At 45.7% G+C, this 47,598-nt stretch carries 45 protein-coding genes, 3 tRNA genes and 1 pseudogene (1 of these 49 cut by a window edge); 2 read left to right on the top strand and 47 right to left on the bottom strand.

Going from position 1 to position 47,598, the window contains the following annotated elements:
• Positions 1 to 118: 118 nt before the first annotated feature.
• Both WMO62_RS06870 and WMO62_RS06865 read right to left on the bottom strand, forming a co-directional pair.
• A complete protein-coding gene (locus WMO62_RS06870) occupies positions 119 to 1,768 on the bottom strand; it encodes a putative manganese-dependent inorganic diphosphatase (protein ID WP_117498909.1) in 1,650 nt (549 codons plus the stop codon).
• 386 nt (positions 1,769 to 2,154) lie between these two features.
• On the bottom strand, positions 2,155 to 2,817 hold the full coding sequence (locus WMO62_RS06865) for a GTP pyrophosphokinase (protein ID WP_349144236.1): 663 nt from the start codon (positions 2,815 to 2,817) through the stop codon (positions 2,155 to 2,157).
• A 231-nt stretch (positions 2,818 to 3,048) separates the two neighbouring features.
• On the opposite strand from WMO62_RS06865, the gene WMO62_RS06860 reads away from it, so the two are divergent.
• Positions 3,049 to 3,315, top strand: coding sequence for a hypothetical protein (locus WMO62_RS06860; RefSeq protein ID WP_349144235.1), 267 nt, complete (start codon positions 3,049 to 3,051; stop codon positions 3,313 to 3,315).
• Between the two features lie 58 nt (positions 3,316 to 3,373).
• Here the strand turns inward: WMO62_RS06860 and WMO62_RS06855 are convergent, their stop codons facing one another.
• The 3 genes from WMO62_RS06855 to WMO62_RS06845 form a co-directional block, all read right to left on the bottom strand.
• Positions 3,374 to 4,246, bottom strand: a complete 873-nt coding sequence (locus WMO62_RS06855) for a DUF1002 domain-containing protein (protein WP_118438767.1) — start codon at positions 4,244 to 4,246, stop codon at positions 3,374 to 3,376.
• A 2-nt stretch (positions 4,247 to 4,248) separates the two neighbouring features.
• Entirely contained in the window at positions 4,249 to 5,193 is a 945-nt protein-coding gene (locus WMO62_RS06850; RefSeq protein ID WP_117498903.1) for an alpha/beta fold hydrolase, read from the bottom strand.
• 98 nt (positions 5,194 to 5,291) lie between these two features.
• Positions 5,292 to 6,611 (bottom strand): aspartate kinase, encoded by a 1,320-nt coding sequence (locus WMO62_RS06845; RefSeq protein WP_118510997.1) that lies wholly within the window; start codon positions 6,609 to 6,611, stop codon positions 5,292 to 5,294.
• 165 nt (positions 6,612 to 6,776) lie between these two features.
• On the opposite strand from WMO62_RS06845, the pseudogene WMO62_RS15890 reads away from it, so the two are divergent.
• Positions 6,777 to 6,935: pseudogene (locus WMO62_RS15890) on the top strand (GNAT family N-acetyltransferase); the annotation flags it as partial.
• 87 nt (positions 6,936 to 7,022) lie between these two features.
• Here the strand turns inward: WMO62_RS15890 and WMO62_RS06840 are convergent.
• From WMO62_RS06840 to WMO62_RS06635, 42 genes are all read right to left on the bottom strand, one after another.
• The gene (locus WMO62_RS06840; protein WP_435390466.1) at positions 7,023 to 7,766 is read right to left on the bottom strand and encodes an ABC transporter ATP-binding protein; all 744 of its coding nucleotides are present in this window, start codon (positions 7,764 to 7,766) and stop codon (positions 7,023 to 7,025) included.
• Positions 7,763 to 8,752 carry a glycine betaine ABC transporter substrate-binding protein gene (locus tag WMO62_RS06835; protein WP_349144234.1) on the bottom strand — a complete coding sequence of 330 codons (990 nt, stop codon included), beginning with the start codon at positions 8,750 to 8,752 and terminating at the stop codon, positions 7,763 to 7,765. The genes WMO62_RS06840 and WMO62_RS06835 overlap by 4 nt, the downstream gene beginning before the upstream one ends.
• 4 nt (positions 8,753 to 8,756) lie before the next feature.
• Positions 8,757 to 9,398, bottom strand: a complete 642-nt coding sequence (locus tag WMO62_RS06830) for an ABC transporter permease subunit (protein WP_147601087.1) — start codon at positions 9,396 to 9,398, stop codon at positions 8,757 to 8,759.
• A gap of 4 nt (positions 9,399 to 9,402) precedes the next feature.
• Entirely contained in the window at positions 9,403 to 9,465 is a 63-nt protein-coding gene (locus WMO62_RS15860) for a 4Fe-4S binding protein (RefSeq protein ID WP_353963421.1), read from the bottom strand.
• Between the two features lie 158 nt (positions 9,466 to 9,623).
• Positions 9,624 to 10,073, bottom strand: a complete 450-nt coding sequence (locus tag WMO62_RS06820; protein ID WP_117498881.1) for an Rrf2 family transcriptional regulator — start codon at positions 10,071 to 10,073, stop codon at positions 9,624 to 9,626.
• A gap of 355 nt (positions 10,074 to 10,428) precedes the next feature.
• Positions 10,429 to 10,502: transfer RNA gene (locus WMO62_RS06815), tRNA-Pro, on the bottom strand.
• A gap of 185 nt (positions 10,503 to 10,687) precedes the next feature.
• Positions 10,688 to 11,551 carry a YitT family protein gene (locus tag WMO62_RS06810; RefSeq protein WP_349144232.1) on the bottom strand — a complete coding sequence of 288 codons (864 nt, stop codon included), beginning with the start codon at positions 11,549 to 11,551 and terminating at the stop codon, positions 10,688 to 10,690.
• A gap of 4 nt (positions 11,552 to 11,555) precedes the next feature.
• Positions 11,556 to 12,884, bottom strand: a complete 1,329-nt coding sequence (locus WMO62_RS06805; protein WP_349144231.1) for a 6-phospho-alpha-glucosidase — start codon at positions 12,882 to 12,884, stop codon at positions 11,556 to 11,558.
• Between the two features lie 13 nt (positions 12,885 to 12,897).
• Positions 12,898 to 14,484, bottom strand: a complete 1,587-nt coding sequence (locus tag WMO62_RS06800; protein WP_349144230.1) for a PTS transporter subunit EIIC — start codon at positions 14,482 to 14,484, stop codon at positions 12,898 to 12,900.
• 103 nt (positions 14,485 to 14,587) lie between these two features.
• A complete protein-coding gene (locus WMO62_RS06795) occupies positions 14,588 to 15,415 on the bottom strand; it encodes a PRD domain-containing protein (protein ID WP_349144229.1) in 828 nt (275 codons plus the stop codon).
• Positions 15,416 to 15,436: 21 nt separating this feature from the next.
• On the bottom strand, positions 15,437 to 15,916 hold the full coding sequence (locus WMO62_RS06790) for a PTS sugar transporter subunit IIA (RefSeq protein WP_117498851.1): 480 nt from the start codon (positions 15,914 to 15,916) through the stop codon (positions 15,437 to 15,439).
• Between the two features lie 164 nt (positions 15,917 to 16,080).
• The gene (locus WMO62_RS06785; protein ID WP_349144228.1) at positions 16,081 to 17,397 is read right to left on the bottom strand and encodes a cell wall hydrolase; all 1,317 of its coding nucleotides are present in this window, start codon (positions 17,395 to 17,397) and stop codon (positions 16,081 to 16,083) included.
• 20 nt (positions 17,398 to 17,417) lie between these two features.
• A complete protein-coding gene (gene trmL, locus WMO62_RS06780) occupies positions 17,418 to 17,915 on the bottom strand; it encodes a tRNA (uridine(34)/cytosine(34)/5-carboxymethylaminomethyluridine(34)-2'-O)-methyltransferase TrmL (protein WP_349144227.1) in 498 nt (165 codons plus the stop codon).
• Between the two features lies 1 nt (position 17,916).
• On the bottom strand, positions 17,917 to 19,095 hold the full coding sequence (locus tag WMO62_RS06775) for an aminotransferase class I/II-fold pyridoxal phosphate-dependent enzyme (RefSeq protein WP_118510993.1): 1,179 nt from the start codon (positions 19,093 to 19,095) through the stop codon (positions 17,917 to 17,919).
• A complete protein-coding gene (locus WMO62_RS06770) occupies positions 19,092 to 19,574 on the bottom strand; it encodes an Lrp/AsnC family transcriptional regulator (protein ID WP_118510991.1) in 483 nt (160 codons plus the stop codon). The genes WMO62_RS06775 and WMO62_RS06770 overlap by 4 nt, the downstream gene beginning before the upstream one ends.
• 55 nt (positions 19,575 to 19,629) lie before the next feature.
• The gene (locus WMO62_RS06765) at positions 19,630 to 20,616 is read right to left on the bottom strand and encodes an AIR synthase family protein (protein WP_117498841.1); all 987 of its coding nucleotides are present in this window, start codon (positions 20,614 to 20,616) and stop codon (positions 19,630 to 19,632) included.
• An 11-nt stretch (positions 20,617 to 20,627) separates the two neighbouring features.
• On the bottom strand, positions 20,628 to 22,061 hold the full coding sequence (locus tag WMO62_RS06760; protein ID WP_349144226.1) for a VanW family protein: 1,434 nt from the start codon (positions 22,059 to 22,061) through the stop codon (positions 20,628 to 20,630).
• Between the two features lie 118 nt (positions 22,062 to 22,179).
• Positions 22,180 to 22,923: a 3'-5' exonuclease gene (locus WMO62_RS06755; RefSeq protein WP_118510987.1), complete on the bottom strand. Its 744-nt coding sequence runs from the start codon at positions 22,921 to 22,923 to the stop codon at positions 22,180 to 22,182.
• Positions 22,920 to 24,566: a B12-binding domain-containing radical SAM protein gene (locus WMO62_RS06750; protein ID WP_349144225.1), complete on the bottom strand. Its 1,647-nt coding sequence runs from the start codon at positions 24,564 to 24,566 to the stop codon at positions 22,920 to 22,922. Before WMO62_RS06750 ends, WMO62_RS06755 begins: the two co-directional genes overlap by 4 nt.
• A gap of 303 nt (positions 24,567 to 24,869) precedes the next feature.
• A tRNA-Gly gene (locus WMO62_RS06745) sits at positions 24,870 to 24,941 on the bottom strand.
• A gap of 85 nt (positions 24,942 to 25,026) precedes the next feature.
• Positions 25,027 to 25,097: transfer RNA gene (locus WMO62_RS06740), tRNA-Gly, on the bottom strand.
• Positions 25,098 to 25,229: 132 nt separating this feature from the next.
• Positions 25,230 to 26,906, bottom strand: coding sequence for a glycoside hydrolase family 13 protein (locus tag WMO62_RS06735; protein ID WP_349144224.1), 1,677 nt, complete (start codon positions 26,904 to 26,906; stop codon positions 25,230 to 25,232).
• Between the two features lie 43 nt (positions 26,907 to 26,949).
• Entirely contained in the window at positions 26,950 to 29,001 is a 2,052-nt protein-coding gene (locus tag WMO62_RS06730; RefSeq protein ID WP_349144223.1) for a glycoside hydrolase family 13 protein, read from the bottom strand.
• A gap of 252 nt (positions 29,002 to 29,253) precedes the next feature.
• Entirely contained in the window at positions 29,254 to 31,032 is a 1,779-nt protein-coding gene (gene ftsH, locus WMO62_RS06725) for an ATP-dependent zinc metalloprotease FtsH (protein WP_349144241.1), read from the bottom strand.
• 53 nt (positions 31,033 to 31,085) lie between these two features.
• Complete coding sequence (gene hpt, locus WMO62_RS06720; RefSeq protein WP_118716820.1) at positions 31,086 to 31,613, bottom strand: hypoxanthine phosphoribosyltransferase; 528 nt, start codon at positions 31,611 to 31,613, stop codon at positions 31,086 to 31,088.
• Positions 31,594 to 32,991 (bottom strand): tRNA lysidine(34) synthetase TilS, encoded by a 1,398-nt coding sequence (tilS, locus tag WMO62_RS06715; RefSeq protein ID WP_349144222.1) that lies wholly within the window; start codon positions 32,989 to 32,991, stop codon positions 31,594 to 31,596. Before tilS ends, hpt begins: the two co-directional genes overlap by 20 nt.
• 139 nt (positions 32,992 to 33,130) lie before the next feature.
• Positions 33,131 to 34,537 carry a SpoIIE family protein phosphatase gene (locus WMO62_RS06710; protein ID WP_349144221.1) on the bottom strand — a complete coding sequence of 469 codons (1,407 nt, stop codon included), beginning with the start codon at positions 34,535 to 34,537 and terminating at the stop codon, positions 33,131 to 33,133.
• A 164-nt stretch (positions 34,538 to 34,701) separates the two neighbouring features.
• On the bottom strand, positions 34,702 to 35,016 hold the full coding sequence (locus WMO62_RS06705; protein ID WP_349144220.1) for a septum formation initiator family protein: 315 nt from the start codon (positions 35,014 to 35,016) through the stop codon (positions 34,702 to 34,704).
• A 12-nt stretch (positions 35,017 to 35,028) separates the two neighbouring features.
• Entirely contained in the window at positions 35,029 to 35,475 is a 447-nt protein-coding gene (yabQ, locus tag WMO62_RS06700; protein ID WP_178755701.1) for a spore cortex biosynthesis protein YabQ, read from the bottom strand.
• Between the two features lie 4 nt (positions 35,476 to 35,479).
• Entirely contained in the window at positions 35,480 to 35,785 is a 306-nt protein-coding gene (yabP, locus tag WMO62_RS06695) for a sporulation protein YabP (RefSeq protein ID WP_349144219.1), read from the bottom strand.
• A gap of 59 nt (positions 35,786 to 35,844) precedes the next feature.
• Positions 35,845 to 36,084 (bottom strand): RNA-binding S4 domain-containing protein, encoded by a 240-nt coding sequence (locus WMO62_RS06690; RefSeq protein WP_117498827.1) that lies wholly within the window; start codon positions 36,082 to 36,084, stop codon positions 35,845 to 35,847.
• Between the two features lie 11 nt (positions 36,085 to 36,095).
• Entirely contained in the window at positions 36,096 to 36,368 is a 273-nt protein-coding gene (locus WMO62_RS06685) for an HU family DNA-binding protein (protein ID WP_117498825.1), read from the bottom strand.
• A gap of 69 nt (positions 36,369 to 36,437) precedes the next feature.
• Positions 36,438 to 36,863, bottom strand: coding sequence for a MazG family protein (locus tag WMO62_RS06680; protein WP_117498823.1), 426 nt, complete (start codon positions 36,861 to 36,863; stop codon positions 36,438 to 36,440).
• 4 nt (positions 36,864 to 36,867) lie between these two features.
• Positions 36,868 to 38,601 carry a phospho-sugar mutase gene (locus WMO62_RS06675; protein ID WP_118627358.1) on the bottom strand — a complete coding sequence of 578 codons (1,734 nt, stop codon included), beginning with the start codon at positions 38,599 to 38,601 and terminating at the stop codon, positions 36,868 to 36,870.
• Between the two features lie 9 nt (positions 38,602 to 38,610).
• Complete coding sequence (locus WMO62_RS06670) at positions 38,611 to 39,633, bottom strand: CotS family spore coat protein (protein ID WP_349144218.1); 1,023 nt, start codon at positions 39,631 to 39,633, stop codon at positions 38,611 to 38,613.
• A gap of 348 nt (positions 39,634 to 39,981) precedes the next feature.
• Entirely contained in the window at positions 39,982 to 41,331 is a 1,350-nt protein-coding gene (locus WMO62_RS06665) for a CCA tRNA nucleotidyltransferase (protein WP_349144217.1), read from the bottom strand.
• Positions 41,332 to 41,467: 136 nt separating this feature from the next.
• Positions 41,468 to 42,904 carry a proline--tRNA ligase gene (gene proS, locus WMO62_RS06660; RefSeq protein ID WP_117498808.1) on the bottom strand — a complete coding sequence of 479 codons (1,437 nt, stop codon included), beginning with the start codon at positions 42,902 to 42,904 and terminating at the stop codon, positions 41,468 to 41,470.
• 184 nt (positions 42,905 to 43,088) lie between these two features.
• A complete protein-coding gene (locus tag WMO62_RS06655) occupies positions 43,089 to 44,084 on the bottom strand; it encodes a dihydrodipicolinate synthase family protein (RefSeq protein WP_349144216.1) in 996 nt (331 codons plus the stop codon).
• Between the two features lie 23 nt (positions 44,085 to 44,107).
• Positions 44,108 to 45,058, bottom strand: coding sequence for a phosphoglycerate dehydrogenase (locus WMO62_RS06650; RefSeq protein ID WP_349144215.1), 951 nt, complete (start codon positions 45,056 to 45,058; stop codon positions 44,108 to 44,110).
• A gap of 15 nt (positions 45,059 to 45,073) precedes the next feature.
• Complete coding sequence (locus WMO62_RS06645; protein WP_349144214.1) at positions 45,074 to 46,363, bottom strand: TRAP transporter large permease; 1,290 nt, start codon at positions 46,361 to 46,363, stop codon at positions 45,074 to 45,076.
• Between the two features lies 1 nt (position 46,364).
• Positions 46,365 to 46,871 (bottom strand): TRAP transporter small permease, encoded by a 507-nt coding sequence (locus WMO62_RS06640; protein WP_349144213.1) that lies wholly within the window; start codon positions 46,869 to 46,871, stop codon positions 46,365 to 46,367.
• 23 nt (positions 46,872 to 46,894) lie between these two features.
• Positions 46,895 to 47,598, bottom strand: partial view of a DctP family TRAP transporter solute-binding subunit gene (locus WMO62_RS06635; RefSeq protein WP_349144212.1) — the 3' portion only. It continues 532 nt past the right edge of the window; only the last 704 of its 1,236 coding nucleotides appear in the window; its start codon lies off the right edge, out of view; the stop codon is at positions 46,895 to 46,897.

Raw genomic sequence — 47,598 nt, 5'->3', positions numbered from 1 at the left:
TTTTACTGAATAAAATAAACGCAAGAGAAAAGTGGTGCCTGGCCTAACGGTCAAACACCACTTTGTCTACAGTCTGAACAGGCTATCCATAGGATAGCCTGTTTTGAAATTTTCTTATTTACATCTGTTGAAGTACAGTTACAATACTTGGAATTAGCTGTTTCTTACGGGACACAAGACCCTTCAGAACGATATCTTCCATATCCGAAGGAAGCTGAAATGCACTCAGGATCACTTCTCTTGCTTTCTCGCCAAAGCAAAGCAGTTCTGTGTCTTCCTTTACAATATTGGTCAGCATGACGTAGCACATCTCCACGCCAAGACCATCGAACTTTTCTTCCAGATATGGGATGAGCTTCTCCTTGATCTCCTCCAGCTCGATAGCATTCATGCTGTTGATCTGAGATACCATAAACCCGTGGTCACCCACCTGGAATTTCTTCTTATCCTGGTTGAAGATCTCCTTCGGTGTACGGGAACTCATATCACTGCCTGCGCTGAACATGTCGATGGCAAACTCTTCAATCTCCACACCGCAGATCTCTGACAGTTTCTCTGCAGCCGCCCGGTCAATAGATGTACAGGTTGGGGAACGGAACATCAACGTATCGGAAATGATCGCTGCCATCAGAAGACCTGCAATATTCTTCGGAATCTGCACTCTGTTTTCCTGATACATCTGATATACGATTGTTGCCGTACAGCCTACCGGCTGATTGCGGAAATAAACCGGTTCCAATGTCTCCAGAGTTCCGATCCGGTGATGATCGATAATCTCCAGAATATCTGCATAAGCAATACCGTCAACCGTCTGGCTTGCCTCGTTGTGATCTACCAGGATCACCCGTTTTTTACGCAGATTCAACAGGTTCCGGCGGGAGATCATACCGATATAATTGCCATCCTGATCCAGGATTGGGAAATCGCGGTACCGTTTCTGTCCCATGATGCCGCGGATATCTTCTGTCTTCTCTGTTACCTTAAACGTAACCAGTCCATCTTTTTTCATGAAATGAGAGATCGGCATACTCTGATTGATCATACGTGCAATAGTAAATGTATCATGCGGTGTCACAATGATACTACAGTTATGCTCCTGCGCCAGCTTCTGGATCGTCTTAGATACCTTTGCTCCCATGCAGACAATGATGCATGCAGCATTCATCTCGATGGCACAAAGCTGGGATTCGTAACGGTTTCCAAGAATGACCATATCTCCTTGATGGATGTAATCCTCCATTACGTCCGGGTTGGCTGCTGCAATGACCACTTCGCCCTTATCAAATACTGCATCCGGTTCACCGATCAGTAACTCTGCATCCAGTGTCTCCAGAATGTTTTTGTACGGAGTCTTCGCTACAGAAAGAATACAGTTGTCGTACACATCCATGTACGCATTTGCAATATCACCGATGGTAATCAATCCCTGCAATCTCTGATTATCTGTGATCGGCAGGGTAACAACTCCCAGTGCCCGCATCATATTCCATGCTTTTTTCAGGGAAATCTGACCGGACACACCCTGCGTCTTACGAATCTCAATATCGCTGACATCCGTCATCACATCCGATACATAGATAGGTGGCTGTGTCTGAAAAAAGTTCATGACATACTGGGTTTCCTGGTTGATCTGACCTGCACGGGCTGCCACATATCCACCCCCATGCAGCAGATTTTTCAGTTCTGCATACGCGATCGCAGAACAGATGGAATCCGTATCCGGATTCTTATGGCCAATCACATAGATTGGTGCTGTGTCTGTTGACATAATCCACTATTCTCCTATTATATTTATCCTATACCAAATATACTGACTTTATTTTAGCACGTTCCTGTTTTATTTACAACCAAACGACATATGCATTATGTATTTTGCACATTTGTCATCTTTGATTCCGTGATTTTTTATGCAGTTTCACATAATATTTAAATTTTGTTCATAATTTATTCATAATTGATTGGTATACTTTAGATAAATCAAAGGAAACAAACAATTAACAAACGACATACAGGTAATTTTTTTCATAATAGCCCCGGCATCCGTATTGCCGGGGCACTCCTCATTTTTACAGAATATTTTAACAGGGTTTATATATGGGTGGGAACACAAAAGACAGCGCTGTCAGTTTTACCTGATCTGCGCTGTCTTTTGATCTACAGCCCCGGATCTCCTTCGATCCGCTTCATTGCTTCATTCAATGTCATCATCTTGGCATCCAGCCGGGAGATGATCGATGAGCACTCCTGCAGCTCCCGTTCAAAATAATCCGGTGCATTTCCTTCATATTTGTAGTAGATCTTATGCTCCAGACTTGCCCAGAAATCCATGGCCATGGTTCTGATCTGAAGTTCTACTTTGGTTGGAACCTTGGCGTCTCCTAACGCTACCGGAATGGACAAAAGCATATGATAACTCTTGTAGCCGCTTTCCTTTGGCTGGCTGATATAATCCTTAATGCTGATCACTTCCAGATTATCCTGCCGTGCGATCATATCTGCCACAAAATAGATTTCTGAGAAAAACGAACAGGTAATGCGGATTCCTGCAATATCATTGACATACTCGATCATATCCTCAATATTCAGATTATGTCCATTTTTCCGCAGCTTTTTCATAATGCTTTCCGGTGTCTTCAGGCGGCTCTTCACATACTCAATCGGATTGTATGAGTGCATATGGTTCAGTTCGCTGTTCAGCACCTCAATCCGGCTTCCCATCTGCGTCAACGCTGACTGATAGATAAACATGGCTGTCTCGAACCCATCTCTGTCCGAGCGTTCTCTTATGTATTCCTGAATACTCATTTCTACTGCCATATTATGATTTCTCCCCTGATATTATTTTCCTTCTCTTACCGTCTCACAATACTTTATTATATCATATGTTATCTGCTTTTTTTGTCACTTTTTGTAAGTTATTCATAAATTTTTCATTTTATCAATGGAATTTTATTAGTTGTTCTTATGAAAATCATTTCTTTACTTTCCAACCAGAAACCCTTATACTGAAAAACAAGAACGCCAACGACAGCACGCAGGAGGACAAATATGTTTCGCGTATGGGGAAAAATTTTTAAAGATAATCATATGTTAAGAGATACTGTTGTCTGTGATGACAGTGATGATACAAGAACTCATAAGGTTATGCGGGCATTGGAAGAGATGTGTTACACCTTTGACCTTGGGAAGCCTATCTGGCTGGAGTCCAACATCCGGGATTTTCAACATCACGCCAAGACCCGATTTCACCAGGACAGCTTTGTGGAAGAGATTGATTTCGACTATCTGGAATTTCAGGTAATTGAAGAAGATTAACCTGAGCCCTGTCAAGAAAAGGACTGCAATGCAGTCCTTTTCTTATACATTCATTTACCTATTGATTCAAAAAGCTCTGGATCAGTTCCCAGATGGAAGATACGAAGTTCGTAATGAAATTTCCTACTTTTTCCTTATCCACAGTGATTCCCAGAGATTCCAGCTTATTATAAAGCTCCTTTGCCTGCTTCGCCAGCTTGTCCGGATCAATATCCAGCTTGCTCAGCTTCAAAAGCAGATCTACGATCTGGGATACCTGTTCATCTGTCAGAGTAATTCCCATCTCCTCAGCTGCCTGACGCACCAGATCTGCCAGCTTGTCCGGGTCATCCAGATGGTTCTCTGCGATCTGCTGCTTCAGATATGCGATCAGATCAGAGATCTTCTCGGAATCCAGATCCTCACTAAGCTGACCAGTCAACACCAGCTCATCAGCCGCAGTCTCCAGCACAGAATCGCTGACGGTTGTACCGCTGTAAGTCTCATACGCTTTTACCGCACCAACAAGTGCTGCCGTACCACTCATAGGACTTGGTGCTGCCACGATCACCTTGGCATCTTCCACACCTGCAGTCAGCAACGCATTCCGATACATGGAGATCGTGCAGTAGTTAATGTTATGCGTTTCTACGTTGAGTCCTGCACCACTCTCCTGCGGGATCAGCAGTACAGAAGACAGAGAATGAGTTCCAACCACCGATGCTCCCAGAGATGCATCCAGATACTGATGCTCCATATCATTGGTTATATAGATCGTCTGATAAGAAGCAGCCTGTTCTGCCGTGATCCCCATCTGTGCATAGACTTCTGCTTTCTGTGAATCTGACAGATTCGCCCCCAGTGCCAGCACACCACTCTCAGCTGCGGACACCTGCATACATCCTGCCATCAGAAGCATGGACATCAGCAGCATTCCAAACCATTTTCTCATGTTTACCTCCTGTTTCTTCGTTCAATGGTATCACACCAATGTTCGATATCATGTAAGACCTGTTCCTTATCCAGGTCATTGAGCAGTTCATGTCTTGCATGCGGGTAAAGCATGCAGGTGACATTCTTCATACCTGCTCTTTTTAACATTTTTTCAAAACGACGGACACCTTTTCCATTGCCACCTACCGGATCTTCATCTCCTGACAGGATCAGAATCGGCAGATCCCGCGGCATCTTCACCACCCGTCTTGAATCCGTTGCTTCTTCGATCGTACGCAGAAGCGCCTCGTAAGCATTCAATGTAAATCCAAAATTCATCAGCGGATCCTGAAGTGTGTGGATCAGCACCTGCGGATCCCGGCTGACCCAGCTTCCTGTCTTCCGGTTATCCGGGAATTTCCGGACAAACCCTGAACAGGTCATCTGATCCAGAAACTTGCTATGCCCTTTGGGACCGATCCGCATCATATCAAGATATGTGACAAGAAGCCCTGTCTTCACCAGCAGCGGATTCTGCTGGCCAGTCCCCATAATCACTGCTCCATCTACCCGGTTGCCATGATAGATCAGATATCTGCGCACCAGATAAGATCCCATGCTGTGTCCCAGCATAATATAAGGAACCTTCGGTGCATAGGAGACTGCCATACGACGGATCTGTTCCATATCCCGAAGCCACAGAACTGCTCCCTGTTCTCCTACATACCCAAGTTCTTCGGAATCTTTCACGGAATCTCCATGTCCAAGATGATCGTGTCCGATCACAAAGTAACCATTCTCTGCCATGGCCCTGGCAAACTCATCATATCTCTCAATATATTCCAGCATTCCGTGTACAACCTGGATCACACCCTTGTAAGCCTTATCTGTATTGTACCAGCGGAAACCGTGTATCATATGAATTTCATCTACTGAATCAACATAAAATTCTTCCCTTGTTACCATTCTCTTCCCTTCATTTCTGCATGTTTTACCTAAAAAGTATATCACACATTTTCCGTGAAAAGACGGACTTCACAGAATTTTAAGGATTCTTTAGCTTTTTATAACTGTGTGGTTACAAAAATATCGTAAATAGCCTTGATCGCTTTTTCAAAATCTTCGTTACGTACACCGACAATAACGTTCCACTCACTGGATCCCTGGTCGATCATCTTTACGTTCACATTGGCATGTGCCAGTGCTGCGAAGATACGTGCAGCCGTTCCACGATTGGATTTCATGGCACGTCCTACAACTGCTACCAGTGCCAGATCACCTTCTACTTCCAGCACATCCGGATGAACAGCTCTCTGAATGCCAGCCAGCACTTTCTGCTCATGCTCTTCGAACTCGTCCTGGTGAACAATGATACTCATAGTATCGATACCCGACGGCATATGTTCAAAAGAAATGCCCTGTTTTTCAAACTCTTCCAGAACTTTGCGGCCAAAGCCGATCTCGGAGTTCATCATATCTTTTTCAATATTGACAGCTACAAAGCCTTTTTTACCTGCAATACCAGTAATGGTATAGACCGGTTTGTGGCAGGTACTTGCCACGATCATGGTTCCTTTATCTTCCGGCTTGTTGGTATTACGGATGTTGATCGGAATACCCGCTTTGCGTACCGGGAAGATCGCATCCTCATGAAGAACAGTAGCTCCCATATAGGAAAGCTCACGAAGCTCACGGTATGTAATTACATCAATGGTCTCCGGGTTCTCGATCAGACGCGGGTCGGTCACCAGAAATCCTGATACATCTGTCCAGTTCTCATAGAGATCTGCTTTTACTGCTTTTGCAACGATGGAACCGGTAATATCAGATCCACCTCTGGAAAATGTCTTGATCTTGCCATCTGCATAAGCACCATAGAATCCCGGAATAACTGCCTTTTCCAGCTCTGCAAGCTTTTTCTCCATCAGCTTGTTAGTGGTGTCTGCGTCAAATTCACCGTGTTTATCAAAGCGGATCACCTCTGCGGAATCCACAAACGGGAATCCCAGATAATTTGCCATAATAATGCCATTCAAGTACTCACCACGGGATGCTGCATAATCACTTCCTGCTTTTTCCTCAAACTGCTTTGCGATCACTTCAAATTCATGATCCAGTGAAAGTTTCAGATTCAGACCGCCGATGATCTCATTGTAGCGAGCCTTAATCTGCTTGAGCTGGCCGCTGAAATCCTCGCCGTTTGCTGCAGAATAATAGCAGCGATACAGCATATCCGTCACCTTCGTGTCTCCGTTGAATCGTTTTCCAGGCGCGGACGGTACCACATAACGACGGGTCTCATCTGCACGGATAATGTCGCCAACCTTCTGAAACTGACCTGCACTTGCCAGAGAGCTTCCTCCAAATTTCACAACTTTTTTCATCACTCTATCTCCTCGTTTGTTTATCAATTTACGCACGACTATCTTTTGATTATACGTGCAATATCATTGGAAAACAACTGTTTTTTGCAAAAAACGCCCTGTTTTCCATGATTTTCTACACTTTGACAGTACCTTTTCTTCGCAGCGCAGGCGCACATTGCCAGATACAAGATCCTCCAGTTCAATGCAGTCGTAAAATCCAATATTCACGCCAGACATCTGTATGAGCGCATCGGCTTCCATCTTCTGGGAACTGTTCCAGGCGGTTTCCGTCTGAAGAGTGGGGAATATGATGATATTTGTCTGTATTATATAGAAGTGTAAAGCAAAAACTTATTTTAACCAAAAGGGATGCTGTCTGGATTTTTCCTGGTAGCATCCCTTTATTTCTATCATAATCTTATCTCTTTGTCATCTGCAAGAACTTACCAACTGCTTTACAAACTCCGTGGCCGGATTCTGCAGAATCTCTTCAGGAGCTGCATACTGTTCAATCTTTCCCTGATCAAGAATCAACACACGGCTTCCAAGCTTCAATGCCTCTTCAATATCATGTGTGACAAAGAGGATTGTGATTCCACGGTCTTCATGAATCCGACGGATCTCCTGCTGAAGCTGTCCGCGGGTGATCTCATCCACAGCCCCAAAAGGTTCATCCATCAGAAGGATCTCCGGTCTCGCTGCCAGTGCTCTGGCAATTCCGACACGCTGACGCTGTCCACCGGACAACGTTCTTGGATAACGACCTGCAAGTATTGGATCCAGTCCTACCTGCACCAGCAGTTCTTCCGCCAGCTTCCGACGATTCTTGCCCTTCCATTGGTCCATACCGGAAATAGACGGCACATAGGCAATATTTTTCTCTACGGTCATATGCGGAAACAATCCCACACTTTGAATAGCATAGCCGATCCGACGCCGCAGGGCAATGGGATCTGTCTGCGCCACGTCCTGTCCCTGAACCATCACACACCCCTGATCCGGCGTGATCAGACAATTGATCAGACGGAGAAGTGTGGTTTTGCCACAGCCGGAGCGACCGATGACAGTCACAAACTCTCCCTTCTCAATACTCAACGAAAGATCCCGAAGAACCGGCTGACCGGCAAATGCTTTTGAAATATGCTCAAACTGAATGATCGGCTGTCCCATCATTCTTCCTCCAGTAATCCTTTCTCTGTCAGGTACGCACGAGCTACATCCTGCTCATCTTTTCCTTCTACTTCCACCTGATAGTTAAGCTGTGCCATCTCGGTATCACTCAAGATACCATCCATCTGCATAAGTACCTCTTTCAGTCCCGGGAAACGCTCCAGCGCATCATTTCTTACAACGGTAGAGCAAAAATAGTTTACCTGAAGATGTTTATCATCCTCCAGTGTCACTACGTTGTTGTCCGGATTGGCAAGCTGTGCATCTGTAGTAAATGCATTGGTCACATCGATATCTCCGCTGGCAAGCGCCTGATATTTCAGTCCGATATCAATGTCCATAACCTTCTTGAAGTTCAGTCCATAAGTCTCACAAAGAATCGGGAATCCATCCTGTCTCTCGATATAATCCGGGTTTCCGCCAAAGGTCATATCCCCTGCCACTGCTGCCAGATCGCTGGTAGTCTTCAAATTGTATTTGTCAGCCACATCACCACGGACAGCCACGGTAAAGGTATTGTTAAATCCATATTTTCCGATCCAGGTCATATCGAAGTTCTCTTCGTATTCTTTCTTAAGATCTTCAAACATTGCATCATCATCCACACCTTCTGCCTCGTGATTCAGCACCAGCACCCATCCGCTGGAAGTGTACTCCGGATAAAGATCAAACTCACCGCTCTCCATGGCAGGCTGAATATTATTGGTTCCACCACCCACGCCTTTTGTGATCTCAGTCTTGTATCCTGCCTGCTCGATAAGCATGGAAAGCATCTCTCCTAAGATAAACTGTTCAGTCATGGGCTTAGTCGCAATGTGAACGACTCCTGCATCTGCAGTTCCGGTTGTAGATGCATCTGTAGTCTCAGTTACGGACTCTATATTCTCGGCTACCGTCTCATCGGTTTTATTGTTGGTTGCACAGCCAGTCAGGGAAGCAATCATAACCACCATCAGTCCTGCTGCAAGTAAACGTTTATACTGTTTCATTTTTTCAGCTTCCTTTCTTCTTTTCATATTGTTCCAATGCCCCAAGGGCAAGATCACAGATGATCGCCAGCAATGCGATCAGAATACTTCCAGCTGCTGTCATAGCTGGATTATAGATCGTGATTCCGCGGTAGATCGCCACACCAAGACCTCCTGCTCCCACAAAAGAAGCAATTCCGGCCACAGAGATGGTCATGACTACCATATTTCTCACACCTGCCACAATCACGCCTGCCGCCATAGGCAATTTCACCCGCAGAAGCGTCTGTAATTTTGTGCTTCCCATTCCCACAGCCGCCTCGATGATATCAGGATCCAACGAGGTCAATCCGGCATAGGTATTTCGCACCATCGGCATGATGCCATAAAGCACCAACGCAATGACTGCAGTTCGGTTTCCGATTCCTGTAAATGGAATCAGGATTCCCAGCAGGGAAATAGACGGGATCGTGTAGAGCACATTACAGACTCCCATGATCGGCGATGCGATCCGCTGATGTTCCGAGATCAGAACCCCGACCAGCAGCCCGATGGTCCCGGACAGCACAATAGCCGTCAGTGCCAGTGCGATATGTCCCAGCAGAAGTTCCGCGAACCAGTCTGCCCGCTCCACATATAAAGTTAAGATTTCTTTGATCACACTCATGGCATCACTTATGCAGGCGTTTTACCGCATCTGCCGGGCAAACCTTTGCGCACAGACCACATTGCAGGCAGTGATTCCATGCGATCGTATATGGCTGACCTTCTGTAATGCACTTCTGCCAGCATCACATTAATGATACGGGCCTGTGGGTGTCCCTTTTCATCTACTGTCGCTGCGGTCGCAATCTTTACTTTCCGGAATAAATCAATATATTTACGTGCTTTCTCATTCATTTTGCTTTTCCTTTCTCAGCTCTTCCAGGCTGTTTTCATAGACATCTGCCAGTGTCCATTTACTAAGTTCTACTTCAAAGTTCTTCTGAATCTCTTCCAGTGCTCCATCAAGGCTCTTGTGAATCGTTCTGCCGATTGGACAGAGAGGATTTGGATTCTCATGGAAACGGAACAGCACTTCCTCGCTGTTGGTCTCCACTGCTTTATAAATATCCAGAAACGAAATATCTGTGAGCTTTTTCTCCAACGTGACACCGCCCGGTCCACGCTTAATATCAATCAGCCCTGCTTCCTTTAACTGTCCCATAATATTACGGATGATCACCGGGTTACTTCCGATACTTCCAGCAAGGAAATCGCTGGTCACCTTCTGGCTCTCTGAAAAATACGCCACTGCAGTCAGCAGATGAACGGCAATGGTAAATTTTGTTGAAATCTGCACAAAAATCTCCTTCGCATAATATTCATGAATGCATTCTTGTTCTCTTCGCGTTGTAATATATCACATTACAATTATAGTTGTCAACAGTTTTATTACATCTAAAGATGAACGCATAAAAAAATAACCGCCCTGTGTCCAAACAAAGCAGTTATTTTTAATAATTGACTTATAGGGGACAGACCGTCTATCGGTAGGTAGCACCCTTTCTAATTGTTATATTGGCACACAGTTCTCAATCTGTCAATTTTCCCATGAGCCCTATGTTTTGAACCTTCTAGCATATTCCTTTTCTTTAAAAGCAAAAAAAGACCGCTGTTCTTATTAACTCAAGAACAACGGCGCCCCTGCCAAGGAGTCGATGCGACAGGATTTGAACCTGCGACCTCTGCGTCCCGAACGCAGCGCTCTACCAAGCTGAGCCACGCATCGATATGTTTTGTTTTTGTATCGTTCGCATCGAACTCGTTTAGTATATCGCACCTTTTCACTTTTGTCAACAATAAATTTCGTTTTTTTCAATTTTTTCCTGCACAAAAAATCCACCCCATAGAATTTACTTCCACAAGGTGGAATTTAGTCTTACAAAATAGTACTAGCTTTTACAATTGACCTTATCATTTCTCTCCAATTGTTAATGCTTTAAAACCGTCCCCGTGTACTTCATTTGACTCCCAGATAATCATAAAGGATTCCGGATCCAGCCTTTTTACCAACTCCGTAATTTCAAACATCTGTTTATTATTGCAGACACAGAGCACCGCGTATTTTTTCTCCTGCTGGTATCCGCCCATAACAGGAATAATCGTAGAACCTCTGTGGCAACAATCCTCGATTCCATCCGAAATCTTTTTGCCATCCTTTGTGATAATCATGGTCATTTTCCCAGCATTTCTTCCGTACATGGTCTTATTAATCACTGCTCCGGCCAGATAATTGATAATCAGTCCGTAGATAACGCCTTCTGTATCCCCGAAGATCAGCCAGGTAGCGCCAATGACGCTGACCGCGAAAAGGAAGGTAATATTGCCCAAAGGCAGATATGGTTTCTTCGCCTTCAATGCCATAATCAGGAAGTCCGCACCACCGGTCGAGGAATTCTGCATATAAATCAGCGCGTATCCTACCCCGCCCAAAACGCCGGTACATATCGCAGCCAGCATCCGATTTCCCGTAAAAACAGGAAGCATGGGAGCCACGTAGTCCATCAGCAACGAGGAAATCACCATACAGCGTACAGACCGCAGAAAGAAACCTTTTCCCAGCATCCGAAAGCAGAGAATCACCACCGGAATATTCAAAAGCACATTGGACAAACCCAGTGGAATCCGGAACAACCGATACAGAATCAATGCGATTCCGGAGAAACCGGTCATGGGAAATTCTGCGGCCGCCGCAAAATTATAAATACTCACGGCGACCAGCAGACTGCCCAGTACCTCCAGAAAAAAGGATTCCCAGTTCAGCTTTTTCCCAAACATACCCTTATTTCAGCTCCGGCCAATATCCTTTATTAGCTTCAATCAGTTCATCCAGAATCTGCTTTGCCACAGTAGCGCTGGGTACGGTTTTAGATAAGGTCAGCGCCTGCCACAGCTTATGGTAGGAGCCGGTAATCCATGCGTCTACTACCAGTTTTTCCACCGATACCTGCTGCTCCATCAGCCCCTTCTGGAACTGGGGAATCTCACCCATGGCCAGCGGCTCGATACCGTTCTTTCCTACCAGGCAGGGCACTTCCACCATGGCTGTCGGATCAAAGTTTGCAATAGCCCCCTTATTTTCCGTAATCAGCAGCATTCTTTCATGGGTATTATTGGCAATTCCGGTTGCCAGATCCACAATGAAGGTTGCGTGATTATCCACATCAAACAAATCATCATGGCAGTGACCGTCCTCCGCCACTTTCCGGCATGCTGTAAATACATCTTTTTCACGGCCATCCATAACCTCGTTCGTACGGGTATAATTCTTATCCGAATGCTTCACCACATAATCCTGGAACAGGTAATATTTCAGATAAGTATTCGGCAGATACGCGTCGTCCAGTTCCAGAATATCCCTGGCCTTCTGATAAGTTGCGTGCCAGCTGTCACGCTTCGGGTCTGTATACAGAGATTCATCTTCCACGTAGCCGTACTTCCGCACATGCTCTTTCAGACGGGGCATCAGATCGTTTCCTGCCTTATCATAAATCTCCGTCCACCATCCAAAGTGATTCAGTCCAAAATACCGCACATCCATCTCTTTTCTGGATTTCAGACCCAGTATGGTCGCCATGTGATTTTCCAGCTCGATGGGCATATCACAGATATTGATAATTTTGGAATTGGGGCGCAGCCGTCTGGTCGCCTCAGCCACAATCGCCGCCGGGTTAGAGTAGTTCAGCATCCAAGCATTCGGAGAATATTTCTCCATATAGTCCAGATTCTCCAGAATTCCACCAATAGAACGCATGCCGTAAGCGATACCGCCCGGGCCGCAGGTTTCCTGCCCTACCACGTCGTATTTCAGCGGAATCTTCTCATCCAGCTCGCGCATAGCGTATTTTCCTACACGAATCTGCGCCATGGCAAAATCGATATCTGTATACGCCTCCTCCGGATTGGTGGACGCCAAAAATTCAATATCCGGCGCTTTCTCATGGATAATGATTTCGCATGCTCTGGCAATCACTTCCTGGCGCTCTGGATCATTGTCATAAAGCTTGATTTTCCGTAACGGGAAACGATCCAGCTGGCTTAACAACATCAGAACCATGCCCGGCGTATAAGTACTTCCGCCGCCTACAATCAATACTGAATATTTATTCATAATATATTTCCTCCTATTTCTTTAATTGTTTTCTGACAGATTCTTTAATAATACCTACTGTCGTTCCGTAAATAATCTGAATGTTCCGATCATCAATGACGCGAATGGCTGTGCAGCCTGTTTTATTCAGAATATCCTTGTCAACCAGAGAACCATCCCTTAATACCACACGCAGACGGGACATACAGGAATCTACCTCCTCAATATTGTCCTTTCCACCCAGACCCTTGATGATAGTCAGTGCTTTCAGTGTTTTCGGATCCGTCGCTGCATCCACGCTGCTGCCTTCCTCTGAATCATTCGCCTCCTGCAGTGCTTCCAGAGATGCGTCATAATCACCTCCGCGCCCCGGAGTTTTCACGTTGAATTTCAGGATAAACCAGCGGAAAATTGCATAGTTGGCGATAAATTCACCAATGGTTACAAAAACACATACCCACCAGTGAGAATCTGAACGCAAAAGTCCAAATACAACAAATTCAATGATTCCGGAACCGTAACCAATCTGATTTCCGAATAGATACATAAATACCCAGCTTAATCCATAAAGAACTGCATAAATCACATACAGAACCGGAGCCGTAAACAGGAAGATAAATTCAAGCGGTTCTGAGATACCTGCAATCATGGCTGTGGTCACACCTGCCAGAATCAGCGGCTTTACTGCTTTTTTCTTATCCGCGTCCGCACACTGGTAAATTGCAAGTCCGATAGCCGGAAGCGCGCCCAGCATCATCGGAATCTGCGGTCCATAGGAGAATTTCACCATTTCACGCAGAGTGGTATTCAACGGAAGTCCCTCTGCCAGATACTGCATGAAGGCCGGTCTCTGACCCTCTACGATACCGGAAGCAAACTCAAATACACCGGACACAGAAGTATCACGTACAACAGAAATCCAGATCTGATGGAGACCTGTGGGAATCAGCAGTCGCTCTACAAAGCCGTACAGCCACAGGCCAAAGACTCCCATCTGATTCAGAATGGTTGCCAGTCCATTAATACCGCGGGAAATAAACACCCATACGAAGGGGAACAGATTTCCCAGAATCATAAAGCTGAACACACTGATAATCGGCACAAACCGTACTCCCTGAAAGAAGGAGAACGCCATCGGGAATTTTACCGTATGGAATTTTTTGTGCAGCACACTGGTCAGAATACCTACCAGAATACCTCCCAGCATACCGGCGTTTACGGTGCTGATACCCAGGACCGTGGTCAGACCGTTGCCCGGGAACATGGCTGCGATATTCGGGAAATTATCCACCAGCATTCCCATTCCCGTCAGGAATGACAGATATCCCACAAAGCCCGCGAAGGCTGCGTATTCCTTATCCTCATCCACCAGCGCAAAGGGCAGTGCCACTGCGTACAGCGCCGCGAAATTACTGACTACGATGCTTCCCATCTGAAGCAATACCTTAAAGATGTACTGAATCATGGTGTTTCCCAAAAAAGGAGCTGCCGCAATAATATCCCCCGATGTAAAAAACGATGCGACTCCCATTAACAGTGACGCTGACGCAATCAGCGACAGCGGCGTCAGAAATGCTTTTGACAATTTCTGAAAAAATACCATTGTATTTCCTTTCTTCATTTCTTTCCCTCCTGATAAACAAAAAGACCTTCTGTCCTGAAACATACAGCCTGAATCCCTGTATTTTCAAGATAGACGGTCTTGCCTCCTGTGAGTAACAATCCTACTGACCTCTGATTCGAAGAATATGCATGGCCAGATAGGCCGATTCCTCTTCTGATATGGCATAATCAAAGGTCTCACTTATGAAATTTTTAATTTTTTCGATAGTCTCTTCCAGCTTTGGTTCCCTGGCCAACAGCCCCGGATACAGGTCTTCCATAATGCCAAACTGAACCTGTTCCTGATTAAAAATACGTCTTGCCAAAAATTTTAGATGTGTAAGGAATCTGCTGTACTCGAAATCATCTTCCCGGCAACAAATACCAAGCTCTTCCTCCAGAATTTTCAGAATTCCGTTTGTCAACACTAGAATGTTGTTTACATCTACGGATGCCTCCCCTGTCCTGGAATTGACGATATGCAGGGCAAAATATCCCGCCTCATCCTCCGGAAGTGCCACATGCATTTCCTGTTCCACCAATTGTTTTCCGTATTTTCCTATCTGATACTCCTTATGATAGAGAAGCTTAATCTCTTGGAGCATCAGATTCGGCATCGGCTCCTGGTTCTTCTGACGCTCTACCGCGTAAGAAATGTGGTCTGCCAGCGCAAATATAAACTGTGGACTTAAAGTACATTGCAAGGTATCTTCTGCATACTTTTGTATCTGCTCCACCAACTTAAAAACCATCGGTTCAATATGTCTGAATATCTGTTCATATTTCTGAAAAAAACGATCTCGAATCTGATATACCTTTTCGATTCGGTTTACCTCTACCGCATCTCCCGGTTTTTTCTGAAATCCAATTCCGGATCCCATTAAAATAATCTCTTTCTTATTGGCGATGGTTGCAATTGTATTATTATTAATAATTCTTGTAATCTTCATACTCTTCCCCTCTTACACAACTTAAAATGCAAGCACCGCACTTTTTCCTGCACATACCTCCCCCTTTTTCAAAAATTGCAGGGATCCGAAACTATCAATCTCCGGTACCAGTACCATGGTTACCAGATTGTATCCCTTCTTATAGAGGGCTTCCCGATCCACCAGCACTGCCGGCGTACCGGCTTTCACTGGCTGATGCGCTTTTACCTGCACCTGAAATCCTTCCCCCTTTTCATTCACCGTGTCGATCCCGATGTGAACCAAAATCTCCGGTCCATCCGGCACTCTGACTCCGAAGGCATGACCTGTCTCCATTACAAAGCTTATCTCACCGTCCACAGGAACTACTATCTGATCTTTTTCCGGAATCACTGCTATGCCGTCACCGACCAGTTTTTCCGAAAAGACACCGTCGCCGACTTCCTCCAGAGAAATCGCCCGGCCATCTACCGGAGCGTAAATCTCCGTTTGCTGTTTCTTTTTCTTTAAAAATCCAAACATAGAACCTCCGGGTTATCATTGTCTAAAAACAAAAATGGCATGAGTGAAAAATCACTCATGCCTGCAATTCAGTAACACGTGTTATGTACATAATATACAATGTCATTTCATGTTTGTCAAGTACTTTTTATATTTTGCCCAATCTGTCCTGCCCCATTCAAACATCACTCTTTACTGTAGCTGGTCCAGTAGTAATAGAAGATATGATCTTTAATAATATAATATGGCACGCCGCCTGCTTCCAGATTGGTGATCAGGGACGGCACAGGAGCCCAGGTACGGAAGAACAGGCAATCGCCTACGTTGCTGGTTCCGTTTACAACAGCCTGTGCTGCATTCCAGCAGGATTCGGTGACAATATTGGGGATATCATCATCCTGCTCCGCCTGCAGGACCAGATCAAATCTTCCGGAGCCTGCCGGTTCAAACTGTCTGGATTGACGTAGTACACTCTCCAGAGAATTGGGATACAATGCACTTCGTACACGGTTCATAATTACATAGCCAACAGCCAGCTGGCCTTCGCTTCCCTGGTTGCCTGCCTCACAGTAGATCATGGTCGCAAGAAGAAGCATCTCATAATCACTTAATGAAATCTCTCCACGGGAGATCTTCGGGTCACCGGCAATGATGGTCACCCCTTCCATATCAGCCGCCGCTTCCTGAGCTGCCTTGATCCGGGCCGCTTTCTCCTCCGCTGCTGCTTTCGCGATCAATTCATTCAAAAGCTGTGTCTTTTCCTTCACCAACTCATTCATATCACTGATCTCGCCCTCTTTCTGCGCGATCATATCATTGTAACTGCTGAGCTTGGAACCCGCTGCTTTCTGCTGAGAAGCTACTTGCTGCTTCTTCTTTTCCGTCTCCTGCTTCATCAGATCCAGAGCCTCTTTTTCATCGGACAGCTGGGCATACTGTTCCTCCAGCGCAGCCTTACTCTCCTGAAAATCCTGCAGGCGCTGTCTGTCATAGCTCATCACATCTGCCGAGAATTCCATCTGGTTCAGCATTTCTGACATACCGCCAGACAGTGCTGCCGTCAGATACAATGTCACGGAAGCTGCCATAGAATCCTGTCCATTCTCGTACATGTACTGAATTCTCTTCTTCATATCTTCATATTGCTTATCAAGCTCCGCCTGAGCCGCTTCTACTTCCGCCTGCTTGTTTTCAACCTCAGCTTCTTTATCTTTAATATCATTATTCAACACAGAAATCTGTTCATTCAGGCTTCCTGTCTGCTTTTCCAGATTCTTAAGATAACTCTGTGTCTCCGCCTTTGCATTATTCAGGTCATTCTTTGCCTTCTCTGCATCACTCTTCGCTTTTTCGGCGTCTTCCTTTTCCTTTTTGGTCTGATCGATCTGATTCTGCGTCTCCTCGCTGACTGCGTAAGCAATGCAGGTCGAAGAGCCCACGACCAGCGCAAGCAGCATACACACTATTCTTTTGCTTATGGTTGGCAGCAGCCTCTTCTTCATCGTAACATTTCCTCTTCTACTTAATCCCAGTCGTAATTTCTCAGATGTCCGGTCAGTTCCATATTGGAAAATTCGTTCTGACGCAGTGCCTCATAGACTACGATTGCCACAGAGTTTGACAGGTTCAGCGAACGGGTTCCCGGAAGCATGGGAATTCTCATGGAAGTTTCCTTATTGTCATGCAGGATCTCCTCCGGGATTCCAGCACTCTCTTTTCCGAACATCAGATAACAATCCGGTTCAAAATGAACCTCCGTATAAGCTCTCGGTCCTTTGGTCGTTGCCATATAGATCTTTGCTCCAGGATTCTTCTCCAGAAACTCTTCATAATCAGCATATCTGGTCACATCCAGCTGATCCCAGTAATCCATTCCGGCACGTCGTAATTCTTTTTCGCCAAGGCGAAATCCCAGCGGTTCGATCAGATGGAGTCTTGTACCTGTTGCCATACAGGTACGACCAATATTTCCTGTATTTGCCGGAATCTCCGGCTCATAAAGCACTACATTCAAAGCCATGTTATTTATCCTTTTGTTCTTCTCTCAGACGGTCAATAAATTTCTGCATTCTTCCCAGTGCCTCTTTCAGATTCTCCAGGGAGTATGCATAGGAAATACGCAAGAACCCTTCTCCGCAATCTCCGAATGCAGTTCCTGGAACCACTGCCACCTTCTCTTCCATCAGAAAACGAGAAGCGAATTCTTCAGAAGTCATCCCAAACTCTTTGATACACGGGAAAATATAAAATGCGCCATAAGGCTCAAAGCACTCCAGTCCCATCTCTTTGAAAGCATGTACCAGATACCGTCTTCTCTGGTTGTAAGCTTCTCTCATCATTGCCACATCGTCGTCACCGTTCCGAAGTGCTTCTACTGCCGCATACTGGCTGGTGGTCGGCGCACACATGATCGCATACTGATGAAGCTTCGTCATCTGCTCAATGATCTTTCTCGGACCACAGGCATAACCAAGTCTCCAGCCAGTCATGGCATAAGCCTTGGAAAATCCATTGATCAGGATGGTGCGTTCCTGCATGTCAGGAATGGATGCAATACTGACATGGTCTTCTTTATAGGTCAACTCACTGTAGATCTCATCAGACAATACATACAGGTCTTTCTCAATAATCACCTTTGCAATCGCTTCCAGATCTTTCTGCTCCATGATTGCGCCGGTCGGATTGTTCGGGAACGGCAATACCAGCAGTTTTGTCTTGTCTGTAATATGTTCCAGCAGCTCTTCCGGTGTCAGACGGAACTCATTTTCCGCTTTCAGTTCAATGATCACCGGCTTACCGCCTGCCATAATGGTACAAGGTTCATAGGACACATAACTCGGCTGCGGGATCAGGACTTCCTCGCCTGGATTCAGCATCACACGCATAGCCATATCGATGGCTTCACTGCCGCCTACAGTCACCAGAATCTCATGTCTGTCATCATAGTCCACATGAACTCTGCGTCGAAGATAATTGGCGATCTCCTCTTTCAATTCCTTCAAACCTGCATTGGATGTATAAAAGGTACGGCCTCTCTCCAGAGAGTAGATACCCTCATCGCGGATATGCCACGGTGTATCAAAGTCCGGCTCGCCAACTCCCAGAGAAATCGCATCCTTCATCTCACTGACTAGATCAAAAAATTTACGGATTCCTGAAGGTTTAATATTTACAATCGTATCAGCTAACGGATTTCTCATGGGGTCACCAACATCCTTTCATCTTTGGTCGGATTTACCATGACAGAACCATGATCTTTATATTTTTTCAGAATGAAATGAGTCGCTGTACTTAAGACGGACTCCTGGGTAGACAGCTTCTCAGATACGAACTGAGCCACACCGCGCATGGTCTTTCCTTCGATCATAACCATAAAGTCAAATCCACCAGAGATCAGGTAGACACAGTCTACCTCCGGGTAGTTGTAGATACGCTCAGCAATCTTATCAAATCCAAGTCCTCTCTGTGGAGTTACTTTTACCTCGATCAGTGCGGTCACCTTCTCAGAACTGGTCTTATCCCAGTCGATCAGCGTGTGATATCCACAGATCACACCTTCTTTTTCCATCTGTGCGATCTCATTTGCAATAGTTGCCTCGTCCGTTCCCAGCATAATAGCCAGATCTTTTAAATCTACACGGCTGTTGCGCTCAATATATGTCAAAATCTTCTCTCTCATTTTAAGCCCCTCTCTCTTTGATCATTCAGAATCACATGTCCACGGCTCTGAATGATTACTCATATATCTTATATAATTCATCGGTCTTTGGTCTTTCCAGGAAGGCAGTATCCTCCCCGTTCAGGATTTTTTTTGCTTTTCCTTCTACAAAACGACCGATCACGGCCGCATGAATCCCTTCTTTTTCCAACTCTCTGACCAGCCCGTGTCCGTCGGGCGCAGCCATCAGCATACAACCACTGGAAATCAGCAGATATGGATTCAGTCGAAAAGCTTCGCATAATTCTACGGTTTCCTGACGGATGGGAATGGATTTCAGATCCACTTCCAGACCGATGCCGGATGCCTCTGCCATCTCCCAGAGTGCTCCGTAGATACCGCCTTCTGTCACATCATGCATGGCGCTGACGCCATGCTTCACCGCGACTGCAGCCTCCGGAACTACTGACAGGTATTGATCAAAGGATTTTACCGTCTCCACAAAAGATCTAGAAAAACGGTTCAGCAGCTCCTCTTCTTTTTCTCTGGCAACAATAGAAGTTCCCTCGATACCGATCCATTTCGTCGCAATGATATCATCGCCCACATGGGCTCCCCCAGTAGTCACCAGTTTGTCTTTCTGAACTTTTCCAACGCCTGTCACAGAGATGACCGGCTGATTCACGACCGCTGTGATCTCCGTATGTCCGCCCATAATCTGAATATTCAGCTTACCACAAGCTTCATCCACTTCCTGCATCAGGGTACGGATCAGCGGTTCGTCCGCGCTTGGCGGCAGCAACACAGTCAGCAGCATTGCCACCGGCTCTGCACCGGCACTTGCCAGGTCATTTGCCGTGATCTGGACTGCAAGTGATCCCATATTTTTCTCTGTACCGGTGATCGGGTCTGTGGAAAATACGAACACTTCTCCAGGTGCCAGTTCCATAGCCGCGCAGTCCTCGCCCACGCCAGCTCCCACCAGTACCTCCGGTCTCTTCGTGTGAATCTGTTTGAAAATGGAGCGCTTCAGCACGCTCTCCGGTACTTTACCAATTTCCATATTACGATCTCCTATTGTGCAGGTACTGCCGCTGCTATATTGGCATCTGCCAGAGCTTCATCCTGTGCGGCAATCGCTGCACGCAGATTCTCCGATAAAGTCGGATCTCCTGCTGTTCCGTAAGTCACCACTCGATTAGTGCCCTTATAAGTACTCTTATTAACTTTTATACGGTCTGTCTCCACACCATTTACTTTCACGATCTTATAAAGCTCTGCCACATATCCGGAGCTTCCCTTGCTGCTGACCGCCTTGTATCCGATTCCCTGTCCGGCATCTTCCTGAAGAATCGTTGTCGCCGGGGTCTCGCTGACCATCTGACTCTCAAACGAAATGGTCCGGTTCTTGTCACGGGTCTCTTTCCCATAAATGTTAAAGGTGATCTTCTTATCGGATGTGGTATATCCCTCAATATAGATCGGATATTCTGTCGAATTCACAAACTTAAAGTCCTTATAGGTTCCGGCGATTGCCGCATCTTCTGACAGATCTACATAATGGACCGTCATGGAATGCGGAGAACGCTCTGTCACATTCAGTTCTGCACGCAGAACAGCATTATACAGAGTCGTGGATACCTGACAGATACCACCGCCCATACTGTCAACAACTTCACCGTTCAGATAGGAACCAGCCATAGCATAACCATTAGCCTCGGTAAATGGTGAAACTGTTTCATAAGCAGAGAACTCTTCTCCCGGATACAGAACGGTTCCATTGATATGACTGGCACCGCTGCTCACATTTTTACAACGATTAGAACCTGAAGTAGAAAAGCTGGTCGTAAAGCTTCCCAGCAGATCTTTAATATTTGCCAGTTCTTCTGCGCTTCCCTCCGGTTCTGTGACCTGAATCTCAAGATTCAGCACTTCCGTATTGTCAGAAGTCCAGCTGTTTTCCAGATAATCGGAAATGGTTCTGACTGCGGAATCCACATTCAGTTCCAGTCCTTCCGTTCCTGCCACAAAATTAAAAGCTCCGTTTTCACGGGTCAGGGATGCATTCTGTGCTTTCTTGTCGTATTTTGTGCAGTTGTTCTCCACATAGGTGCGGACCGTATCCTCATTAGTCTGCCAGCTCAACGGAAATGTCTTGCCAGAATGCTGCAGATCCTTCTGATCTTTGTAACGCTTCACAATATTTCCTGCATGACCGACTCCGATGGCCTCATCCACCAGATCCTCATTGTCAAATGTTACGCCAAGATCAGACAGCTTTGCTTCTATCACATTGTCGCCGATTCCAAGCTTGATGGACTGCCCGCCCAGATTTTTTTCATAAGATTCCAGCGCCGCCAGTGCTTCTTCTCTGGTCATGCCAGACACATCCAGCTTGTCAATGCTGACGCCTTTCAAAATCGTCTCTCCTGCTGCGCAGACTGTCATGGAGCTTGCCATAGCAAGCAGACAGATGGCCAGGAGAAGGCTTCCTTTCCATTTTTTCATAATCTCTCCTCCTCATCCTACATTGCGTAGGTAAAAAGCGGAAGAATCATCGCAATAATCACAATTGCAATAATGACTGCCGCAATTTTCCTTCTGTTTTTATGATCGTAAAAATTCATCATATCCTCTTCTCTCTTTCCTTTCGCTCTCTCCCCGGGATCCTTCCATATTGAAGGATGATCTTATCGATCATACGGGAAGCCTCACTTCGCGTCATATCCTCAATGCGGATATTTGTTTCTATTCTATGATATTTCAGCAAATCATTCAAGTAGGCTTTTTGTGATTTTGCAATAGGACTCTGCTTCTTAGCCGAATATACCAGCGGATAAAGGGTAAATTCTTCCGGAGCTGTCTCTTTGAACGCTTCCCACATATGCCACAGCAGAAAATGCGTGGATAGCGCATCATCCAATGCCCGGTGGGAATTGCCTGGATCTACCTGATAATAGGCACACAGATCCGGCAGTCTCCGTGACGGAAGATCTGGCAGCAGCTTTCTTGCAATCTTCAGTGTATCCAGAGCTTCCCGTTCAAAAGTCAGACCCTGATTCACCGCTGCCTGCTTCAAAAATCCAAAATCAAAGGACACATTATGTCCAAGAATCGGTAACTCCCCACAAAATTCCAGGAATTCCGGGATTGCCTGCTCTGGTCGCTTACCGCTTAATCGCATCTCATCGGTGATCCCTGTCAGTTCTGTGATCCGCTCCGGCACTTCCACTCCGGCATCAATAAAGGTCTGGTAGGTCTCTTCTACTTTTCCATTGAGGATCCGTGCTGCTCCGATCTCCAGCAATCGGTCTCTGGCCGGATTAAGGCCCGTGGTCTCCACATCCACTGCAATATAATCTCTGATCATCCCAGCACCTCCACATGTGCATCGTTGGTCAGCGGATTTCTTCTGGCATAATCAAACAGCACAAACACCGGCTGACTATCCCTTGTGAAAATCTCAATATGCACCTGCTTTCCATAAATCTTTTCATATTCCCGCAGCTGTTCTTTATAAGGCGACCGATCCGCTGCAAATGCCGGACGGCTCTTCAGACGTTCTCTGGCATACAGATCAAAGATCATACACTGATCGTAGACCGGATCTGCCCAGTCTTTTTCAGAAATAAATTCTCGCAGGATCTCATACCGTGCCATCCGTGAATGGCTGATCTTGCTGTAACCTTTTCGATCATAAAATTCCGCCAGTTCCTCAAAAAATGCAAATGGCGATCCATAATTTTTCAAAATTTCTTCCAGAGTCTTCTCATATTGATGGCTGTTGTAGTAAAGCTCTACCATCTCTTCCACCCCTTTAAGGAGCAACAGATCTTTATAGGGAAGCCAGGGCGTTGACAACACCTCATAAGGCGCCTTGTCATGACAGACAATGCCATATTGCTGTGCCATACGATGGATCTTGGTTCCCCGAAGCACTTTTAAAAAACCCAGCTGAAGCTGCTCCGGCTCCATGACAAATACATCATCAAATGATTTATGAAAGCTTTCCTGATCTTCCCCTGGAAGTCCTGCGATCAGATCCAGATGCTGGTGAATATTTCCAAAGCTCTTCACCTTCGCAGTCACATTTCTGACCAGATCAAGATCCATCACGCGGTCGATCTCATGAACCGTCTCCATATTCGTAGACTGCACACCAATCTCCAGCTGGATCAACCCTGGCCGCATCTGCTCCATGATCGCCAGTTCTTCTTCCGTGATCAGATCCGCTGCAATTTCAAAATGGAAGTTCGTGATCCCATTATCGTGATCCAGGATCCACTGCCACAGATCCACAGTCCGCCTGGGATTACAGTTAAAAGTTCGATCCAGGAATTTCACCTGAGGCACCTTTGCCTGCAGGAAAAATCCCAGTTCCTTCTTCACCAGATCAAGGCTTCGGAATCGAAGCTTCTTCTCCAGAGAAGACAGACAGTACGCGCAACGGAACGGACAACCTCTGCTGGACTCGTAATAGATGATCTTATGAGAGAAATCTTCCAGGTGACCATAGACAAAAGGAAGTTCATCCATATTGGCCGGAGCACCATCCTCATTGATCTGAAGTTCTCCCTGATCATTCCGGTAAGTGATACCGGCAATCGTCTGAAAGGAACCTGTTCCTTCTATATATAGTGACGCAAGTGCCGGAAATACCGTCTCACCCTCTCCCCTCATGACACCGCGCACTTTCGGATATTCCATAAGAAATGCTTCCGCATCATAGGACACTTCCGGACCGCCCGCCCAGATTTCTGCCTGAGGCAACACTTTGGGCAGTTCCTCAATCAGTTCGCCCACCATGCGCCGATTCCAGATATAAGTAGAAAAGGCAATCACATCCGGCTGCTTTTTATAAATATCTGCCAGGATCTCATCCGGCTGCTGATTGATCGTGTACTCAGCGATCTCAATCTGATCTCCGTACTTGGCCGTCACTGCCTTCAGATTATAGACTGCCAGATTGGAATGAATGTATTTTGCATTGATTGCTGTAAGTAAAATCCTCATAATTTATTTCTTTCTTCTTAATGATTTTTATAAATCCTTTATTTGTACGCCACAATTTGGTCACATTTTCCTGTTACTATAATACTTGTAACAGGAACACATCAGTATTTCATTCATAACACTTTAGGGGACTTGAGAAAGTCCCCACTCCCTCGAAAATTTAAGCCCGCCAGGGCTTTTTCTTTTTTTCCGGATAATTTTCAAAGCTGTCTCGATGCGCTCTCTATGACATATATAACCCGAAACAGTATGATAACATAAAAAAAGAGATTCCGCTATAGCAAAATCTCTTTCTTAACTCAGAGCACGAGACGGGATTCGAACCCGCGACCCTCGCCTTGGCAAGGCGATACTCCACCACTGAGCCACTCGTGCATATATGTAAACCCTTTCTGGATTACTTTCTATATATAAAAACCCTTTCGGGTTGTTTACTGTATGTAAACGCCTTTCGGCGTAAAGCGGGTGATGGGAATCGAACCCACGTATCTAGCTTGGAAGGCTAGTGTTCTACCATTGAACTACACCCGCATATATGTGAACCCTTTCGGGTTATTGTCGCTTTCGTTTCGCAACAATGAGTATTCTACTACGGGTCTTTTGAAAAGTCAAGTGCTTTTTTTAAGTTTTTTTAAAAAAATTTTGCAAACTGCTTTTACACAGTTATAGCAAAAGCACAAGCGCCTGACAGCTCTGAAGTTCTACCTGGCCCTTTTCATTGATTCGGAATGCTTTCTGATTGTTGAGCAGTACCTCTTTTACAGCATTCTCCAGTGAAACCTTCACGGTCTGCTCGCTCCAGTTTCCAAGCACCAGAATCTTCTGCTGCTCATCCTCCCGAAGATAAGCCAGCACCTGCTCCGGAATCCGTTCCCGTACTGGCACAAATCGTCCATAAGTAAATGTCTGCACATATCTTGGATCTTTGCGAAGGGCAGTCAGCTTTCTATAATAATTGAGCACAGAGTCAGGATCGCTCTCCTGTCCCTGTACATTGATCTTCGTATAATCAGGATTAACCTTCAGCCAGGGCGTTCCTGTGGTAAATCCCGCATTGTCTTCTGTATTCCACTGCATAGGTCTTCTGGCATTGTCGCGACTCATGCGATTACAGCAGACAAGCGCCTCCTGCTCTGTGCAGCCCATTCGAAGCGCCAGCTCATACTGATCCTTCGTATTCAGATCATCAAATTCCTCAATGGACCGAGCCTTAAAGTTTCGCATGCCGATTTCCTGTCCCTGATAGATAAATGGCACGCCCCGAAGCAGAAGACTGGCTGTTGCCAGCATTTTCACTCCATCGTCATTCTGTGCATAGTCTGGCAGGAATGTGCTGGCACCTCTCGGTTCGTCGTGATTTTCAATAATATTTGAAAGAAATCCCACAGATGCAGCCTTTTCCTGGGCCGTAAATAATGCATCCCTCCAGGCTTCAAAGCAGAACGGTCTCTGCTCATACCAGCCATGTTCCCCTGCAGTCAGCAGGTGCTGGGAAAAATCAAACATCGTAGAGAAATGCCCCTGTTCTCCGATAAATTCCTGAAGTTCTTCTTCCTTCATGTTAAATACTTCACCTACGGTGAACGCATCATATTTCTGGAAGGTATGCACCTTTAGCTCCTCCAGCATCTCTCCGATGCCAGATGCACGGGAAACCACGGTATCCGCAGAACATAAGCCATCCGGCCCATCCGCCGGATAATCAGGAAATGTGGTATCCTTCTGAATATTGATAATGGCATCAATACGAAATCCGGCAACTCCTTTTTCCAGCCACCAGTTGATCATCTCATAGATCTTATTCCGCAGTTCCGGGCAGTACCAGTTCAGATCTGGCTGTTCTTTGGCAAATGCATGATAATAGTACAGGTCTTCTCTGCCAGGCACCGGTTCCCACATACTCCCGCCAAAATAGGAGCGATAATTGGATGGCGCATGACCATCCTTCCCTTTTCGGAAATAAAAATATTTCCCATAAGGACCTTCTGGATTACGGATGGCTTCCTGAAACCACTTATGTTCGCTGGAGCAGTGGTTCACCACCAGATCCATAACCAGATACATGCCGCGCTTCTTCATCTCTGCAAGCAGCGTATCAAAATCCTCCATGGTTCCAAACTCCGGCGCGATCTCATAATAATCAGAGATGTCATATCCCTGATCTACAAACGGCGAACGATAGACCGGTGACAGCCAGACAATATCAATGCCCAATGCTTTCAGATAATCAAGTTTAGAGATAATTCCCTGGAGATCTCCAATTCCATCTCTATTGGAATCATAATAACTTTTCGGATAGACCTGACAGGCAATCTTGCCATGCCACCATTTTTTCTCCATCGTTTCACCTTCTCTCCACTTTGAATGTTACAGGGAGCTTACTTTACAATGTTTTCAATATCATTGAACAGACTGGCGGAAGCTTCAGATACAGAATTCCATTCCGCACTCCATAGACCGCATCGTTGGTGCTGAATCCATTTTCCAGAGTCAGCATCAGACGTTCCATGGTACAAAACGGCGGAACGGATGCTTTCCACACCGGAATATTCACTTCCCGCTCTTCTCTGGAATTGTTGACTACCACTACGATCTGATTTTCCTCATCAAACCGGCCATAGCTTAAGAGCTGATGCTCCAGTGACAAGAAACAAGTGGAGCCATACGTCAGTACTGGATTGTCTTTATGGATACAGATCGCTTCCTTGTGGAAGGACAGCAGCTCCTGATCCTCTTTTCCCCAGGGATAGGTCCGACGGTTATCCGGGTCTGTGAATCCGCACACGCCGGCCTCATCTCCATAATAAACAGTCGGTGCTCCCACCCAGGTCATCTGCATGACAACAGCCTCTCTCATGACACCTTTATCAATCCCCTGAGATGCCGCATCAGAACCCAATGTATTCATTCTTCCCACCCGGCGGTTGGTTCTGGTCAGGAACCGGGAATGATCGTGGTTGGACAACTCATTCATGGCTGTCTGCAGGGACGGTCCCGGCATATGAGCCATATTGTAGATCATGGAATTCTTGAATGCTTCTGCATTTCCATAGAGGTCATCTCTGCGGGATTCGCTGTGCTTCTCCATGCCAGTCAAAAACCAGGTAATCGGCTCCATGAACGCATCATAATTCATGACCGTATCCCACTCATCTCCACCCAGCCAACGGCTGGTATCTCCGTAATGCTCTGCAAGGATCAGCGCATCTGGCCGTTCTGCTTTCACAGCTGCCCGGAATTCCTTCCAGAATTTGTGATTGTATTCTTCTGTAAAACCAAGATCAGCTGCCACGTCAAGACGCCATCCATCTACATTGTAAGGCTCTCTGACCCATTTTCGTCCGATATTAAGAATGTATTCCTTCAGTTCCGGGGACTGCTCATAATTAAGCTTCGGCAGAGTGTTGTGCCCCCACCAGCCTTCATAGAACTCATTATAGGGCCATTCATGCTCATTATTGAACCGGAAAAAACTGCGATACGGACTGTCTTCGGAGACATACGCACCTTTTTCATAATCCTCAGACTGTTCATAGATCCGTTCTTTATCCAGCCACTTATTAAAAGAGCCACAATGATTGAACACGCCATCCAGAATGATCTTCATTCCCCTGTTGTGTACTTCCTGGACAAATTTTGCAAAAAATTCATTGCTGGCTTCCAGATTTTTCTTATTTACCACCCGCTGCTGATACTTGGTCGCATGGGTGTTATCCTTGTCACCTTCTGCCAGACACTCCCCACCATCTTCCACGATCACGCCAAGATGCGGATCTACATAATCGTAGTCCTGGCTGTCGTATTTATGGTTGGAAGGAGATACAAAGATCGGATTCAGATAGAGAACTTCCACGCCCAGATTCTGCAGGTAATCAAGCTTATTCCAGATTCCCTGGAGATCACCGCCATAGAAGCGCCATACATCCATAGATTCCGGCAGAGTTTCCCAGTCCTTCACCTGATGAACCGGCTCATTCAGATATATATATTCCCGATCCTCTACGTCATTGGTCAGATCACCGTTGCAGAAACGATCGGTATAGATCTGGTACATGACTGCACCCTTCGCCCATTCCGGCGTGGAAAATCCCGGAATCAGCTTGAAGGAATACACATTCTGAAGATCTGTAGTCACTCCCAAAGTATTATAAAAACATCTTTCATTGTCTTTATCAATTTCAAAATAATAACGGACTGTACTCATCAAAGGTGCGGTCCGATAGGTGTAGTAATCAAATAATCCCCGGGATGCTGTCTTCTTCATCAGATTACGGCTGCTTCCGCTGATAAAATAGACTTCATCCACATTATCTTTTGCTGTACGGAGTGTTACGGTCACCCGGTCTCCGCAATGCGGTTCAAAGGGGCTCTGATAATATTTGCTCTGATCACTGAACAGTGCCTCCCTGTTCAATGTCTGCTGTGTCATTTCCATAGTTGATGGTCCCTTTCCCATGTTCTCTTATTACTTATGATATACCCACTGCCCACTTAAAACAACCATTTTCCAAAAAAGGACAGCAAAAAAGACAGCGGGGGGTGTGCTGTCTTTTTTAGGAGAAGGTATTTCTTGTTTCTTATGGGGTGTAGCAAAACTATATAATGTATTGGGGGTTTTTACAGTAATTATAGTATCACAATTCCCCGCCGAAGTCTGCACAAAGTTCACAAAAATGTCAATTCATTTTTATTCACTTTGCACAAAAAGTGCTTCAAATTCTTCTCGAGTGATCTTTTCCTTTTCCAGCAAAAGTGCTGCACAGGAATCCAGTACCGGGCGATATTCGCTGATGATCTTTCTGGCATTTGCATAACACTCATCCACGATCCGTTTCACTTCGCTGTCGATCTCACCGGCCACGGTCTCGCCGTAGGATCTGGTATGCGCCAGGTCACGTCCAATAAATACTTCGTCCTCATCATTTCCATAGTTGATCAGACCCAGCCTCTCAGACATACCATACTGAGTCACCATGGCTCTTGCAAGCGCAGTCGCCTGCTTGATATCCTGAGATGCACCTGTCGTAATATCTCCAAAGATCAGTTCCTCTGCCACACGTCCACCAAGATCTACCGTAATATCCTGCAGCATCTTCCCTTTGGTGCTGAACATATCATCCCGCTCTGGAAGCGGCATGGTATATCCGGCAGCTCCCATACCCGTCGGAATAATGGATACCGTATAGACCGGTCCCACATCCGGCAGCACATGGAACAGGATCGCATGTCCTGCCTCATGGTATGCTGTGATCTTCTTCTCTTTTTCAGAGATCACACGGCTCTTCTTCTCTGCGCCGATACCTACTTTAATAAATGCTTTACGGATATCCTCCTGCTTGATATACGCTCTGGTGTCCTTTGCTGCAACAATAGCAGCCTCATTTAACAGATTTTCCAGATCCGCTCCGGTGAATCCGGCTGTGGTCTGAGCGATCTGATGCAGATCCACATCATCTCCAAGCGGCTTATTCTTTGCATGAACCTTCAGAATCTCCTCGCGGCCTTTCACATCCGGACGACTTACCGGAATCTTCCGGTCAAAACGTCCCGGTCTTAAGATCGCCGGATCTAGAATATCCACACGGTTAGTTGCTGCCATAACGATAATGCCTTCGTTAACACCAAATCCGTCCATCTCCACAAGGAGCTGGTTCAACGTCTGCTCACGCTCATCATGTCCGCCGCCCATACCAGTACCGCGACGTCTCGCTACCGCATCGATTTCATCAATAAATACGATACAGGGCGCATTTTTCTTGGCTGTAGTAAACAGATCTCTTACACGGGATGCTCCCACGCCGACAAACATTTCCACAAAGTCAGATCCAGAAATGCTGAAAAACGGCACGCCTGCTTCACCGGCAACAGCCTTTGCGATCAGGGTCTTACCAGTTCCCGGAGGGCCTACTAACAGTACGCCTTTTGGAATACGCGCCCCTACCTTCGTATAGCGTCCCGGGTTCCGAAGGAAGTCCACGATCTCCTCCAGTTCGCCTTTTTCCTCTTCCAGACCTGCCACATCCTGGAAGCCTTTCTTCACATCATCACCGGCAGTCATCTGTGCACGGCTCTTTCCAAAATCCAGCATTCTGGCATTCCCACCGCCACTGTTTCTGCTCATGGTCATGACAATATAGAACAGCATGATACCGCCTAAAAGCAATGTTGTTCCATAAGTCTCAAAAAATCCCGGCTGCTTTACTTCCGCAATATCATAAGCAACACCAGCGTCATCCAGAAGCTCGCTGGTCTTCTCTGTATCCAGGATCTGAGTCACCTTCTGGGTGCCGTCCTTTAACTGGTAAGTTACCGTACCTGTCGGTGTCTCCTGGTTGGGCTGAATACTGGCACTTTGAATCTGGTCTTCCTCCACCGCTTTGGTAAACTGCGGATAGCTGTATGATACACTGTTCTGTCTCTGCTCGTCAAAAAAAGCCAACAGCATGCAGACCAGTGCCAAAACCATCAGATAAGTACCGATTCCTCTCCACTGTCTGTTCAAGTCTCCTTATCCTCCTGTCAGTCAAATTCCACCACACCGATGTATGGCAGATTGCGGTACTGCTGGTCATAATCCAGTCCGTAACCGACTACAAATTTATCTTCGATCTGAAATCCTACATACTCCACATCCACATCTACGACTCTGCGCTCCGGTTTGTCAAGAAGCGTACAGATCTTAAGACTTGCCGGATTTCTCTGACCGAGAAGCTTCTTCAGATGACTCAGAGTACGGCCGGAATCAATGATATCCTCGATAATGATCACTTCTTTTCCTTCAATGTTCTCATCCAGATCTTTGACAATACGAACGATTCCGCTGGACTTGGTGTCTCCGCCATAGCTGGAACACTGCATGAAATCCATGGTTACCGGTACAGTAATTCTTTTTGCCAGTTCGCAGGTAAAATATACACTTCCCTTTAAAATGCAGATCAGATGTACACTCTTTCCAGCATATTCTCTGCTGATCTGCTCACCAATCTCACGGATTCTTGCGTCAACTTTCTCTTCCGGAAGCATTACTTCAATATGATGTTTCTCCATCCTTTATTCCTCCATCTCTTATCTGTTGTATTTTCAATACTATTTTGGTCTGTTCTGTGATCTTATATTCTTCACTGATCCTCATACCGACGACCCACAAAATATGATTTCCGTCTGCCAGAACGGTCAGCCCGTCTCTGCTCTCTCTTGGAACTTTATTGTCAATCAGATAATCCTTCAGCTTCTTATGCGCCCCAGGTCCGGTTGACAGATAGTCTCCAGGGCGTCTTGTCCGCAGAACAACTTCTTGTCTGATTTTATCATAATCAAACCACTTCGTATAGCAATTTACAGGAATTTCCTGATTTTTGTCCCTGTTTTCCACGGTCACTTCATATCGTGCTCCCTGGAATTCATACGTTCCTGTCCTTCCGCAGAAAATAATACCGTCATCCCGGTTGATGCCGTATCCTTGCTTCAGTACAATACCGTCATATTCCAGCACTGCTGTGTTCTTCGATGGCAGCAGTATCCTGCTCCCCCGTTTTCCATATGCCAGCAGGCAGATCTGCTCCACATGAAATGCCTCCACATCCCGAAGGCCTCCGGGCAGATGTTCCAGTGCGCGCCGCACCAGCATCTTCTGCATGGCCGAATGCAGCTCGTCAAATGCCTCCAGCCGAATTCGGATACAGTCCTTCTCCATCTGCAGATACTGTTCTTCTGCTTTGTGAAGTTCCTGTTCCAGATACGATTCCACTTCCGACAATCTTGCTGCTGTTCCTGCCATGCGGGCCACACAGCCTGGCATGACCTGTTCCATAGGCGCAAGTAATCCATGCCGGATCTGATTTCTCGTATAATCCAGCTCCTGATTGGTGCCGTCCTCCACCCAGCGGATCCCCTCTTCCAACAGGTACTGCTCAATCTGCGGCCGATCCACACACAGAAGCGGCCGGATATAATTTCCATTGACCGGACGCATACCGCACAGTCCCCGAAGCCCTGTACCACGCATAAGCCGGAACAGCATGGTCTCTGCCTGATCTCGCTGATGATGCGCCAACGCGATCACCGATGCCTGACATTTCTCAGCGAGATGCCCAAACACCCGCCGTCTTGCATTTCGCCCGGCTTCCTCAAGACTTAAGCCATCTCTGGCTGCCTGGGCAGGCACATCCTCCTGTACCACAGTGAACGAAATATTTCTCTCCTGACAGAACTGCTCACAAAACTGTTGATCTCGCAGTGCCTCTGCCCCACGGATCCCATGATTTACATGAACTGCTTCCAGCTGAAGCGGAATCCGCTTCCCATAGTTCCACAATAATTGCAGAAGTGCTGTTGAGTCCGCACCGCCGGAAAATCCCACCAGCACGGTGTCCCCGGGCTTGACCATATTCCATTGTCTCAGATAGGCAAATACTTTCTCCTGCATGTGACTGAACTCCTGTAGTTTCTATGCTCATTGCTTTACGGGCATGTGCATGGCTCTGAATTATTCAGAGCCACATATTTACTGGCATGTGCATGACTCTGAATATTATCACAAATTCCACGCAAAAAAGCAAGCCGCACTACCGCTTCCAGATTCCGACCACCAGAATGGTCATATCATCCGCTGCCTTTCCATATGTCTGTACCTGTTCCATGAGCCGTGCCGCCATCTCAGAAGGGGTTCCCGGCGGAAGATTCCAGATCAGATCCTTCATGACCGCCTCTTCCTGCCCTTCCGGCAATGCTCCCAGCACCCCGTCCGTCATGAGAAACAACAGATTTCCATCATAGATCCGTACCCGATAAGGATCTAAGGGCAGTTCACTGCTGATCCCTGCCGGCAGACCTGTCCCACGGATACATTCCACATTCCGTTCCCGCCGGATAAAGCTGGCGGCAGATCCAATCTTCAGAAATTCGCAAATTCCTGTATAAAGATCAATGGAAGCCAGATCTACTGTGGAAAATATATGTGGTTCCGGCTGCAGCACAATGGACGAATTGATCATCCGCACTGCTGTCTCTCTGGAAAATCCCGCCTCCAGAAACTGTTCCATCAGATCCAGCACTGTCTCACTCTGCCCGCAGGCTTGAAGTCCTGACCCCATCCCATCAGAGAGTCCTGCCACAAACCGTCCTTCCGGCAGCCAGAATACGGAGAAATTATCCCCGGAGACTGCCTCTCCCGGTTTCGTCACTTTCTTGATTCCGTACAACACCTGATAAGCAGTGGCCTCCACAAACAATACCGTCACTTTCTCCTGACTGACAAATGTCCGGCTGTCTCTGGCAGGCATCATCTCACAGTCCGTCAGTTCTGACAATACCGCCGCCACTTTCTTTACCGGCACGCAGATCTTACGCTTCGTATGCATGGTCACATAGACTTGTCGCTTTCGTCCGCCGGGACTGTAAAAAAACACCTGGATCAATGTTATTCCCATAAAGCGAAGCCGCTTTCCAATCTCCTGCTCCAGCGGCACATCTTCTTTTGTCCCATAGATCCGTTCCATGGCTCCTTCCAGTATGGAACCCATTTCCCGGATCTGCCCGGCTGCTGCGATCCGGTTTTCTGCCAGCCTCTGCTGAAACAATAACTCTCCTCTGTCTGTCACCGGCGTCATCTGGGGTGTCATGCAAAAGCTGCGGGAAAGCTGAGCAAAACTCTCCTGATACTCTTCGATCCATTGTCGGACCGGATGCACCGGTTCCTGCTCACTGTCTTCTCTTTTATGGCTGCGGATCCATTCCCACCCATAACCTGCCAGCACGATCAACGAAAACAGTGCCAGACTCTTCATCACACTGGAAGCCATGACCCACAGTTCCTTGTGGTACATATATTCCACCGTCAGCTCCATGGCTGCCAGACTTCCACCCACCGCCAGTCCAAAGATCCACTTATCTCTTCCTTCGTCTCTCCTGCCAAACAGGATCAGCATACACACTCCCAGCGTACACGCCAACACATACTTTGTCCATTCCATGACAACTCTCCTCCATATCCTTATTCCGCCGCATGCAGAACAAACGCTGCGGTTTGTGTAGATACTATAAGAATCTGTCTTTGCGAGCTTTGTCATTTGGAATCGGCTCGAAAAAATAATTTTTCGACATAAAAAAGCTCCTGTCTGAGCAGGAGCTTCATGTCTTATTTACCTGATGCCTTGAAAAGGATCTCATCCTCATAAACCAGTCCGAGCTTTTCTTTGGCTACATCTTCCACATATTTCTTTGTCTTTGTATAGGTCTCAAGATCTTCGATCTCTTTGCTTCGTTCCGTCTCATCGGCGATCTGCTTTTCCAGTGCCGCCTCTCTGTTCTGATAAGTCTGATTCTTCTGTTTCAGCTGAAGACTTCCAATTGCAGTCACACAAAAAACAGCCATGACGATCAATAAAATACCCATGGCTCTCAGGTGCTTTCTCTGATCCCGAATACGTCTGCTTCTTGTCTTCGCTGTCATCCGTCTTTCCTCCTATGAGAATAAAATAATTATAAACTCTCTGAGTTTATTTTTCAATTTGTTTTTGTAGAAATGTCCTGTGATTTTCCCGACTTGTACTACTTTACGAGCCACCGTTCCAGCAGGCCTTAGGAAAAATTCCAACACTGTCTTCAAAATACCTGATATGGGTTCCACGATCCATCTTCCTATCAGATAATAATAGACGATCATGCCCGCCGCCACCGCAAATAATGCATACCCGCGGACTGCTCCGTCATTTTCCCGATACAACAGTGCAAAGATTAAAAATGCAGTGCAGATCCAGTACAGAAGATCCTGAACCGCTATCAGCCAGACACCATGGGGAATCAGCCTTCGAGTGATCCTGAGCAAGTCGTACAATGCCAGGATCAACGCACCTCGCAGCATGGCCAGTCCAAAAAACTGCAGTTCTCTGACAATTCCGTCACTCCCCATAGGCTTACCGGAACAGACGGTTCAATAATGTCTCTCCGCCTTTTTTGAAGTCTGACACTTCCGAATACTGGATGCTGTCGATCCTTCCCTCCAGATCGATCTCTCCTTTTTCCAGCGTCAGCCGATTTACATGAAGGTCTGCTCCCTGGATCTTGAGCATGCCCATATCTGTCTCCAGCAGCACTTCCGATATATCAAAAGAGATCACGTCCGACACACCAGTGATACCAGCTGTCCGCCGATTCGAAAGCGTCAGCTTGTGCGCTCCTTTTGCCTGTGTGTGATCTTCCACAGTTCCCATCTTTACCATACAAAAAGACCTCCCATATATTCTCTTAAAATATATTAGGAGGTCCTAAGATTTATACCTTATAAATATCTGTAAAGCTCTTTTGCTTCATCCTTTTTGACGGTCTCCTGCACGTCCAGCACTTCCACCTTTACAGCTCTTGTACCGAACTGGATCTCGATCACATCCCCTTCCTTCACGTTCAGGGAAGCTTTCGCCGTCTTATCGTTTACCAGAACACGTCCTGCATCACAGGCCTCATTGGCAACTGTCCGACGCTTGATCAGTCTGGAAACTTTCAGAAACTTATCTAATCTCATGCTCTGTCGTATTAGTTCAGGGCATCTTTCAGTGCTTTACCAGCTTTGAACTTCGGGGCTTTGGAAGCTGCGATCGGCATCGGCTCACCAGTATGCGGGTTTCTTCCCTCTCTTGCTGCTCTCTCAGCTACCTCGAAGGTACCGAATCCAACAACCTGAACTTTCTCACCTTTCTTTAATTCATCAGTAACAACCTCGATAAATGCTTTTACAGCTTTCTCTGCATCTTTCTTTGTAAGCTCAGCGTTCTCTGCAACTGCTGCGATCAGTTCTGCTTTGTTCATGATTTTATTTTCCTCCTGGAATATTTTCATTTATTGTGTACAACACGTATCATAGTTATACCGGTTTTCCTACTGTTTGTCAAGCGGTTTCCCTTGGAGTTCCGCGGTTTTTCGATTCCGTTTTGCCTCCTTTTCCTGCCGCTTGATTTCCTCCCAGCGAGCCTGATTCTGCTCGTCGGAACCATATTCTTCGTCGCCAAATACATGTGGATGACGGCGGATCATCTTCTCCGCCAGACCATTTATCACGTCATCCATCGTAAAGAGACCTTCCTCTTTGGCGATCTGTGCATGAAGCAGTACCTGCAGCAATACGTCCCCCAGCTCTTCGCAGAGATTCTCCGGATCCTTCTGCTCAATAGCCTCCACAACTTCTTCACATTCATTTCTAAGACAGGAGATCATGCTCTCATGGGTCTGAGCCTTGTCCCATGGACAGCCATGGTCACTGCGCAGTTCAGCGATGATCCCCACCAGTTCTTCGTAACTGTACATCTTCTTACAGCATCTTCTGGATCATCGCCAGTACTTCTTCTCCCATTGCAGCACTCTTCTTGTCTGCATCCTCCAGAGAAGTACCTTTGACACCATAGTAGAATTTTACCTTCGGCTCTGTACCTGACGGTCTTACGCACAGCCATGCGCCATCGTTCAGATCATAGTAAAGTACATTGGATGCCGGAAGGCCGGTCGGTTTTACTTCACCAGTCTTCATATCTTTGATCGTATCCAGCTTGTAGTCTCTTGCAGATACTACATGATAGTCACCAATTCTGACCGGCGTATTATTTCTCAGAGTCTCAAGGATCTCTTGAATCTTTGCAAGTCCTTCAATCCCTTTGAGTTCGATAGATTTCACTGCGTCCTTGTAGTAGCCGTATTTCTCATAGAGAGCAACCATAGCATCCCACAGCGTCATATTTTTAGTCTTGTAGTAAGCCGCTGCCTCGCAGAGAGCAACCGTTGCGGAGATGGCATCCTTGTCTCTTGCGTATGTACCAATCAGACAGCCGTAGGACTCTTCCATTCCGAACAGATACGTTCCTTTTCCGGTCTGCTCATCTTTCAGGATCTGCTGTCCGATGTATTTGAATCCTGTCAGAACCTCTATCAGTTCACAGTCATAGGATGCTGCAATCGCATCTACCAGATTGGTGGTTACGATGGATTTCACAACCTGTCCATCTGCCGGGATCTTGCCTGCAGCCTTCTTCTGGCTCAGCACATAGTCGCAGAGCAGAGAACCTGACATATTACCGGTCAGCGGAATATATTCTCCTGATTTTGTATCTTTTACATAGACTCCAAGACGGTCTGCATCCGGGTCAGTTGCCAGCACCAGATCTGCATCCACTTCTTTTGCAAGCTTCAGTCCCAGCGTAAAAGCTTCTGCAGCCTCCGGGTTCGGATAGCTGACAGTCGGGAAATCTCCGTCTGGAAGCTCCTGCTCTTTTACAACATATACATTTTCAAATCCAAGCTCTTTAAGCGCACGTCTTGCCGGGATATTTCCGGTACCATGAAGCGGGGTGTAAACGATGCGGATGTCTTTCTGCATTTTATCAATGGCATCCTGATTTACTACCTGTGCTTTTACATGTGCAATGAATTTATCATCGATCGCCTGTCCGATGATCTCATATTTGCCTGCTGCAATGGCAGCTTCACGGCTCATAGTCTTCACCGTAGACAGATCCGTGATCGCCAGTACCTCTGCGGTAACGCCTTTATCATGAGGCGGAGTAAACTGTGCTCCATCCTCCCAGTATACTTTGTATCCATTGTACTCTGGCGGATTGTGGCTGGCAGTAATATTAAGACCTGCGATACAGCCAAGCTCACGTACTGCAAATGACAGCTCCGGTGTTGGTCTTAAAGACTCGAATTTGTATGCTTTAATTCCATTTGCTGCCAGTGTCAGAGCCGCTTCCTCAGCAAACTCCGGAGACATATGACGGGAATCATAAGCAATTGCTACGCCTTTTCCCTGTCCTCCCTGCTTGATAATATAATTTGCAAGTCCCTGGGTCGCTCTGCGTACTACATAGATGTTCATACGGTTAATACCTGCACCGATAATTCCGCGCAAGCCCGCCGTTCCAAATTCCAGATCCTTGTAGAAACGTTCCTTTATCTCTTTGTCATCATCTGCGATCGCACGCAGTTCAGCTTTTGTGGCTTCGTCAAAATACGGATTGGAAAGCCATTCCTCATAGATTGCTTTATAGTCCATTTTGCACAACTACCTCCCTGATTTTTCGTATTTTCTGGGATTATTATATAATAATTCATATGAAAAAGAAACTCTTTTTTCCCTTTGTGCAAGGAATTTCTCAAGTTTCTCCATATGCTTGCCCGGAATCCATGCTTTGTTGGTATTATAGTAGTAATTTGCCAGTTTCCAGAATTTCTCCGGATACAGCAGACGGATTCCCAGGTATTCCCGTTCTTCCTCTCTGAGTGGCCGGACCTCGCTATATGTTTTCAGCATTTTCCGGCCAAGTCTGGCATCATAGTTCTGCTTTTCCAATACCTTTCTCATGAACAGGTAGAGGTCGTTCATCTGCACATCCACAGAAAATTTTTCAAAATTGATCACGGTCATATGCCCGCCTGCCACCAGCAGGTTATGATGAATGTATTCGCCATGGCAGATCTGCCCTTCTTCCAATGCCTGCCTGCGCAGAGCCTCATAGGAAGTCTCTTTCAGCAGACGTTCTGCCCGCTCAGCTTCCTCACGAATGGATGAAAAGCACTGGATATAGGCTGCCTCAAATTCATTTTTGCGGTTCTTCCTGCGGACAAACGTATAGATCTTCCGAAGCTCCTGATTATGCCGCGCCAGCTCTTCTCTGGCATCAATTCCTGCAAGACGCTCCACATCCTTCTGCTCGAATCCCGGCACCTGTTTCATATCCCGATGGAGTGCTGCCAGCAGTGACACCGCCGCCAGGATCTCACTCTCACTGCGGGTGTCACATTCCCGTCCCTCCGGCGATTCTTTGACAAGATAATTCAGATATTCCCGGTAAACAGTCACCAACCTTCCTTCAGCATCGGCGATGATCTGATCTGTCCGATGACCGCATGCCTTCAGATGCGCCAGAAGCTGCTGCTCTTTCTCTACTTTGGCGGCACTGCCGGAGAACTCCCGGATCAGCAGACGCCCCTCGCTGCTATCCAGCAAAAATGCACCGCGCACCCGCCAGCTTGCATTTACAGAAAACGGATATTGCTCCAGAACCTGCAGATCTCTCTCATTCATAGAAGTCCCCCCATATATCGGCATTTCGTACCTTCTATCTTATGAAGGAAAGGATGGGGTTATGCAGGTTTTTCCAAAAAAGCATGCAACACCTCCGTCACCCGCCTCAGACAGCTTGTTCAGAGGGACCGCTTGCGCTAAGTCCTCGATCCAGCGGTACTAATTTTCAATCTGCGCCTGACGGCTTGATTTCAAAAAGTACCGGGACTGCGGACGTCCCCTTCACAAGCTGATCTGTGGCGAATGCAGGAAGGCAATGCAACGTGTTCTGGATCAACATCGAAGAAATCAACACACATTTTTCCAGAACAAAAGCTGACACACCTTCACAGCATGTCAGCTTCATTTTTATAAATTTATATTCTCTTGATAAATTTCCAGCGCCCGGCTCATAAGCCACTCACGCTCATTTTTCTCGGGTTCTTCCAGCACTTCTTCCAGAAGTTTTTCGAGGATCTCACCCAGGCGAGGACCTGCCGGGATTCCTTCCGCGATCAGGTCACGGCCAGTCACAGCAAGCTGCTTCAATGTAAAGCATTGCTGCTTTTCCAGAATCTGCTCATAGATTGATTCGATCTCAGACAAGTTCTGAAGTTTGGATTCCTGTGTCTCTTTTGTCTGTGCCAAGATATCTGCCCGGCACACGTTCAGATACAGCGGAAACAGATCCGCTCCGATCCGATTGGCAGCGCGGCGCACACTGGATGACGTGGTGGCTGGCCGGTCATCGTGATGAAGTACCAGTCTTCTCACATTACGGATGGTATCATTATCAAACTTCAGGCGGCGCAGAATCTTTGCTGTCAGCTCTTCGCCAACCTGAGCATGCCCATAAAAATGATCGATTCCATTGGCATCTGTAGTCTTCGTCTGTGGTTTTCCTATATCATGGAGCAACATGCTCAGACGCAGTACCTTGTCCGGTTCCACATATTGCAGAGCGTTTGCAATATGCTCACCCACTGTATCCATATGATGAGGATTATTCTGCATACATGCCATACATGCATCAAACTCCGGCAGCATTACACCGGTGATGCCCAGCTCCCAGGCTTCCAGGATCCGGTCAGGATGTGGGGACACCAGCATCTTCACCAGCTCTGTCTGGATCCGCTCAGCACTGACTTTTCGAAGATTTTCACACAGTTTTTTTACAGCTTCCCTGGTCTGCTCTTCCAGTTCAAATCCCAGCTGAGCACCAAACCGCACCGCACGCATCATACGCAGCGCATCTTCTCCAAAACGTGCTTCCGCATCACCCACACAGCGAATGATCCCACGTTTCAGATCTCCTGCTCCGTCAAACTCATCGATCAATCCTTCTGCAGGATTGTAGGCCATGGCATTGATCGTAAAATCCCGGCGCTTCAGATCCTCCAGCAGACTCTTGGTAAACTTCACTTCCTTGGGATGACGGCAATCCTCATACTCTCCATCCACCCGGTAAGTGGTCACCTCAAATCCTTCTTTTCCCAGCATGACTGTCACCGTTCCATGCTGGATCCCGGTATCGATGGTCCTGGAAAACAATGCCTTTACCTCATAGGGAGATGCGGATGTGGTAATATCCCAGTCTGCAGGTTCTCTTCCCAGCAGTGCATCGCGCACACAGCCGCCGACTGCATAGGCTTCATGCCCTGCCGCAGTCAAAGTATCTATAATATGTTCAACTTTTTCCGGAACGTCAATTCTATACATTCTGACTCCTTGTAATCATATTCCGTTTATTTTCAGTATTCACAATTTCACACATCTGCGTATTTCCCTGTGAACAAAACATCCCGGCTTCCTTCTCAGAAGCCGGGACGCAAATTACAGTTTTACAGGCATCGACTTAGTATGCTTTGCCCCAATATACCATTTTTTTCGCCGGTCTTCCACAGCAGACACATTTATCAGACAGCTGATGCTGCTCAAACGGCATGCAGCGGCTGGTAGCGGTGGTATCTTCCTTGATCTTATCCTCACAAGCCTGATCTCCACACCACATAGCTCTTACAAATCCCGGTTTGTTATTGATAGTCTCTACGAACTCTTCATAAGTAGTTGCATCATACGTATGAGAATCTCTGTGTGCTCTTGCCTTCTCCAGCATATCATGCTGCATAGTCTCAAGAATCTCACCCAGCTTGGTCTCGATCTCATCTAAGGATACCACGATCTTTTCTCTGGTATCACGGCGAACGATCACGGCCTGATTTGCCTCAATATCCTTCGGACCGATCTCAATACGGGTCGGGATTCCTTTAATCTCCTGCTCTGCGAATTTCCATCCCGGAGATTTCTCGGAATCATCAACTTTTACCTTAAACTGACGAGCCAGCTTATCTCTCAGCTCATATGCTTTGTCAAGAACACCTTCCTTGTGCTGTGCAACCGGAATGATCATAGTCTGTACCGGAGCGATCCGCGGCGGCAGCACCAGACCGGAATCATCACCATGAACCATGATGATTGCACCGATCAGACGGGTAGTCACACCCCAGGAAGTCTGATGTACATACTTCAGCTGATTATCTTTATCCGTAAACTGAATGCCAAATGCACGTGCAAATCCATCACCGAAGTTATGGCTGGTACCTGACTGCAGTGCTTTTCCGTCATGCATCAGTGCCTCGATCGTATAAGTTGCAGTTGCTCCTGCAAATTTTTCCTTATCCGTTTTGCGACCTTTGATCACCGGCATTGCAAGCACCTGCTCGCAAAAATCAGCATATACATTCAGCATCTGCTGAGTACGTGCCTCTGCATCTTCCTCCGTTGCATGAACCGTATGTCCTTCCTGCCACAGGAACTCTCTGGAACGAAGGAACGGTCTGGTCGTCTTCTCCCAACGAAGTACAGAACACCACTGATTATATACTTTCGGAAGATCTCTGTAGGAATGAACCTCTTTCTGATAAAAATCACAGAACAGAGTCTCAGAAGTCGGACGGATACACATACGCTCCTGCAGCGGCTCCAGTCCACCATGAGTTACCCATGCAACCTCCGGTGCAAAACCTTCTACATGATCTTTCTCTTTCTGAAGCAGACTCTCCGGGATCAGCATCGGCAGATATACATTCTCTACACCTGTCTCCTTAAATCTGCGGTCAAGCTCTTTCTGAATATTTTCCCAGATCGCATAGCCAGCCGGTTTGATCACCATGCATCCCTTTACGCTGGTATAATCACACAGCTCCGCTTTCTTCACGACATCGGTGTACCACTGGGCGAAATCCACGTCCATGGAAGTGATGCCTTCTACTAACTTCTTGTCTTTTGCCATTGTTTGCAATCTCCTTTTCCTTAGCCGCCGCGCCTTCTCGTCGGCAGCCGTTTTTCATGCAAGTATAAACTCCATTATCTATCCATGATAAAAAGATTTCCCGGGTTTGTCAACCCGGGAAATCTCCTATTTTCCTTATAGAACGATCTACATAATGACTTATGTAGAATTAACTTCGATAATGCTATGCAACTACATTGCAACCCATCTCTTTTAAAATCTGACGCAGTTCCGGAATCTCTTCTTCTGGAATGTTCTCCATCGGAGCACGAGCTGCACCTGATGGCATACCACACAGCTGCGCTGCTGCTTTGTTTGCAGCCTGATAATACGGCATATCATTCGGCAGCTGATTCATTGGATGTACTGCTGATGGAATTAAAGAATGCTTTGCAGCAAGTCGGAATACCCAATTCCAGAAAAGATTCATCTTATCTGCCACTTCACGGACTTTAGCTGCATCCTTTTCAAGTCCTGCATGGTATAAGTCTACTGCTAAATGCGGTGCATAATTTAACATTTCTGTAACAAAGCCTTTGCATCCATGGAAACACATAAACTGATACATAAAATGTCCAAGTCCTGCAAAAACTGCCATATCTTTTTCATCAATTGTCTGTAACATCCCTAAAAATGCCATTGGGTTATTTGTATTTTCTTTTAATCCAATAATATTATCAACTTTTGACAGTCTTTTAATTACCGGTGCCGGAAGCCATAACTTACTTGCTGCCGGATTGTTGTAAATTGTGATTCCAATATCAACAGATTCAGCAACAGATTCAAAATGTCGAATGACCCCATCTGTAGTCGGCATTGTATAATATGGTGGAATTACTAACAGACCATCTGCGCCTGCTTCCTGTGCATATTTGGAAATTTCAATCGTGTTTCTAGTTCCAGCTCGTCCTGTTCCAATCATCACAGGGAATTTTCCATTTACTTCCTGTGTAACAACATCAATTACTTTTTTATTTTCTTCCTCAGACATTGCATAAAATTCACCGGTGGTCCCAAGTGCAAGAAAGACCACGTCCTCATTTTCCAACAATGGATTTTCAGTAACCATTCTTATACTTTGCTTTAATGCTGGTATATCCAGATTCCCATTTTTATCAAATGGAGTTAACGACAGATGGAAAATACCTTTTGTGTGTTCTTTCATTTCCTGCGGTTTCATTGACATAATATATTCCTCCTATTTTATACCAACCTATTTTTTAGTGGCCGGTTATTTACATAATTCATTACATTTTCATATGAAATATCTGAAAGTCTTCTCGCACTATCAACTGTACATGCTCCTAAATGAGGAGTACAAACTATTTTTTCCAAGCAAACCAGTTCTTTTTCAGGTGGTTCGGTGCAAAACACATCCATAGCAGCCCCAGCAATTCTTTTTTCTAAAATTGCATTTTTTAAATCCTGCTCATTTACCAGAGCTCCTCTTGCTGTGTTTATCAAATATGCTGAAGATTTCATCAATTGTAATGTCTCAGCTCTAATCAGATTTTCATTTTCTTTTGTTGCTGGAGCATGAAGAGAAATAAAATCCGACTGGCTTAAAACTTCTTCCAGACTACCTTTCTTTATCCCTGCTTTTTCTAGTACTTCAGATTCTATATATGGATCATAAGCCGTCACTTCCATTCCAAAAGCCTGAGTAATTTTTGCAACTCGACTTCCAATATTTCCGTAACCTACTAATCCCAATTGCTTCCCGTTTAGTTCTGAACCCATAAACAAGCTCCATCCACCATGCTTTATTTCTTCATTTTTTGCAGGAATTCCCCTAGATACCGATAGCATCAATGCAACTGCTAATTCAGCTACACTTTGTGCATTACATCCTCTTGCAAAAGTTACTGCTATACCTTTTTTCTTTGCATAATCCAGATCAATATTATCGTATCCAACTCCATGCTTAATAATTAGCTTTAGTTTTGGTGCAGCATCTATAACCTCATGGTCAATCTTATCAATCCCCACTATATAGATATCTACATCTGACACTAACTTTTTGATCACTTCTTTCGATGGTTCCTGATCACTTGATACTTGCTCTACCACTTCTAATCCAGCTTGTTTCAACCAGGTTCCCAAATCTGGAAAGATCTCATAAAAACTTTTCCCCAATGATATCAATACTTTCATTTCTAACCTCCAAACTTACAGGAATCCGAACATTCCAGGTAATAACAACGTGCAGGCTGGAATCAAACATACAATTGCAAGTACACTAAAAGAAATAATCAAAAATGGAATCAATGATTTTACCACATCCTCGAATTTTCTTTTTCCAACAGCAGTTGCCGAATAAAGTACAACTCCAACCGGCGGTGTTATCAATCCTAATGTAAGATTCAATAAAACTACTACTGCAAAATGAACCGGGTGCACTCCTACTTCATACATAATAGGCGCTAATATTGGTGCAAAAAGTATAATTGCTGCACCTGTGTCCATAAACATACCAACTAACAATAAGAAGATATTGACCAAGAGTAACAATATGTACTTATTACTTGAAAGTCCGAGCAACAATTCTGCTATTTGTTCTGGGATGCGTTCCATTCCCATAATCCAGGCAAATACAGAAGCAAATGCTATGATCAAAAAGATATTTGCCATTTGGTGTGCTACATTTTCCAGTGCTTTTTTAAAATCTTTCAGATGATAATTTCTATATACGATGATTCCTAAAAGCAACGAATATACACATGCAATATTAGCTGACTCTGTTGCTGTAAAATATCCACCCAACACTCCTCCAATAATAATAAACGGCATTCCTAAAGTAATTAATCCGTTAAGAATAATTGATTTTATTTGAGAACCTCTATATTTCTCATTACATGCCGGGAAGTTTTTTTTATCTCTCACTGCAATAATGTATAGAATTTGTGCCATTCCGAGCATAACTCCTGGTAAAAGCCCAGCAAGAAATAATGCTCCAACAGAAAGTCCCATGACGCTGGCATATAATACTGCAATATTACTTGGCGGGATCAATGGACTCTGAAGTGATGATGCTGCTGTTAGTGCACACGAAAAGTCCTTATCATATCCCTCTTCATCCATTGCATCCATTTCTACTTTTCCCAGTGCTGCAATATCACCTAGTGCCGTTCCTGAAACACTTCCAAATACCATACTTACAATTACATTAACATAGGCTAGGCCTCCACGAAATCTTCCAACAAACAGTTTCACAAAACGAAACAGTTTTCCAGAAATATCCGCATTTATCATAATATCTGCAGCTAATAAGAAGAAGGGAATTGCCAAAAGCTGAAACTGATTAACACCTTCATAAAGTCGATTTGGTATGATTGCAATATATGATGCATTTGTAATTAAAATGTAAATCAAACCCGTAATTCCCATGGAATACGATATAGGAATTCCTATTAAAATTGTCCCTATCAAGATCACCATGATAATTCCAAACTGAAACACTCTACTTTTCCCCCTCCCATTCTTCTTTCATTTCTAATGTTGAATCAATAATTTTCCAGACCAGTTGTAAAGATACCAGCAAACTTCCAAACAAAATACTTGATTTTGGTATGAACATGCTGATCCGTAAAGCCGGCGATATTTCATTGAGACTATACTGTGTCTGATCTAGGGAAATAATAAATATTGTTAGCATAAAGATAAGCATGAATCCCTGAATCACAATATTCAAAATTCTGCGTTTCTTAGCAGAACACTTATCTATGATAAATGTTACTGCCGAATTTTCTGAGGACCGAACCAACATGCTCGCACCAAGAAAAGCCAACCAAATCATACAATATCTAGCAGTCTCTTCTGTCCATGCAATAGACGTCGATATTACATAACGTCCAAACACCTGATAAAGTACCGCAACAAACATTATGGCTGTCAATACAATGCAGATAGAAGATACTATCTTATCAACAATCTCTGATATTTCATCCAATTCTTTTCTTAATTTCATCCTGTCCTCCTATCTGAAGACTATCAAATTATTCCATTCGTTTCATATTTCTTTATTGTTCTTTTTAATTTAATAAGTACTACCGCAAGTGCTAGCACTAATAACACTATCATCACAATGTATGGAACTACATTTGTCCGATCTCCTGATACATTTACGGATGTTCCTACCGTTTGCGTATCCGCTGGCTCAATCTCTATCAATGCATCCATAAACTCGCTTACTGCTTTATCCCCAATTTCACTTCCAAGCCACTCCATGACCGGCTGCTGTGCAACCTTAAAAGTCTCGCGTTCTTCTTGTGTTGGTGTATAAATCTCAACCCCTTTTTCATTCAGAAAGTTTAATGCCATTCCTTCTGTTGATGCAATGGTGCCTCTTGCAGCAGTTTGTGCTATTTTTCCACCATCTAGAACTACTTGCTGTAAATCATCAGGCAGAGAACGAAGCCATTTTTCATTTACAATAATAAATGCCGGAGAAATAGAATGACCATCCAAGGTATAATATTTCTGTTGTTCATAAATTGAATTGTCTAACATAACAAGTGGTGAATTTTCCTGTCCATCTACTACTCCCGTTTGCAGTGCTGAGTACAATTCGCTAAATGCAAGTCCTGTTGGAACAGCTCCCAGTGTTTCTAATGTTGTAATGTAAGATGCACTCTGCATACATCGGATTTTCAAGCCTTTCAAATCATCTGCTGTATGAATTTGATGTATATTGT

This window comes from Hominiventricola aquisgranensis, from assembly GCF_040096225.1.
Taxonomy (GTDB): Bacteria; Bacillota; Clostridia; order Lachnospirales; family Lachnospiraceae; genus Hominiventricola; species Hominiventricola aquisgranensis.
This window is presented reverse-complemented; position numbering and strand designations above follow the sequence as displayed.

Bases quoted from the DNA above. Each gene is read 5' to 3' on its own strand.
- WMO62_RS06870 (WP_117498909.1), bottom strand. From the start codon at position 1,768: ATGTCAACAGACACAGCACCAATCTATGTGATTGGCCATAAGAATCCG.
- WMO62_RS06865 (WP_349144236.1), bottom strand. From the start codon at position 2,817: ATGGCAGTAGAAATGAGTATTCAGGAATACATAAGAGAACGCTCGGAC.
- WMO62_RS06860 (WP_349144235.1), top strand. From the start codon at position 3,049: ATGTTTCGCGTATGGGGAAAAATTTTTAAAGATAATCATATGTTAAGA.
- WMO62_RS06855 (WP_118438767.1), bottom strand. From the start codon at position 4,246: ATGAGAAAATGGTTTGGAATGCTGCTGATGTCCATGCTTCTGATGGCA.
- WMO62_RS06850 (WP_117498903.1), bottom strand. From the start codon at position 5,193: ATGGTAACAAGGGAAGAATTTTATGTTGATTCAGTAGATGAAATTCAT.
- WMO62_RS06845 (WP_118510997.1), bottom strand. From the start codon at position 6,611: ATGAAAAAAGTTGTGAAATTTGGAGGAAGCTCTCTGGCAAGTGCAGGT.
- WMO62_RS06840 (WP_435390466.1), bottom strand. From the start codon at position 7,766: ATGATGGGACAGCCGATCATTCAGTTTGAGCATATTTCAAAAGCATTT.
- WMO62_RS06835 (WP_349144234.1), bottom strand. From the start codon at position 8,752: ATGAAACAGTATAAACGTTTACTTGCAGCAGGACTGATGGTGGTTATG.
- WMO62_RS06830 (WP_147601087.1), bottom strand. From the start codon at position 9,398: ATGAGTGTGATCAAAGAAATCTTAACTTTATATGTGGAGCGGGCAGAC.
- WMO62_RS06810 (WP_349144232.1), bottom strand. From the start codon at position 11,551: ATGTTTGGGAAAAAGCTGAACTGGGAATCCTTTTTTCTGGAGGTACTG.
- WMO62_RS06805 (WP_349144231.1), bottom strand. From the start codon at position 12,884: ATGAATAAATATTCAGTATTGATTGTAGGCGGCGGAAGTACTTATACG.
- WMO62_RS06800 (WP_349144230.1), bottom strand. From the start codon at position 14,484: ATGAAGAAAGGAAATACAATGGTATTTTTTCAGAAATTGTCAAAAGCA.
- WMO62_RS06795 (WP_349144229.1), bottom strand. From the start codon at position 15,415: ATGAAGATTACAAGAATTATTAATAATAATACAATTGCAACCATCGCC.
- WMO62_RS06790 (WP_117498851.1), bottom strand. From the start codon at position 15,916: ATGTTTGGATTTTTAAAGAAAAAGAAACAGCAAACGGAGATTTACGCT.
- WMO62_RS06785 (WP_349144228.1), bottom strand. From the start codon at position 17,397: ATGAAGAAGAGGCTGCTGCCAACCATAAGCAAAAGAATAGTGTGTATG.
- trmL (WP_349144227.1), bottom strand. From the start codon at position 17,915: ATGGCTTTGAATGTAGTGCTTTATGAGCCGGAGATTCCGGCAAATACA.
- WMO62_RS06775 (WP_118510993.1), bottom strand. From the start codon at position 19,095: ATGAGAAATCCGTTAGCTGATACGATTGTAAATATTAAACCTTCAGGA.
- WMO62_RS06770 (WP_118510991.1), bottom strand. From the start codon at position 19,574: ATGAGAGAGAAGATTTTGACATATATTGAGCGCAACAGCCGTGTAGAT.
- WMO62_RS06765 (WP_117498841.1), bottom strand. From the start codon at position 20,616: ATGGAAATTGGTAAAGTACCGGAGAGCGTGCTGAAGCGCTCCATTTTC.
- WMO62_RS06760 (WP_349144226.1), bottom strand. From the start codon at position 22,061: ATGAAAAAATGGAAAGGAAGCCTTCTCCTGGCCATCTGTCTGCTTGCT.
- WMO62_RS06755 (WP_118510987.1), bottom strand. From the start codon at position 22,923: ATGATCAGAGATTATATTGCAGTGGATGTGGAGACCACGGGCCTTAAT.
- WMO62_RS06750 (WP_349144225.1), bottom strand. From the start codon at position 24,566: ATGAGGATTTTACTTACAGCAATCAATGCAAAATACATTCATTCCAAT.
- WMO62_RS06735 (WP_349144224.1), bottom strand. From the start codon at position 26,906: ATGGAGAAAAAATGGTGGCATGGCAAGATTGCCTGTCAGGTCTATCCG.
- WMO62_RS06730 (WP_349144223.1), bottom strand. From the start codon at position 29,001: ATGGAAATGACACAGCAGACATTGAACAGGGAGGCACTGTTCAGTGAT.
- ftsH (WP_349144241.1), bottom strand. From the start codon at position 31,032: ATGGTTTTGGCACTGGTCTGCATGCTGTTGGCTTTTTTTGACGAGCAG.
- hpt (WP_118716820.1), bottom strand. From the start codon at position 31,613: ATGGAGAAACATCATATTGAAGTAATGCTTCCGGAAGAGAAAGTTGAC.
- tilS (WP_349144222.1), bottom strand. From the start codon at position 32,991: ATGCAGGAGAAAGTATTTGCCTATCTGAGACAATGGAATATGGTCAAG.
- WMO62_RS06710 (WP_349144221.1), bottom strand. From the start codon at position 34,537: ATGGAATGGACAAAGTATGTGTTGGCGTGTACGCTGGGAGTGTGTATG.
- WMO62_RS06705 (WP_349144220.1), bottom strand. From the start codon at position 35,016: ATGACAGCGAAGACAAGAAGCAGACGTATTCGGGATCAGAGAAAGCAC.
- yabQ (WP_178755701.1), bottom strand. From the start codon at position 35,475: ATGGGGAGTGACGGAATTGTCAGAGAACTGCAGTTTTTTGGACTGGCC.
- yabP (WP_349144219.1), bottom strand. From the start codon at position 35,785: ATGGTAAAGATGGGAACTGTGGAAGATCACACACAGGCAAAAGGAGCG.
- WMO62_RS06690 (WP_117498827.1), bottom strand. From the start codon at position 36,084: ATGAGATTAGATAAGTTTCTGAAAGTTTCCAGACTGATCAAGCGTCGG.
- WMO62_RS06685 (WP_117498825.1), bottom strand. From the start codon at position 36,368: ATGAACAAAGCAGAACTGATCGCAGCAGTTGCAGAGAACGCTGAGCTT.
- WMO62_RS06680 (WP_117498823.1), bottom strand. From the start codon at position 36,863: ATGTACAGTTACGAAGAACTGGTGGGGATCATCGCTGAACTGCGCAGT.
- WMO62_RS06675 (WP_118627358.1), bottom strand. From the start codon at position 38,601: ATGGACTATAAAGCAATCTATGAGGAATGGCTTTCCAATCCGTATTTT.
- WMO62_RS06670 (WP_349144218.1), bottom strand. From the start codon at position 39,633: ATGAATGAGAGAGATCTGCAGGTTCTGGAGCAATATCCGTTTTCTGTA.
- WMO62_RS06665 (WP_349144217.1), bottom strand. From the start codon at position 41,331: ATGTATAGAATTGACGTTCCGGAAAAAGTTGAACATATTATAGATACT.
- proS (WP_117498808.1), bottom strand. From the start codon at position 42,904: ATGGCAAAAGACAAGAAGTTAGTAGAAGGCATCACTTCCATGGACGTG.
- WMO62_RS06655 (WP_349144216.1), bottom strand. From the start codon at position 44,084: ATGAAACCGCAGGAAATGAAAGAACACACAAAAGGTATTTTCCATCTG.
- WMO62_RS06650 (WP_349144215.1), bottom strand. From the start codon at position 45,058: ATGAAAGTATTGATATCATTGGGGAAAAGTTTTTATGAGATCTTTCCA.
- WMO62_RS06640 (WP_349144213.1), bottom strand. From the start codon at position 46,871: ATGAAATTAAGAAAAGAATTGGATGAAATATCAGAGATTGTTGATAAG.